The following is a 54,406-nucleotide window of genomic DNA, read 5'->3' on the forward strand; positions in this document are numbered from 1 at the left end:
CCTGCGGGATGAGCATTCTGGTGCTGATGGTGGCGCGCCTGCTGGTACGCTTAAAGCGCCCGGCACCGCCGATTATCCCGAAACCTAAGCCGATGATGACCGGGATGGCTCACCTGGGACATCTGTGTATCTACCTGCTGTTTATCGCCTTACCGCTGATTGGCCTGGTGATGATGTATAACCGGGGTAATCCGTGGATGGCATTTGGCCTGGTGATGCCGCACGCCGCAGAAGGGAATTTCGACCTTGTTGATACGCTCAAGCAATACCACATTTTGCTGGCTAATATCGGCTATTGGTTGATTGGCCTGCACGCGCTGGCCGCGCTGGCGCACCACTATTGGTGGAAGGACAATACGCTGCTGCGGATGATGCCGCGCAAGCGCTAACAAGGCTTTTAACTCCCTGGTCTCTGCGTTACCATACGTCATCTATTTTTGTTATGTATGTGTGAAGGAGAACAGGGTGTTCGCAGATTTTGGCGTGCTGAATTATTGGACCTATTTACTCGGTGCCATTTTTATCATTCTGGTGCCTGGGCCAAATACCTTCTTCGTCCTGAAAACCGGCGTTTCGCACGGTATTCGCAAAGGCTACACGGCGGCGCTCGCGGTATTTATCGGTGATGCGGTCCTGATGTCTCTCTCTTTTGCCGGCGTGGCGACGCTCATTAAAACCACGCCGCTGCTGTTTAACATCGTGCGCTATCTAGGGGCTATCTATCTGCTCTATCTCGGCGGCAAGATGCTCTACAGCACGTTAAAACGTAAAGCCGCGGGCCAGGAAGAGGAACCTGAACCTGGGCATGCCATTTTTAAACGTGCGCTGACGCTGAGCCTGACCAATCCGAAAGCGATTCTGTTTTATGTCTCATTCTTCGTGCAGTTTATTGACGTGCACGCGACAACGCCGGGGCTGGCGTTCTTTATTCTGGCGCTGACGCTGGAACTGGTGAGCTTTATCTATCTGAGCTTCCTGATTGTTTCCGGCTCACTGGTGACGCGCTACGTGAAAACGCGTAAAAAACTGGCCAAGATTGGCAACAGCCTGATTGGGCTGGTGTTTGTTGGTTTTGCTGCTCGCCTGGCAACCCTGCAGTCGTAATGTCTAAGGCCGGTTAAGCGCTGTACTTAACCGGCTTATTTCCCTTTCTCTGCTGAACCCGCTACGTCCACGCTATCCTCACTCCAATTCATAATCTATAAATTTCGCTAACCATATAAATATTAAGAATATTTATAAACTCCTAAAAAACTCGTCAGGCCACGCGATGCCATGCCTGAGAGGGCGCTGTGGTGCTATGGTCCGTGTTTTCTCATACAGGGATTAGGCAATGAAAAAAATCGCAGTGGTTGTAATAGGAGCACTGGTACTTTCCGGCTGTGCGCAACGAGTGGCAGATCTCACGGTCGCCAGTACCAAAAACTACAACCTGAATGGCGATAAATTCGTCAAAGGAGCGAGAGTCAAAGGGGAAGACAGTAAACCGGTGATTCTTGTCCCGCTGGGGATGCCGAATGTGAAAGAGGCGGCAGACTTAGCGATTGAACAAAATAAGTGCGCTGTCGCTTTAGCCGATGTGGTCGTTACCCAGTATAACCACTCATTTTTCGTCGGTAAGGTGGGGGTGATTGTTGAAGGCGACCTTATCCTCGACCAAACCCTGCCAGGCTGCGCAAGCGCCAAGTAATGCGTTATCTGAGCTAAAACCTCGCCGGCGCGGGGTTTTTTTATACCCAAAATGACCGTAACCCCCCCCGACGCAGCGAAGTGACTCTATCGCTGATTGTGCGGTATTGATAACAGTCATTTTACAATGAATAGAAATCTATATAGTATACCCCCCTATATTATCTGGAGGGCGTATGCCACATTCACCTGAAGACAAAAAACGCGCATTAACCCGCGTTCGTCGCATCAAAGGGCAGGTAGAAGCGCTGGAACGCGCGCTCGAGTCAGGTGAATCCTGCCTGACTATCCTGCAACAAATCGCCTCTATTCGCGGAGCATCCAACGGCCTGATGGGCGAAATGGTTGAGATGCATCTCAAAGACGAGTTGGTGAGCGGAGAAACAACGCCGGATCAGCGCGCTTTGCGCATGACGGAAGTCGGTCATCTGCTACGATCCTATTTAAAATAATTATCACAACGGAAGAGACAGCTATGAAATCACGTGCTGCAGTTGCGTTTGGCCCAGGTCAGCCGCTGAAAATTGTTGAAATTGACGTCGCGCCGCCGAAGAAAGGCGAAGTGCTGGTCAAAATCACCCATACCGGCGTTTGCCATACCGACGCGTTCACGCTGTCTGGTGATGATCCGGAAGGTGTGTTCCCGGCGGTGCTCGGCCATGAAGGCGGCGGCGTGGTAGTGGAAGTCGGCGAGGGCGTGACCAGCCTGAAACCCGGTGACCACGTTATTCCACTGTATACCGCCGAATGCGGCGAGTGTAAGTTCTGTAAATCTGGCAAAACCAACCTTTGCCAGGCGGTACGCGCTACCCAGGGTAAAGGATTGATGCCGGATGGCACCACCCGTTTTTCTTACAACGGTGAGCCGATTTACCACTACATGGGCACCAGTACCTTCAGTGAATATACCGTGGTTGCTGAAATTTCACTGGCGAAAGTGAACCCGCAGGCACCGCTGGATAAAGTCTGCCTGCTGGGCTGTGGCGTGACCACCGGTATCGGTGCGGTTCATAACACGGCAAAAGTGAAAGAAGGCGATACTGTTGCGGTATTCGGTCTTGGCGGCATCGGTCTGGCGGTAATCCAGGGTGCGGTGCAAGCTAAAGCCGGGCGTATTCTGGCCGTCGATACCAATCCAGAGAAGTTCAAGCTGGCCGGTGAGATGGGCGCGACCGACTTTATTAATCCGAAAGATTACGATAAGCCGGTTCAGGATGTGATTGTCGAACTGACCGACGGCGGCGTTGATTTCAGCTTTGAATGCATCGGTAACGTTAACGTGATGCGTTCGGCGCTGGAGTGCTGCCATAAAGGCTGGGGCGAAAGCATCATCATCGGCGTTGCGGGGGCGGGTCAGGAAATCAAAACCCGTCCATTCCAGCTGGTGACCGGTCGCGTATGGCGTGGCTCCGCCTTTGGTGGCGTTAAAGGCCGTACTCAGTTGCCAGGCATGGTGGAAGAGGCGATGTCGGGCAAAATTCAGCTCGATCCGTTTATTACCCACCGCCTGCCGCTGGACAAGATTAACGAAGCGTTCGATCTGATGCACGAAGGCAAATCTATCCGTACCGTCATTCATTTCGGCGATAAGTAATGCCAACAACCCGCGGGAAATTTCCCGCTGGTTTTCTTATTTGTGACCCGCCCTGCGTTTTACACCTTTCCCGATAAGAAATTAGCGGCTATGGCCGATGACTCTATTACTTACCTCAAGTACAAGAGAGTCAACTCATGGATAAAAAGTCTGCGCAGAGTCGTGCGCAAAAGATCGGTTTCCTCCATCACATTCGTCTGGTTCCGTTCTTTGGTTCTGTACTGGGCGGTATCCTGCTGCTGTTTGCCTTAAGTTCGGGGCTGGCAGGCTACTTTATGTGGCAGGCCGATGCCGATCAGCGGGACGTGACTCAGGAACTTCAGGTTCGCGTTGGCCTTTCAGACAGCGCAAACTTTTTGCGCGAAGCGCGCCTGATGATGATTCATGCCGGGGCCGATAGCCGTATCGCCGAAATGGACAGCATGAAGAAAAATCTGGCGGCGGCACAGGCGGGAATTACGCGTTCGCAGGAAGGCTTCAAGCTTTACACCGACAGGCGCGTCAAAACCGAGGCGGATGTTGCACTCGAAGCGGAGATGAACCAGCGCTATAACGCTTATCTGGAAGGCATGAAGCCGATGCTCAAGTACGCGCAAAACGGCATGTTTGAGGCGATCATCAACTATGAAAGCGAGCAGGCCCGTGCGCTGGATGACGGCTATAACGCTGTTCGCCTGAAGGTTATTGATATCCGCACCGCACGCGCTAACCAGCTCAATGAACTGGCTCACAGTCGTACCACGCTGGGCGTGATGTTTATGATAGGCGCCTTTGTGCTGGCAGTGCTGATGACCATTATCACCTTCACGACGCTGCATCGCGTGGTTATCGTACCGCTGCAAAGGGCCGGTACACGCATTGCGCAGATCGCCAGCGGCGATCTGACCCTGGCCGACGAGCCGGTGGGGCGTAGCGAGATTGGTCAACTCAATGGAAACCTGCAAAAAATGCAGCATTCGCTGGTAAAAACCGTGGGTTCCGTACGTCAGGGGGCGGAGGAAATCTATCGGGGTACCAGCGAAATCTCCATGGGTAACACCGATCTCTCTTCCCGAACCGAACAGCAGGCGGCAGCCATTGAACAGACCGCCGCGAGTATGGAAGAACTTGCCGCCACGGTGAAACAGAATGCGGAGAATGCGCACCACGCCAGCAAACTGGCGGAAGATGCGTCTGGTAAAGCCTCACGCGGTGGACAACTGGTCTCCGGCGTGGTGTCGACGATGGGCAGTATCTCCACCAGTTCGAAGAAAATCTCTGAAATCACTTCAGTTATCAATAGCATTGCTTTCCAGACGAATATTCTGGCGTTGAACGCCGCAGTCGAAGCGGCGCGCGCCGGTGAGCAGGGGCGTGGGTTTGCGGTGGTGGCCAGCGAAGTGCGTACATTGGCAAGCCGTAGTGCCCAGGCGGCAAAAGAGATTGAGGGGCTGATTAGCGAATCGGTGACGCTGATTGAACGCGGCTCCGATGAAGTCGTTCGCGCCGGTTCGACGATGACCGATATCGTGGATGCGGTGAAACGGGTGACCGATATTATGCTGGAAATTGCCGCAGCGTCCGACGAGCAAAATCGCGGCATTCAACAGGTCAGCCAGGCGGTGACCGAAATGGATAATGTCACCCAGCAAAACGCCTCGTTGGTGGAAGAAGCTTCTGCGGCGGCAGCCTCGCTGGAAGAGCAGGCGGCGCGGTTGACTCAGGCCGTCGGGGCGTTTCGCATTCAGGGAGGTGAGCGGGCTGTGGCCGAACAGGTGACTGCGAAGCCGGCCTTTACGCCAAATCGCCCGGCGGTTGCGGGTGCGGATAACTGGGAAACGTTCTAAGGCAGGAAATACCCCGTAACCACGACGGTTACGGGGTAAAGGATTACTGAGAATCCGGTAATGCGTAGGCAATGATATAGTCACCGCGATCCGGCGACTGACGAGCACCACCGGCGTTAATCACGATGTACTGTTTACCGGTTTTCGGTGAAACATATGTCATTGGACCGGACTGGCTGCCCACCGGCAGACGGTCTTTCCAGATCTCTTTCCCGGTTGCGGTATCAAACGCGCGCAGATAGAAATCCTGAGTCCCCGCGAAGAACAGCAGCCCTGATTGCGTCGACAGCGACGCGCCCAGCGTTGGCATTCCGATTGGAATCGGCATATGCATGCGGATCCCCAGCGGCCCGGTGTCTTCAACGGTACCGACCGGCACCTGCCAGACAATTTTCCCGGACTTCAGGTCTACCGCCGACATCGTACCAAACGGCGGTTTCTGGCACGGAATGCCCAGCGGCGACAGGAAACGCTCGCGCATGGCGCCAAACGGCGTCCCATCCATCGGCACAATACCCATCTCAATACCGCTGGCGTTTTTAGCCACGTTGGCGCGCGGCACCATGTAGTTAGCCAGTCCCAGACGCATATCGTTGACGAACATCAGGCTGTTGTTCGGATCAACGGACACGCTGCCCCAGTTCATACCACCCAGCGAGCCAGGATACTGGAGAGAGCGGTCAACGCCCGGCGGGGTGAAGATCCCCTGATGACGCATCTCTTTAAACTGAATACGGCACAGCAGCAGATCTACCGGCGTAGCACCCCACATGTCCGACTCTTTGAGGGTTTCGTTGCCAATCATTGGCATCCCTACCGAATACGGCTGGGTGGGTGAGTAGCGTTCACCTTCAACGTTACCCGCTGGAACCGGACGCTCTTCCACTTTGGCGACCGGCTCACCGGTTTCACGGTTGAGCATAAAGATCATGCCCTGCTTACTGGTTTGTACCAGTACCGGCGTGGTGCCGCCTTTACCATTCGGCAAATCGTACAGCAACGGTTGGGAAGGAAGGTCGAAATCCCACAGGTCGTGGTGAGTGGTCTGATAATGCCAACGGACTTTACCGGTGGTGGCGTCAACCGCCACGATTGAGGAGCTGTATTTATCATCCAGCGCCGTACGTTCACCGGCCCAGAAGTCAGGGGTGGCGTTACCGGTTGGCAGATAAACGAGGTTCAGCTTGGCATCATAAGACATAGCGGACCACACGTTCGGCGTACCGCGCGTGTAGGTCTGGCCTTCCGGCGGCAGACCGGTCAGATTCGGGTTGCCAGGATCCCATGCCCAAGCCAGTTTGCCACTGCGGACATCATAGGCGCGAACGACGCCCGGAGGCTCGCCGGTAGAGAAGTTATCCGCTACGCGGCCACCGACTACGACAACATTGCCGGCAACCAGAGGGGTAGACGTTTGCTGGTAGTATCCCGGTTTGATTTCCCCCATGCCCACGCTCAAGTCAACTACACCGTGGTTGCCAAAGTCTTCGCATAGCTGGCCGTTGTCGGCGTTGATTGCGATCAGTCGGGCATCGGTGGTTGGCAGGAACAGACGGCGTGGACAGGCGGCCGGTTGAGTGGATGCCGTCGGCGCGCTCAGCGCCTGGGTATCTTCAAAATAGCCGAGACCGCGGCAGCGCTGCCAGTTTGGTGCGGTCGCTTTCGAGTCGTAGCGCCATTTCTCTTTACCGCTGTCGACATCCAGCGCCAGCACTTTACTGTACGGCGTACAGACGAAGAGGGTGTCACCCACCTGCAGCGGGGTATTCTGATCTTCCGCCCCGGAACCGTTGCTAACGGGAATATCACCGGTGTGCGCGACCCAGGCTACCTTCAGCTTATCAATGTTTTGCTTGTTGATTTGATCCAGCGCGGCGAAACGGTCACCGTGGGTGGTATTTCCCCAGTGTTCCCAGTTTTTTTGCTCTTCGCCCGCGGCGACGGGCTTCACCGGTACGGCTTCGGTGGCAGAGACCAGCGTCTGTGGCTTGAACATCCAGCCAAGGCTTGCCAGCAGTACCACGGCAAAAATGGCCGCCAGACCAAATGCCGGGCCTTTACGCACGGTAGTGCTGCTGGACATAAATGGCCATACCAACGCGCTCAACATCGCCAGGACGCCAAAGGCAAACAGGCGAGAGAACAGCGGCCAGTACCCCCAACCGGCATCCTGAATTGACCAGATAATCGCGACGATAAACGCCAGACTATACAGCACGATCCCGCCGCGCCGCTGGCGAGCGATAAGGATGGCGCTAACCACCATAACCAGCCCCATCAGGGCAAAGAACCAGCTACCGCCCACGGCGGCAAGTTTTGCCCCGAGAATCCCAATAGCCAGGCCGATGATCATCATCAGCGCGATAAGAAGCCACTGCAGGATTCGTGGGAATCCTCGCGGCACGTTGCCAGTTGCCATACTGTTCTCCTTGCAAAGGCCAGATCAGAGAGACGTGACATGAACCATGCGGAACTGTCTTGTCCTATTTTTATTACGAACGAAACTGTTTTTAGTCGCAAAACGAAGGTTTTTAGTTCATTTGCGAAACTATATGTGAACCATTTGGTTAACTTATGGCTATGATAGATCTGTTAAAATGCATTGCGCAATTGTTAAGAAATAATTTCGCATTAATTGTTTATTGGTTGCCGCGAGGTGATGGGAACGTTTTGCTCGCTTTTGGGAAACGCCAGGCAATTTTATGGGTACGACCGATGTGTCAATCCGCTATTTTGTCCAGTATTGAATTCGATTATTCGCATTAATTGTGTAGAAAAAGTATCTGTCAGATATTATTAATCCGCAGCGAAAATACGGCTTAATAAATATTCATGGAAATTATATATGGCAGGGATTGATATTATTTCGCGATGGGTATATAAAACGACCTATCGATTGACACATTCCGAAAAATATAGACACAATAAAAATCTTTGGCCCTATTTTAAAGTTGAAAGAAAACCCTCTGGCACTATTCAAAATGTTTTTTTTAAGAAAGAAAAACTGAATAATGTGGATGTCCAGCGTACAGAAAGAGCGAAGCCGCTGTTAATTTTGGCGTCTGGCCCTTCCGTGAATCACATAGCGCGTGATTTTTTTGACCACCGCTTTGACTATATGGGCGTCAATGGTGCGAGCGCGATGCCGGGTATCCCCTTCGCATGGTATACCATCATAGACAGAAGTTTTATCCTCAATCGTATTGATTTAGTTAAGAAAATCGTGTTCCGTAAAGAGCTTGTGCTTTTTTGTCCCTGCAAATGCCTTGAGGTTATCTGTTCACTGATTCCATGGCAGGACATTCGTTGTCAGTTTAAAATCATTGAGACGGTAACCAACTCTACCGTACATCAATTTTTGGGGGCAACGTATCCGGTAACGCCGGACGATCCGCATTTTTATTGGCGTAATGGTATGGGATTTTCTGATGATATAAATCGGTTTATCTTTGATTATGGCACGGTAGTCTATCCAGCCTTACAAATTGCCTGTGCATTAGGCTATAAGAATATTTATATTGCCGGCTTAGATATGAACCATTTTACCGCGCCAAGATTCTATGAATGCCAGGATGATACGTTATCCACGCGGCTGGAAAGAGACTTCAACCCGATTATTAACGCTTTTATGGCGGCTCAATCGTTTTGTATGGATAACGATACGCGGGTCATTAATCTTTCACCGGCAAGCGCGGTCTGCGCGTTTCCAAAATGCGCCTGGGAAATAGTCGAAAAGTAAGCTTTGGCACAGCCCGCGTTTCCGCGGGCGTCGTGGCTAGGCAGGCATAGACTTACGTACCGCGCTGAGCAGGATTTGGGCCCCGGCTGAGAGCGGCGTGTCGACACGGGTCAGAATACCAATGGGTTCACCCTGGCCCTGAGTGCCAATCGGCAGTGCAGTGAGAAGGCCGCGTCGTAAATCATCCTTTACCGCCCCGGACGGGACGAACCAGATGTAGTTATAGTCAACGGTCAGTTGGCGAGAGAGCGACGCTGACAGGGTTTCGATACAACCGGCCGGCATTTTACAGCCCTGACTTTGCAGCAAGGTTTCGGCGTTTTGCCGGGGAACCGTTCCTTTTGGCGACACCACCACCGGCCATTCCAGCACTCGGCTGAGGGTGATATTTTCCTGCAGTAGGGGATGATCGGGACGAACCACCAGCTTCAGAGATTCAAGGAACAACAGCTCATAATTTAGCCCGGTCATCAGTTCAGGATCGGACATGCGGCCAATACCCAGATCGATATCTCCGGACTTTAGCGCCGCCAGCAGCATGGTGTTATTCATGGTCGCGACCTGTAAGGTCACCTCTTTTTGCTGCTGATGGAACGGTCCGATTACTGCGGGTAAAACCCCGAGGGCGGCTGTCGGTAATGCACCGATGCGCACTACATCATTATTAACACCTTCTTTACGAACGAGCGCCTGCCCGGCGTTATTAAGGGCATCAAGTACCTTGACCGCGTGGGTTAAAAACTGCTCGCCAGTGAGGGTTAACTGTGCGCCCATCCGGCCGCGCTCGAACAGGCGAGAGCCGGTCAGTTGTTCCAGTTCATTGAGCGTCTTGGAGAGCGCCGGCTGGCTTAAATTAAGGGTTTCAGCCGCTCGCCCTAAAGTTCCTTGCTGAGCGACGGCTACGAATGTGTGCAGATGGCGCAGACGAATGCGCTGACTAAAGAGAGCATTTTTTTCCATAAGCGATGTTAAAAACAGAGTGGTATCAGTGACAAGTGAAGTTGTTTAAATTTGATAACTTGCTAGCAAATTATTATTAACATTTGTGCGGTTTAACAGACAAGCGTTTTGTTGCTTCCAGGAAGGGACCCGTATCGCGATGTCCATTGGCGCGTTGCGATACGGGGTAAACCATTAGACGTCAAAAAAGACGGTCTCTTTGTCACCTTGCAGGTAGATATCAAAGCAGTAGACCGTTTCGCTGCCGCGGATCTCTTTGCGGCCGATCAGCGTCTGGCGACGGACTTCCCATTCGATGATATTCAACACCGGATCTTTGGCGTTGGCGTCCTGTTCATCGGAGAAATACATACGCGTGTTTAGCCCGATATTTATCCCGCGCGCCACAATCCACAGATTCACGTGCGGGGCCATCATGCGGCCATCGCGGCCAGCTACCGGGCCAGGTTTGATGGTATCAAAACGCCAGACACCGCTATCAAAGTTGGAACAAGCGCGCCCCCAGCCGCGGAAATCTTCATCCAGCGCCTTTTCCTGCTGTTGATCGGCGATGTGGTTGTAGCGACCGTGGGCGTTAGCCTGCCAGATTTCAATCAGCACATCGCGTACCGGCGTGCCGGAACCATCAAAGACGCGGCCTTCGATGGCAATGCGTTCGCCCGGCGTGTGGCTATTGGTCAGCGTGGGGCCAAAATTTTTCTCGAAAATGTGGAAACCTGCCGCATCCGGAGCCAGGCCAATGTGTACGTATGGGCCGGCGGTTTGTGACGCCGTTTCTGGCAAATAATCTTTCATCGTGCGGCCCCCTGAGTGCGGTTTTCAAATAACGTGGCGCGGTGGCCGCGCAGGACTAAATCGAAGCGGTATGCCAGGCAGTCCAGCGGTATTGCTGCGTGGGTGTCCAGTTCAGCAATCAGCGTCCGAATCGCATCATCATTATTAATGGCTTTTACGATAGGGCACTGCTTAATCAGCGGATCGCCTTCAAAATACATCTGCGTAATCAGACGTTGCGCAAAGGCCTCGCCAAAAATGGAAAAGTGGATATGTGACGGACGCCAGTCGCTGGCCTGGTTACGCCACGGGTATGGGCCAGGCTTAATGGTGCGGAAAAAGTAATAACCATTTTCATCGGTCATCACGCGGCCACAGCCGCCAAAGTTTGGATCGATGGGCGCCAGATATTGGTCTTTTTTATGGCGATAACGGCCGCCGGCGTTTGCCTGCCAGACTTCAACCAGCGTGTTTTTCACCGGACGACCGAAGCCATCGCGCACGTAGCCGTGGACGATAATACGCTCGCCAATGGGCAGTCCTTCTTTGGCGTAGTTTAGGATCAGATCGTTATCCAGCGGGCCAAGATCCTGCTGGGAAAAGACCGGACCGGTGATTTCAGACAGTGAGTTTTGCAATGAGATAAGCGCGTTACGCGGGGAACGCAGAACGCTTGTTTTATAGCCCGGCGCGTAAGCGGGTGGGTGATTATTATAATCCCGGTGTATCACTTCTTGCGGTGACCATTTCGTGCTCATAGGTGGCTCCGTGTAGGGTATTTTATTATTGCCACAGACAGTGTGTGTAAATGCATTGTTAATTTAAAGTGAATTTAAGGTGTATTTTAAATAACCCAGGGTTATGTATGCGCGGAAATTCACCTACTAAATCAACTCAGTAGCCGGGATCACACTTTGTAAATTCTTACCGCATAGCGCCATGGGTTTTCCTACACTGCAATTATGGTCACAGGAGACATGACATCATGGCGCACACCCTTTCGGCAGATGATATTCGGGAAGAGTTTTCACAAGCAATGTCGGCAATGTACCAGCAAGAAGTCCCACAATATGGCACTTTGCTGGCATTAGTGGCTGACGTAAATCTGGCCGTGCTGGAAAATAACACGCGCTTACATGAGCAGTTAGCTAACGCGGATGAACTGGCGCGCCTGAATGTTGAACGACATGGCGCGATTCGCGTAGGCACCGCGGAAGAGCTGGCGACGCTATGCCGCATTTTCGCCATTATGGGAATGCAGCCCGTGGGCTATTACGACCTGTCGGTGGCCGGGGTTCCGGTGCATTCCACCGCTTTTCGCCCCGTTGAAGATGCCGCGCTGCAGCGTAATCCATTTCGCATTTTCACCTCTTTGCTGCGTCTGGAACTGATTGATGATCCGGCACTGCGGCGCAAGGCCGCGCAAATCCTGGCAAAGCGCGATATCTTTACGCCGCGCTGCCGTGCGCTGATGGATATTCACGATGAACAGGGGGGATTGACGGCTCCTCAGGCGCATGAATTTGTCCGGGAAGCGCTGGAAACCTTCCGCTGGCATCGCCATGCAACCGTGGATAAAGAGACCTACCAGGCGCTGAACCAGCAGCATCGATTGATTGCCGATGTGGTGTGTTTTCCCGGCTGTCATATTAATCATCTTACCCCGCGAACCCTCGATATTGACCGGGTGCAGTCGCTGATGGCGGAATACGGTATTGAGCCGAAAGCCGTGATCGAAGGCCCTCCGCGCCGCGCCGTACCGCTGTTACTGCGTCAGACCAGCTTTAAAGCGCTGGAAGAGCCGGTAGAGTTCGCCGGTGAACTTAGCGGCACCCATACCGCACGATTTGGGGAAATCGAGCAGCGCGGCGTAGCGCTTACGCCAAAGGGACGGGCGTTGTACGACAAGCTGCTGGCCGAGGCGGGGGTGGGCAAAGACAATCTGAGCCACCAGGAGCATCTTCAGGCGGTGTTTAAAGCGTTCCCGGATAGCGAATTCTTATTGCGGCAGCAGGGCCTGGCATGGTTCCGCTACCGTCTCACGCCAACCGGCGATGCGCACCGGCAGGCTATCCGTCCCGGTGATGATCCACAACCGTTCATTGAGCGCGGCTGGGTTGTGGCCCAGCCTATTACCTACGAAGACTTTTTGCCGGTCAGCGCGGCAGGGATTTTTCAGTCCAATCTCGGAGGTGATGTTCAAACCCGCAGCCACGGTAACGCCAGCCGCAACGCCTTTGAGCAGGCGCTGGGACGTGAGGTGTTGAATGAGTTTAGCCTCTATGAGGAGGCCGAACTGCGCAGCAAACGCCGTTGCGGTCTGCTTTAAAACGGGTACTCTGCATGGATTGAAAGTCAAAAGGAACAAGACATGCAGAGTAATGCATCAATTCGCGTGGAAACGCGGCAGGGAACGTTGTCTGGAGTGGTTGAAGGGGATGTGCATCTGTGGCGAGGTATACCATATGCTGCCGCCCCTATAGGCTCATTGCGCTGGCGAGCCCCGCAGCCGGTCGCGGCGTGGACAGGGGTGCGCCAGGCCGACTGTTTCTCCGCTTCAAGCTGGCAAAGTAGTGAATATTGTGTGGCGTTGGGGGGCGGCGATCCGGGCCGTTTCTCGGAGGATTGCCTTTATCACAACGTCTGGTCACCCGCCGAACGTTCAGCCCCTCTGCCGGTAATGGTTTGGCTGCACGGCGGCGGTTATGCGATCGGTGCGGGGGGCCTGCCGCCCTACGACGGTAAAGCGCTGGCTCAACGCGGTGCGGTAGTGGTGACAATCAACTATCGACTGGGGCATTTGGGTTTTTTTGCGCATCCCGCGCTGGAAGGAGAAGACGGCGATCGTCTGTACAATTTCGGCTTACTGGACCAGATTGCCGCGCTCAACTGGGTGCAAGAAAACATTGCGGCCTTTGGTGGTGACCGTGACAACGTCACTTTATTCGGTGAATCTGCCGGTGCCCGCAGCGTTATGTCGCTCATGGCCTCCCCAAAAGCGCGTGGGCTGTTTCACAAAGCGATTATCCAAAGCAGCTATACCTTACCCGATCTGCCGCGGGAAACGGCGCTAGCCCGAGGCCAGCGACTGGCCGAACATCTGCATCTTCCCAATGCCACTGCCGAGCGTCTGCGCGAACTGCCCGCTGACGTCTTCTGGTCACTTGAGCCTCCTTATAATATCGGTCCGGTTCCTATCGTTGGCGATGCGGTATTACCGCAACCGATGCTTGACGTTTTCTTTGCCGGGAAACAGCACGCCATGCCGGTGCTTGTCGGCTCGAACAGCGATGAAGCCAGCGTGATGCCGGTATTTGGCATCGACCTTGCCGGGCAGATCAAAAAGCTGCGTCGGGAGAGGCGGTTGGGGCTCGGGCTCATTAAATTGCTCTATCCCGGCGTGAAGGGGGATGAAGAATTGGGCAGGCAGGTTTGCCGGGATATGGCGTTTACCACGCTTGGCTATGTGGTGATGCAAGCGCAGCAGCGCATTAACCAACCGTGCTGGCGCTATTGGTTTGATTATGTTGCCGAAGCCGAACACCAGACCTATCTCCACGGCGCCTGGCACGGTAACGAAGTCCCCTATGTTTTCGATACCCTCGGGCAGATAACGCCGTCATCGGCGTATGCCACCGAGAACGATCTGGCCTTTGCTGCCAGCGTGGCGGATTACTGGGTGAACTTTGCCCGTGACGCTAGCGCCAGTCATACGGTATTAGCCGGGCCGGTGCGATGGCCCGCTGCGGTTCGCGGCCGGGATCGCTTATTGCGTATGGGGCTCAATAAACAGGCGGGATTTCGGGTTGAGAACCGTTTCATGCGCGCGCGAATGGCGCTGTTTAAGCGGGTGATGAAACACCATGTGAATCTGGACTAGCAGATTTTGTTCGCTGAGCAATTGGATTATCAGTCAATTTTGTCTAGAGTGGGCGGTTCTGACGCCGTTTTTATTTTGCAGCATTCCGACTTTAAAAGGACGCTTTGCCAGGCATGAATCGCAGACACTTTCTCAAATCTTCAATGGCTGTTGCCGCCGTGTGCGGTACTTCCGGTTTTGCATCGCTTTTCTCCCAGGCCGCACTGGCTCAGGAGTCCGATATCGCCGACGGCCAGACGCGTCGTTTTGATTTCAACGTCCTGCAATCCATGGCGCACGATCTGTCGCGTCAGCCGTGGAGCGGCGCGCCGCGTGCGCTGCCGGATACGCTGGCAAACCTAACGCCGCAGGCCTATAACAGCATTCAGTACGATGCCTCCCAGTCGCTGTGGAACAATGTCAAAGAGCGCCAGCTCGACGTGCAGTTCTTCCACGTGGGCATGGGCTTCCGCCGCCGCGTACGCATGTTCTCACTCGACCCGGCCAACCAGCAGGCGCGTGAAATTCACTTCCGCCCTGAGCTGTTCCAGTACAACGATGCCGGTGTCGACACCAAACAGCTGGAAGGTCAGACCGATCTGGGATTTGCCGGTTTCCGCGTCTTTAAAGCGCCGGAGTTGGCGCGACGCGATATCGTCTCCTTCCTCGGCGCCAGCTATTTCCGCGCGGTGGACAGCACCTATCAGTACGGCCTGTCCGCACGTGGTTTAGCCATTGATACCTATACCGACAGCCTGGAAGAGTTCCCGGACTTTACCTCGTTCTGGTTTGAAACGGCGAAGCCGGGGGCAACCACCTTTACGGTGTATGCACTGCTCGACAGCGCAAGCGTCACTGGTGCCTACAAGTTCGTGGTGCACTGCGAACAAGCGCAGGTGATCATGGATGTGGAGAACCACATTTATGCACGTAAAGATATCAAGCAGTTAGGTATCGCGCCGATGACCAGTATGTTCAGCTGCGGTAACAACGAACGCCGCGTCTGCGACACTATTCACCCGCAAATCCATGACTCCGATCGTCTGGCGATGTGGCTGGGTAACGGTGAGTGGATCTGTCGTCCGCTGAATAACCCGCAAAAATTGCAGTTCAACGCCTACCAGGATAAAAACCCGAAAGGCTTTGGTCTGCTTCAGCTGGACCGCGATTTCACCCACTATCAGGACGTGATGGGCTGGTATAACAAACGTCCAAGCCTGTGGGTTGAGCCGCGCAATCATTGGGGGAAAGGGGCCGTCAGCCTGATGGAAATCCCAACCACCGGTGAGACGCTGGATAACATCGTTTGCTTCTGGCAGCCGGAAAAACCGATGAAAGCCGGCGATACTATGGACTTCAGCTATCGCCTGTACTGGAGCGCCATGCCGCCGATCCGTTCCCCGCTGGCTCGCGTGCTGGCGACCCGTACCGGAATGGGCAGTTTCCCGGAAGGCTGGGCTCCGGGTGAACACTATCCGGAGAAATGGTCCCGCCGCTTTGCCATCGACTTCGTTGGCGGCGACCTGAAAGCGGCCGCACCGAAGGGCATCGAGCCGGTTATCACGCTCTCCAGCGGTGAAGCGAAGCAGATTGAGATCCTCTACGTCGAGCCGTTCGACGGTTACCGTATCCTGTTTGACTGGTATCCGACTTCCGACTCAACCGAGCCGGTGGATATGCGTCTGTTCCTGCGCTGTCAGGGTGATGCCATCAGCGAAACGTGGTTGTATCAATACTTCCCGCCGGCCCCGGAAAAACGCCAATACGTTGACGACCGCATCATGAAGTAATGTTGTTATCGCCCGGCTCCGCAGCGCGACACCGGGCTTTTTCTTCATAACGGAACCTCCTGAACATGACTCCCGTAGAAACCATTACCGTTAGCGACACGCTTTCGCTCCAGGCTGTCAATGAAAGTCATATCCGCGAGTTGCATCAACTGGTGCTGGATAATCGAGACTGGCTGCAGCAGACGCTGAACTGGCCGCAGTATGTAAAAAGCGAGCAGGATACCCGCCAGAACGTGCAGGGCAATATGATGTTGCACCAGCGCGGCATCGCCAAAATGTTTCTGATTTTTCGCGATGAAAAAATGGTCGGTGTGATGTCGTTTAATCAGATAGAACCGTCCAATAAGACAGGCTATATCGGCTACTGGCTGGATGAACAGGCGCAGGGTCAGGGGATCCTTTCGGCGTCGCTACAGGCCTTTATCGACTATTACGTTGAACGCGGCGAGATTCGTCGCTTTGTGATCAAATGCCGGGTCGATAACCTGCGCAGCAATCAGGTTGCGCTGCGTAACGGTTTTAGCCTTGAAGGGTGTTTACGCCAGGCGGAATTTCTCAACGACCGGTTCCACGACCAAAATATCTACGCGCGGATCATCGATAATTCCCCGTCATAGTGCGCCAAACAACGGCGTGCGGATAATGCGCTGCGCGCCGCTGAACGATTTTCGTCCGCGTAGATGAATGGCTTCTCCGGGCAGCGCCTCGACCACCACGCTGTCGTCTAAATCAATGTGATACTCGATCAGCACATCGCCAATCACCTGAGCATCGCCCTGTACCAGCACATGGTCATCGAGCAGGATAGGGCCACCGCGTAGACGCGCATTGCCGCCAACCAACACATGATGTTTCAGGATGCAGTTGCCTTCAATAACGGCGTTCTCTGCCACCTGTGCGCTGTAGCGCAGCGTTGGGATCTCGTCTTCGCCGTATCCGGCAATAATATGTGCACTGCCATACACTTTCGCGCAGTCGCACACCCAAATATTATTCTCTTCGTTACCTTCCAGACGCGCGTGGTCATAAACTTCCGCGCGGTGTTCTACAAACGCATAATTAAGCCAGGCGTGGCCGTAAATTTGCGCCTGATGAACCACCCGACAGTGGCTCAGTCGCGCGCTATCGTAGATTTGCAGTTCGCGATCCTGTTCGGCGGTTAACCCTTTGGCACCGACAATCTGGCAGCGTTCGCTAATCCGCGCATGACCGTACAGATGACAGGCTCCGTGAACCTGGGAATGTTGTACCGCGACGTGGCCGCTTAGAAGCGCATGGTGGCCGATCTGACTGCAATCCACCCAGGCGTTGCCGCTAATCAAAGCATGGTGGCTGATTTCACTTACACCGGTGATCCTGGCGTTGTCCTCCACTCGCGCACCGGCGTAGACAAGGCTATTTTCGTCATAAATCCAGCATTCGCCGTCTTGGCTAAGCGCCTGTTCGTCATCGAGCCAGCCACCGCGTGTACCCGCGGTGACATCAGCAAAATCACGCAGGGCAATAATCTGGCGGACCACGAGGCTCTCTTTTGCGCCGGGTCCTCCAATTTGTACGCTGCGCGTATCGTCACTGAGACGGAATTTATTCATGATGAGCCCCGCAAAGATGAACCTTTTAACTGTAGCAAAACCTGAACCTGGGACGCGTTTCTGCTGTATAACATGTGATTCTGACATCAATAAAATGCAGGAGTAAACAGGGTGATTTCGAGTCTCATTGCGATAGCGGCGGTGCTCATCATGGGCGTCATGAGCCCGGGCCCAAGCTTTATTTACGTGGCACGGACCGCCGTGGTGCAGTCGCGGGTGCACGGTTTGATGACGGCGCTGGGCACTGGAGCGGGCGCCGCGATTTTTTCCATTATGGCGATGCTGGGACTGCAAAAGGTGCTCAATGCGGTGCCGGAGTTGTTCATCGGGCTGAAGGTGGCGGGCGGCGCCTATCTTATCTGGATGGGCATCAAAATTTTTCGCGGCGCTCGTCAGCCTATGGCGATTGCTCTTGGCCGCGAGAAGGCCGACATGTCGCTGTGGAACGCTTTTCGCAACGGGCTTCTCACCCAGTTGAGCAACCCTAAAACGGCCATTGTTTTCGCCTCAATTTTCACCGCGCTGCTGCCAAGCCATATTCCGACGGCGTTCTACTATATTGTACCGGTACTGAGCTTTGTGATTGATGCCGGCTGGTATTCGCTGGTGGCGTTTTTGCTGTCGGCGGAAAGGCCGCGTCGGGTCTATCTGCGAATTAAAGGGGCGGTGGACAGGATCTCGGCGACTATCCTCGGGATCCTTGGGTGTAAGCTTATCCTTACCTCTTTTTCGCGCTAGCGTCGGCATAAAGAATCATTTAAAATGCAACTTAAACAATATTTGAATTAATAAACTAAATGCGTAATAAAAACGATGAGGCCCAGGTTCTGAATCTACCGGCGGGCTATTTTGGCATGGTTCTGGGTACCATCGGTATGGGCTTTGCCTGGCGTTACGCCAGCACGATTTTGCCGGTGAGTCATGGGATTGGCGATGGCCTGGTGATACTGGCCATTGTGATGTGGTCGCTGCTCACCCTCGCTTTTTTAACCCGTGCGGTGCGTTTTCCTTATAGCGTCTGGCAGGAGATGAATCATCCGATTGCCAGCAGCTTTGTCAGTTTGTTCCCAGCAACCACCATGCTGGTTTCGATTGGCGTTGTGCCGTGGTCAAGAACCCTGGCGCTGGCGTTATTTTGCGTGGGCGTGGCGCTACAGCTTTGCTACGCCGCATGGCAAACTGCCGGGTTATGGCGTGGGGAACATCCTGCCGAAGCCACTACGCCGGGGTTGTATCTGCCGACGGTGGCAAACAACTTTATTAGTGCGATGACCTGCGGCGCGCTGGGTTTTAACGATGCTGGGTTGGTTTTTCTGGGCGCCGGTGTGATCTCCTGGTTAACGCTTGAGCCTGCTATTGTGCAACGTTTGCGCAGCGGCGGCACGCTGTCAGTGCCGCTACGGACTTCGCTGGGCATTCAGCTTGCCCCCGCGCTGGTTGCTTGTAATGCCTGGCTTAGCGTGAACGGTGGTCATGCAGATGTTTTTGCCAAAATGCTCTTTGGCTATGGGCTGTTACAACTGCTGTTTATGCTGCGGTTAATGCCCTGGTATCTCCGTCAGGCGTTTAATGCTTCGTTCTGGAGTTTCTCGTTCGGCATCTCCGCGCTGGCGTCTACGGGGCTGCACCTCGGCCACGCTAGCGGCTCCGGCTTTTTCCATCATCTTGCGCTGCCGCTGTTTATTTTTACCAATTTCGTGATTGGCCTGCTGCTTCTCAGAACGCTGATGATGCTGCTGCAAGGCAAACTTTTGACCCGCGTTGCCCCCTCAACGCTGATGAAACCGAAGGATGAATAATGACCACTCGTGACGAAAACTACTTCACCGATAAATACGGTATGACCCGCACCCATTCCGACGTTGTGCACGCGGCAACTATTGTAAAACCGGGGAAAACGCTCGATCTGGGCTGCGGCAATGGCCGTAACAGTCTGTACCTCGCGGCCAACGGCTACGATGTAACGGCATGGGATAAGAACCCGATGAGCATTCAGAATCTGCTGTCGATTCGCGATGCTGAAGGGCTGGAAAATCTGCAGGCGTCAATTCAGGATCTCAACACGTTGCGTTTTGAAGGGGAGTACGACTTTATTCTTTCGACCGTGGTGATGATGTTCCTCGAGGCTAAAACCATTCCGGGCCTGATTGCCAATATGCAGCGCTGCACCAAGCCCGGTGGTTACAACCTGATCGTCGCGGCCATGGATACCGATGATTTCCCTTGCACCGTCGGCTTCCCCTTTGCGTTCAAAGCCGGCGAGCTGAAAAAATATTATGAAGGGTGGGATTTGCTGAAATACAACGAAGACGTTGGCGAATTACATCGCACCGATGAAAACGGTAATCGCATTAAATTACGGTTTGCCACGATGCTGGCGCGCAAGAATTCATAATCTGTATTTATATAACGGGCGAAAGCCCGTTATATACTGAATGATAATTTAATAATATTGCGAGCAATCTCCATTTTTGCCACAACTCACACCTGATTTATTTGCTATAACTTACAGGCATTTTTGCATTTATCAGGGATTCTTCTCATGCGTACTCAAGCGTTTTTCAAAGTGGCCGCCCTCGTCGGTATGTTAGCCTTGGCTGGCTGCGCCTCAAAAACGACGGCACCTGAACAATACTCAGGGTTTTTAAAAGATTATTCCGGTCTTAAAGAAGCAACAACGGCATCAGGAAAAACGGAACTGCGCTGGATCTCTCCGGATTTCAAATCGTCTAACTACGACAGCGTCGTCTACAATCCGGTAACCTATTACCCGGTCCCGAAACCCACAACCCAGGTGGGACAAAAAGCGTTAGCGGACATTCTGGCCTACACCAATACCGAATTAAAAAAAGCGCTTAGTGAACGTAAACCTTTGGTCACCAAAGCGGGTCCACACAGCCTGATCTTCCGTGGTGCGATAACCGCGGTAGACTCCAGCAAAGAAGGCTTGCAGTTCTATGAGGTGATTCCAATTGCGATGGTTGTTGCGGGTACCGAAGCGGCCACCGGCCACCGCACCATGGACACCAACCTTTATTTTGAAGGTGAGGTGATTGATGCAACGACCAACAAACCGGTTATTAAGGTTGTGCGTAAAGGTGAAGGCAAGAATCTCTCCAACTCAAATACGCAGTTGACGCTGGATACGTTGAAACAGGTTATTGATGATATGGCCGTCGATGCCGTTAAATTCGACCCGACACAAAAATAACACAACGATATTCCATAAAAAAAGGCGGCATATTTTGCCGCCTTTTTAATTTACCCACTACTCTGCGCCGGTCTTTTTTGACGACGGGGCAAAAAACAATAACGGTAAACCATTATGCTCGGCTGGCAAACGGCATTCGCCAGATCTGCGGTTTAGCAAACATCACCAGATTACCCAGCAAAATTAATACCAGGCCAATGATGGCATTTGCGTGCCACTGATATCCCTCGTACATCGTCGACAGCGTCAGGGCGACCAACGGGAACAGCAGGGTGCTGTAGGCGGCGTTGCTGGCGCCGATTCGCCCAACCAGGGTGAAGTAAACCCCAAACGCAATAACTGAACCAAAAATAGCGAGATACAAAAGCGCACCCACGTAGCTCACCGTCCACTGAATCGCGAAGCTATCGCCACGCAGCATGGCGATGACGCCGATAATCGCGGTGCCGTACAGCATCGCCCAGGTGTTGGTGGTCAAGGTCTCCAGCCCACGGCGCTGATGGCGCATGCTCAGCATATTGCCGAGCGAAAAACCGTAGGTACCCAATGCACTCAGTAAAATGCCTGCCAGTAGGGTGCTACTCATGCCAACGGCGCGTAAATCCTGCCAGAACAGAATAATGATTCCCGCAAGTCCCAAAAAAGCGGCGAGATAAAAACGCTTGGGCGGCGTCTGGCGATAAAACAGGAAACTGTTAATCGCGTTAAACAGCACTGCCATCGAGAAGATCACCGATTCCAGCCCAGTGTTAATCCATTTGGCGGCGGTGTAAAAACAAAGGAAGTTAAAGCCGAACACACAGCAGCCCTGCAGCACGCAGAACAGATGGTCGCGCAAGGTCATTGGGCGCAGGCGTCGCAGGCATAGCAAAATCGTCAACATGGTGACGCTGGCAATCGCAAAGCGCCAGAAAATCGATACCGCCTCTGGTACCGGGCCCTGTTGTAAAAAGATAGCAATCCAGGTTGTTCCCCAGATAACCACCACCAGCGCATAAAGCAGTGCGTTCATAAGTCCTCACATCCCATAACGATTAGTCATCCAGTCTGACGCGAGCAGATGGCTGGCGCTTGCAGATGGTTGCGAGCGACTTGCATATTCTTGCGGTTTTTTATCAGACGTGACGCGCAGAGTGCTGGAATCCCGGCCGCACAGGCTCTAGACTGGAGCCATTGATATTTGTGGCTGATATGTTAATGACCCACACCTACGCGACGTTTGAAAGATTACAAAGTCAGAATGCCGTTCTGAGGGAAACTGTCGCGCTCAATTCCGGGATCCAACTTGCGGCCTGGTACAATAAATGCGACAACCTGACGGTGCAGAGCGACCATCACACCCTCAGCCTGTACGTCGCCGATGGGTATGAAAGCTATCAGAAAACGCCCCACGGCTGGAAAAACGGCGGCGGGCCGGATCGTTTTTGTCTGATGCCGCAGGATAGCGAATCAACGTGGGATATCCGCGGTGATTTGTCGTTTGTGCATCTTTACTGCACCGAAGAACACCTGCGTAAGGTGGGTGAACAGGTATGGGATCGCAGTCCGGCCTCGCTTAATCTCGACGAACAAATTTTTGGCGATGATGCCAAAATCACCTTACTGTATCGCCAGTTTTTGCTGAGCTATGACTGGCAGCAGGCGGCAAACCAACTGACGCTCAGCAGCGCCAGTACGCTGCTGCTGACGCATTTGCTGCAGAATTATGCCAACGTCAAATGGCGATTGCCGACGGTCACCGGAGGCCTGTCGCCGGGCGTGCTGCGTAATACGCTGGAGTATATTGATGCCCATCTCTCCACGCCGCTGACGCTGGCGGATCTAGCGGCACAGGCGAATCTGAGTGAATACCACTTTGCGCGGATGTTCCGCCAATCGGCAGGGCTGGCGCCGCATCAATACGTCATGCAGCGGCGAATGGATAAAGCGCAACAGCAGGTTCGTTACACCACGCTGCCGCTCACCGAAATCGCGCTGAACTGTGGTTTTAGCTCGGCCAGCCACTTTAGCAATCGCTTCAAGGCGGCAACCGGCAGCACACCTTCCCAGCTACGCACCGCGCTTGCGGGATAACAGCGCAAAGCTTATCCCGCCAATCACTAAGCCCCAGAATGCGGAACCAATGCCAGCCAGCGTGATACCGCTGGCGGTGACCAGAAACGTCACCAGCGCCGCATCGCGCTCGTGCTCGTTTTTCAACGACTGGAACAGGCTGCCACCGAGCGTGCCCAGCAGCGCTAATCCAGCCAGCATCTGGATCCATACGCCAGGCAGTGCCGCCATGAGTGCAGTGATAGAACCGCCGAAAATCCCCGCAATCAGATAGAACACACCCGCAGCGGCCGCTGCCTGCCAGCGCTTTTGCGGATCCTGATGCGCGTCCGGGCTTTGGCAAATCGCGGCGGTGATGGCGGCGATACAGACAGAGTAGACGCCGAAGGGGGCTAAAAGCAGGCCAAATGCGCCGCTGATAACAATCAGTGGCGATATCGGCACGCGGTAACCTGAAGCCTGAAGCGTGGCGAGACCGGGGGCGTTTTGCGACGCCATGGTTACCAGAAAGAACGGAATACCGATACTCAACAGTTGGGTGATGGCAAAATGAGGCGCAATAAACTGCGGCACGACAACGGCCATGCTCAACGCATTTGTGACAACGTCACCTTTTGCCGTCGCCACAAGAATACCCATCGCCAGTGCCGCAACGACCGCATAGCGAGGAGCCAATGCTTTAAACAACAGCCAGGCCACCAGCATGCTGCCACACAGCAGCAGATGCCCCTGTAGCGTAGCGAATGCCTGAAGGCCAAAACGCAGTAAAATACCGGCCAGCATGGCGGCGGCCAGCGAATGGGGGATCAGCTTCATCAGCCTGGCGAACCAGCCGGTTAAACCACACAGTACAATCAGCGCATTGGCAAAGATAAAAATCCCCACCGCATCATTGAGCGTCGCCCCCTGTAAACTCCCGACCAGTAGGGCCGCGCCGGGCGTGGACCAGGCGGTGAGAATTGGGACTTTGCGCCACAGCGTCAGTGCCAGCGTACTGACACCCATCGCCAGGCCCAGCGCCGTCATCCAGCCGGAAATTTGCCCCGCCGTGGCGCCAGCCGCAGCGGCGGCCTGCCAGATAATAGCGGCGGAACTGGCATAGCCCACGAGGACGGCAACGAAACCGGCGAGCAGAGTCGGAAAAGGAACGGGGGCAAATCGCATGGCGGTGTCTCTTGTGCGTTATAACATCCACTCACTGTAGCATTGTGCGCTATAGCGCACAAGTGAGGTGGTTGATTTGCTAAAATGTGCTGCGGTGAGTGGGGTATACTGGCTACGGGCCATGAAACGGAGGTGGAATGAATATTGCGCAACATCTTGCTGCAACGCTGAAAACATTGCGTCAACAGCGCGGCTGGAGCTTGTCAAAACTGGCGGACGAGACCGGCGTATCGAAGGCGATGCTAGGGCAAATTGAACGTCACGAATCCAGCCCTACCGTCGCGACGCTGTGGAAAATCGCCACCGGGCTGAATGTGCCATTTTCGGTGTTTATTACCCCGGCGGAACCCAGCGGAGAGCAGGCTTTCGACCCTCAGCAGCAGGCCATGGTGGTGACGCCAGTATTTCCCTGGGATCCTGAGCTCTGCTTTGATCACTTCTCGATTACCCTGGCACCTGGCGCGGTCAGCGAATCGACGCCGCACGAAAAAGGGGTGATTGAGCACGTGGTGGTGATCAGCGGAACGCTGGATATGTTCGTCGAAGGAGAGTGGCGGCTGCTTTGTGCCGGTGCCGGGTTACGATTTGCAGGCGATCTGGCTCACGCTTACCGCAATAGCGGCGAGCAGACTACGCACTTTCACTCTATTATCCATTACCCCAAAGAAAAAGCCGCAGGCAAGCCCGCGGCAAATCACGACAATGAACCATAACGTGGCCGTTACGAGGAAGTCCGGAATACGCGATTGACTGTATCGTAGCGTGGCGGCGGGTGGAAATGCCGATTCTGGCAATAGGTTGTTGAAAATCATCTATTCGTGGTGTGCTTTGGGGTAAATGATTTCGTCTGTTGTGGCTTCTGGCTACAATAGGCACATATTTTGTGAACCTACTGGATAATCCCGACTGTATGTACCCGCAGAACGCTCATCTTGAACTTCTTAGCCCCGCCCGCGATACGGCGATTGCCCGTGAAGCCATTCTCCATGGCGCTGACGCCGTTTATATCGGTGGTCCGGGATTTGGCGCGCGGCATAATGCCAGCAATAGCCTGCAGGATATTGCCGACCTGGTGCCGTTTGCCCATCGCTATGGCGCAAAAATCTTCATTACCCTGAATACGATTTTGCATGATGATGAGCTGGAACCGGCGCAGCAGATGATTACGCGCCTGTATGAAACCGGCGTTGATGCACTGATTGTGCAGGACATGGGGATTTTGCAGCTTGATATCCCGCCTATCGAACTGCACGCCAGCACCCAATGCGATATTCGTAGCGTAGAAAAAGCCAAATTCCTCTCCGACGTCGGTTTTAGCCAGATTGTACTGGCGCGCGAGCTGAACCTGTCGCAGATAAAAGCCATCCATGATGCCACGGATGCCACCATCGAATTTTTCATCCACGGCGCGCTGTGCGTGGCTTATTCCGGGCAGTGCAATATCTCTCATGCCCAGACCGGGCGCAGCGCTAACCGGGGGGATTGCTCACAGGCCTGCCGTTTGCCGTATACGCTCAAAGACGATCAGGGCCGCGTAGTGGCGTTTGAAAAACACCTGTTGTCGATGAAAGATAACGATCAGACCGCCAACCTCGGTGCGCTGATCGACGCCGGCGTTCGCTCTTTCAAGATTGAAGGGCGCTACAAAGACATGAGCTACGTGAAGAACATTACGGCGCACTATCGCCAAATGCTGGATTCGCTGATTGAGGCGCGCGGTGGATTTACCCGTTCTTCAGCGGGTCGAACGGAACACTTCTTCGTGCCATCGACCGATAAAACCTTCCATCGTGGCAGCACCGATTATTTCGTTAATGAACGGCAAATGAACATCGGCGCGTTCGATTCGCCGAAATTTGTCGGCCTGCCGGTCGGCGAAGTGCTGAAGGTCAATAAAGATACGTTGGAAGTTGAAGTCACTGAGCCGCTGGCAAACGGTGATGGCCTGAATGTGTTGATTAAGCGTGAAGTTGTCGGCTTCCGGGCCAATACTGTGGAAAAAATCGGTGAAAACCGCTATCGGGTAAAACCGAATGAAATGCCTGCCGATCTCTACAAAGTTCGCCCGAATCAGGTCCTCAACCGTAACCTCGATCATAACTGGCAGCAGGCGCTGTTGAAGACTTCCAGCGAACGGCGTGTCGCCGTCGATATCACGCTTTCCGGCTGGCGTGAACAATTGATTCTGACGCTGACCAGTGAAGAGGGGATTTGCGTCACTCATACCCTCGACGGTGAATTTACGGCCGCCAACAACAGCGAAAAAGCGTTGCAGCAGCTGCAGGATGGCGTGAGCAAGCTTGGGCAAACCATATACTACGCGCGTGACGTGGACGTGATGTTGCCCGAGGCGCTGTTTGTGCCCAACAGTTTGCTCAACCAGCTGCGCCGTGAAGCGGTGGAAATGCTCGACCAGGCGCGGCTGGCGGCCTATACCCGCGGGCAACGTAAAGCCGTTTCAAATCCGCCACCGGTGTATCCGGATAGCCATTTGAGCTTCCTGGCCAACGTCTACAATCATAAAGCGCGGGAATTTTATCATCGCTATGGCGTGCAGTTGATTGATGCGGCCTATGAGGCGCATGAAGAGAAAGGCGATGTGCCGGTGATGATCACCAAACATTGCCTGCGCTTTGCGTTCAATCTTTGTCCTAAGCAGGCCAAAGGCTCAATCAAGAGCTGGAAAGCGACGCCGATGCAGTTAATCAATGGCGATGAAGTGCTGACGTTGAAATTTGACTGCCGCCCCTGCGAAATGCATGTGATTGGTAAGATGAAAAACCACATTCTGAAGATGCCGCTGCCGGGCAGCGTGGTGGCATCGGTCAGCCCGGATGATTTACTGCGGACGCTGCCAAAGCGCCGGGGATAAACGGCAAGAGATAAAAAGGCCGGAAAGTGGTGACACTCCCCGGCCTTTTTCACTTAGTTATGCTGGCCGTTTGGCGGCGGCAGTTTGTTATCACCGTCATGTTTTGGCGGCTGACCTTTGCCATCGTGCTGCTGGCCTTTGTTGTCATGCGGTGGCTGGCCTTTACCATCGTGATGCTGACCTTTTTCGTCACGCGGTGGCTGGCCTTTACCGTCGTGATGCTGACCTTTTTCGTCACGCGGCGGTTGGCTTTTGCCATCGTGGTGCTGCCCCTTATTATCGTGCGGCGGTTGGCCGTTATGCTGCTGTTCAACCGGTGGCTTTTTCGCTGGCTCCTGATGGTCGGCGGCAAAGGCAGTTGAACACAGACCCATTGCCAGAATGGCGGATAGGGCAATGACTTTTTTCATGACGTACTCCATACTGTGCTTTCGCGGATGAGCTTAGTTGGCGCTCAAATCATGGAGTAATTGTGAAGGCCCGGTGGATTCGGAATACTCCGGGCGGTTTGTATAAAATACCCTCGACGTGTTAATTCAGGATTTAAATCCGGCGGCGGTCATCAGTATGCGAAACAATCCTCCCACCACCGTCAGCGCCAGCACGCTTCCTCCCCAAAGAACGAGCAACCAAAAAATCCGCGAAACCCACTGATTTTTCATCAATGATACCCCTCATCTTGCGGTACTTTGCCGCGAAACACGTAGTAGCTCCAGAAGGTGTAAACCAGGATCACCGGAATAATAAACAGCGCGCCGATTAGCATGAATTCCTGGCTTTGTTCAGGAGCGGCGGCCTGCCACAGCGTGATGGACGGTGGAATGATGGCCGGCCAGATGCTGATCCCCAGCCCGCTAAAGCCTAAAAAGACCAGCACTAGCGTCAGGATAAAGGGCTGCGCGTGGCTCGCCTCACGCCCGAGATGGCGCCAGATCAGGGCGCTGGCGGCAATCACCAGCAGAGGTACCGGCAGTAAATAATAGAGATTCGGCAGGCTAAACCAGCGTTCGGCAATCTGCGGATGAATCTGTGGCGTCCATAAGCTGATGACGGCGATAATTGCCAAAAGTGCAATCAATAGGCCACGCGCATGTTTACGCATGGTACTTTGCAGCGTGGATTCGCTTTTCATGACCAGCCAGGTGGCCCCCAGCAACGCATAGGCCACCACCAGGCCCACGCCGCAAAACAGTGTAAAGGGCGTCAGCCAACTAAACGGCCCGCCGCTGTAGCTGCGTCCGCTTACCTCGAAACCGTTAATCACCGCACCGACGACAATCCCCTGGCAGAAGGTTGCCAGAATAGAGCCGCACATAAAGGCCTTATCCCAGAATGGACGATGTGATGGGGTGGCGTTGAAACGAAATTCAAAGGCCACGCCGCGGAATATCAGCCCCACCAGCATCAGCGTCAATGGGATGGTGAGTGCGTCGATAATCACCGCGTACGCCAGAGGGAACGCGCCAAATAATCCTGCGCCACCGAGAACCAGCCAGGTTTCGTTGCCATCCCAAACGGGGGCCACGCTATTGACCATCAGATCGCGATCCTGGGGACTGCGGGTAAAGGGAAACAGGATGCCAATCCCCAGATCAAAGCCATCCATGACGATATACATCAGCGTGGCGAAGACAATAATCACAAACCAGATGATGGAGAGGTCGATGCTCATGGGCGGTCCTCCAGTTGAGAAGTCGGGGTCATCGCGGCGGATAACGGACGCGCTGGCGTACCGTGAGGTGCGATGTTGAAGGGCTGTGGCCCTTTACGAATCAGGCGAACCATATAGCTGTAACCGACGCCAAAGACCGAGGTATAGACCACGAAGAAGGCCAGCAGGCTGATACTCATATGCAGATCGCCATGGGCCGATACCGCGTCTGCCGTGCGCTGGAGGCCGTAGACCACCCAGGGTTGGCGTCCCACTTCCGTCGTCACCCAGCCGGCGAGGATGGCAATGAGTCCTGACGGCCCCATCAGCAGGGCAAACCATAGGAACGGACGCGAGGTATAAAGCGTTTGCCGTTTGCGTAACCACAGCGCAACCACTCCCAGCAGCAGCATCAGCATGCCCAGCCCGGCCATAATACGGAATGACCAGAACACAATGGTCGAGTTTGGCCGATCCTGTGGGGCGAACTCTTTCAGCGCTGGCACCTGTTTATCGAGGCTGTGGGTGAGGATCAAACTCCCCAGCGCCGGGATTTCCAGACCGTAACGGGTGCGCTCCTGCGCCATATCGGGCCAGCCGAACAGCAGCAGCGGCGTGGCTTCGCCCGGTCTGTTTTCCCAATGCCCCTCAATCGCCGCAATTTTGGCCGGTTGATGTTTTAGGGTATTGAGCCCGTGCATGTCACCGACCATGGCCTGGATCGGCGCGACGATAAGCGTCATCCACAGCGACATGGAAAACATGATCCGGATAGCCGGCGTTTGATTACCGCGCAGGAGATGCCATGCCGCCGATGCACCAACAAATAGCGCGCTGCTAAGAAAGGCGGCTATCGACATGTGGAATAAGCGATAGGGGAATGAGGGATTGAATACCACTGCAAACCAGTCGACCGGAACCACCTGACCGTTGACGATTTCATAACCCTGCGGCGTCTGCATCCAGCTGTTGGAGGCCAGGATCCAGAAGGTGGAGATAATCGTGCCCAGCGCGACCATGCAGGTGGCAAAAAAGTGCAACCCTGGGCCGACGCGGTTCCAGCCGAATAGCATCACGCCCAGAAAACCGGCTTCCAGGAAAAAGGCGGTGAGGACTTCATAGGTTAATAAGGGGCCGGTAATGCTGCCAGCAAACTGTGAGAACCCGCTCCAGTTGGTGCCGAACTGGTAGGCCATCACCAGCCCTGAAACCACGCCCATGCCAAAGTTAACGGCAAAGATCTTTGACCAGAACTGATACAGCGAACGCCATACGGGGTTGCGGGATTTCAGCCACAAGCCCTCCAGCACCGCCAGGTAGCTGGCAAGACCGATGGTGATAGCGGGAAAGATAATGTGAAATGAAACGGTAAACGCAAACTGTATTCGTGCGAGGTGAAACGCATCAAGACCGAACATGCAAACTCCGTGGAGATAAATGACTCGGTCTTGATTCTAAGCCGCACCAGTTAAGGGTTGCAGAGACAGTCGGGCGGTATTAATTCATAACAGTTACCCCTGAACCGGGCGGCACAGTTCAATCGTGAGAGGTGTTTCAACCCGACAGGCGAACTTTCCCTACAAAGACGATAGGGCCGGATGGGCCAATAAGCTTCGAGCCACCAACGGGTTCAAGGCTGACGGCCAGGGTGGTTTGGTTGTCCAGCGTGTCTCCGGCTAAGCGGAACTCATTGTGTCCCGGTTGGGTAATAAGCCCGATCGCCTGCGGCGGTTCACGGCCTTTGATAAGCCATAACTGCAGGTTTTTTTCCTGCGGAAGGGCCACGTTAAGGGCTGATACCTGCAGAGTTCGTGCCGATTTATCAACGCTGACCACAAACTGCGCATCAGATTGCGTCCCGTTGAGGATCGCGATCGGTTGCAGGGCCGGCGAGGGGGCGGGTTGTGTGACCATATTGAAAATCAGCACTGCCGCGAGGGCCGCCGCCAGCGACCAACCGAGCCATGCGGCAGGGCGTAACGGCGTTGGAGTATGGGTTTCATGATTCACTTTGCGGGCAATTCGTTGCCAAACTTCTGCTGAGGGGGCGCTCTCTGGCGTGAGGGCATCCATCCCGCTAAAGGCTTTTTGCCAGTGCAATACCTGCTTTGCAAAGGCCTCGTCGTCATTAAGACGTTTGTCGAGCTGCCGGCGAGTCGGAGTATCCAGCAGCCCAAGGACATATTCGGCGGCCAGAATGGCATCTTGTTCCTGAGTGTTCATAGGCCAATACACTCCCGAAGATGGCTTAACGCCCGTCGAATCCAGCTTTTCACCGTGCCTTCGGGCTGATTCAGTGAGCGCGCAATTTCGACTTGTGATAAACCGCGATAATAGGCCAGCGCAATACTTTGCCGCTGCTCCGCAGGGAGATGCGCCATACAGTGCTGCAGTAGTCTGGCTTCCTGATGAAAATCTTCAGCTGGCAGCGGTGCGCGCGATAATTGATCGGCTTCGTTAATATCGTCGACCGAACAGCAGCGATGTTCATGTTTGCGTAAATAATCAATCGCCCGGTGACGGGCAATGTGATTGAGCCATATTTGCGGTTCGCTGCGCTGCGCGTCGTAGTAAAGCGCCGACTGCCAGATTTGAATAAACGTATCGTGGAGGATCTCTTCGGCCAAATCCCGTCGTCGGACAATACGTAAAATAATACCGAATAGCCGAGGCGACAGCGTTTTGTAGAGCAGTTCCAGTGCCTGTTTATCACCACTGGCTATCTGGTTCATTAATCCTGCATGGATCTGCGCGGTATTTGTGGTCATTAGTGTCCCTGTTAAAGGTGCAGCCACGGGGCAGTGGCTGCACACAGTATAGGCAACAATTGGTTTATGGCATCAGCACGGTATCGATAACATCAATCACCCCATTGCTTTGATGAACGTCGTAAGTGCTGATGTTGGCAATATTACCGCGCACATCTTTCAACTGGATATTATGCGGACCGTTGGCCATCACCCACAGCGACTCCCCGTTGACGGTTTTTAATTCCGCTTTCCCGCCACCGGCGATGATTTTTTTCTCAAGGGCTTTAATATCGTACTTTCCGGCCACCACGTGATAGGTCAGTACAGCGGTGAGCTTCTGTTTATTTTCCGGTTTTAGCAGTGAATCCACCGTGCCCGCCGGCAATTTTTCAAATGCCGTGTTCGTGGGGGCGAAAACGGTAAACGGTCCAGTCCCTTCAAGAGTCGGTACCAGGCCTGCGGCTTTTACCGCGGCAACCAGAGTGGTGTGATCTTTTGAATTCACCGCATTTTGCACAATGTTTTTTGACGGATACATTGCTGCACCGCCCACCATTACGGTGCTGTTGTCCATCATAGCCGCCTGAGATACGCCGCTCATGACCAGTGCTGAAAAAAGAAGAGATGGCAGAAATTGTTTCATTTTCATTTCCTCATTCATGTTTTCACAGAAGGACTCCGTAGCCCTCATGAAGTAATACGATTGAGAAAGGAAAACGGATGCACGCGATCGACCATTATTTTTCAGCACGCAACGTGAACAGGTGAATTATATCAGTTACATAAAAATGCATATTTTTTAACGCTGATATAATATAGACGCTCAGTTTAACGTCATCGGGAACCATGATGAAAAAGTACCAGCGTCTCGCTGAACAGATGACAGAACAGATAGCCCTGGGGGTGTGGCAGCCGGGCGATAAGCTGCCGTCGCTGCGCGAGCAGGTGGTGAACAGCGGAATGAGTTTTATGACCGTCAGCCACGCCTACCAACTGCTGGAAAGCCAGGGGCGCATCGTGGCGCGTCCACAATCCGGCTATTATGTCGCACCGCGTCCGGTGGCGACGCGGCCCGTAGCTGCCCCTGCTCAGGTGATGCCGGATAACGCCGTTGACATCAACACCTACATTTTTGAAGTGCTACAGGCCAGCCGCAATGCCTCGGTGCTGCCCTTTGCTTCGGCGTTTCCCGATCCCAAACTGTTTCCTCTGCCGCAGTTAAACCGTTCGCTGGCGCAGGTCAGTAAAACCGCGACCGCCATGAGCGTGATTGAAAACCTGCCGCCGGGGAATGATGAGCTTCGTCATGCGATTGCCCGCCGTTACGCTCTGCAGGGGATGACTGTCTCGCCGGATGAAATTGTGATCACCGCAGGTGCGCTGGAAGCCTTGAATTTAAGCCTGCAGGCGGTTACTGAACCGGGTGATTGGGTCATTATCGAAAACCCCTGCTTTTATGGTGCTCTGCAGGCCCTGGAGCGTTTGCGCTTGAAAGCGCTGTCGGTGGCAACCGATGTGAAAGAGGGAATCGATCTGGATGCGTTGGTGCAAGCGTTGGAAACGTACCCGGTTAAAGCCTGCTGGCTGATGACCAACAGCCAGAATCCATTGGGCTTTACCTTATCGCCGGAGAAAAAAGCCCGGCTGATTGCCATTCTGAGCGCACACAACGTGACGCTGATTGAAGATGATGTATACAGCGAACTGTACTTTGGCCGGGAAAAGCCGCTGCCGGCGAAGGCGTGGGATAAAAGCGATATGACGCTGCACTGTAGCTCATTTTCGAAATGTCTGGTGCCGGGGTTTCGCATCGGCTGGGTGGCGGCCGGTAAACATGCGCGCCGCATTCAGCATTTGCAGTTGATGAGTACGCTGTCGACCAGTTCTCCTATGCAGCTAGCGCTGGTGGATTATCTGGCCACCAAACGCTACGACGCCCATCTGCGGCGCCTGCGCCGACAATTGGCGGAGCGCAAACAGCTTGCCTGGCAGTCGCTGCTGCGATCTCTGCCGCCGGAGGTGAATATTCATCATAACGACAGCGGCTATTTTTTGTGGCTGGAGCTCCCGGCGGGAATGGATGCGGGCCAGCTTAGCGCTAAAGCGCTGGAGCACCATATCAGCATTGCGCCGGGTAAGATGTTTTCAACGACAGATAACTGGGCGTCGTTTTTCCGCTTCAATACGGCCTGGGGCTGGGGGGAGAGGGAAGATAAAGCGGTAGAAACGCTGGGCACGCTTATTCGGCAATTAATGACGTAAATTCACTCGCCCTATTTATCCCCGTTTAATGATATTAAATGGGGATTTTTTTATTCCGGTCATAGGAAATTCGCATAGCGACCGATGGCCGGTAACTCCTTGTCTATAATCCAGATTATCTATTACCCATACCGCTTATTTGCGGAATGCGCCCTTGGTCACAACCTGTACAAATTTCTTAAGGTCGCACAGGTGGCCGGCATAGCGGCGTCTATTTTTAAACAGGGAGATATTTTTAACGGCACGGCTGCCGCTCAATTTCATTGTGACAGGAGTAAAACTTTATGAGCAAGAAATTTGCCCGCAGCAGCCTGTGCGCGCTCGTCATGACCGTGGCTACCGCCCATGCCGCAGAACCCCCAGCCTCACTGGCGAAAGGTGAAGGCCGGCTGGATATTATTGCCTGGCCGGGATACATCGAACGCGGTCAAACCGACAAGCAATATGATTGGGTCACGCAGTTCGAAAAAGAGTCTGGCTGCCAGATGAATGTGAAAACGGCCGCCACCTCGGATGAAATGGTCAGTCTGATGGCAAAAGGTGGATACGATTTGGTGACCGCCTCCGGCGATGCGTCGCTGCGCCTGATTATGGGCAAACGCGTGGTGCCAATTAACACTGCGCTGATTGAAAACTGGAAAACGCTCGATCCGCGGCTGGCGAAAGGCGCGTGGTTTAACGTCGATGGCAAAGTCTACGGCACGCCCTACCAGTGGGGGCCAAATCTGCTGATGTATAACACCAAAACCTTCCCAACGCCGCCGGACTCCTGGAGCGTGGTTTTCGTTAAGCAAAATCTCCCGGATGGTAAAACCAACCAGGGCCGCGTTCAGGCCTATGACGGCCCAATTTACATTGCCGATGCTGCGCTGTTCGTTAAAGCGACCCAACCGCAGTTGGGGATTAGCGACCCGTATCAGCTCACTGAAGAGCAGTATCAGGCGGTGCTGAAAGTGCTGCGTGACCAGCACGGATTGATTCACCGCTACTGGCATGACACCACCGTGCAGATGAGTGACTTCAAAAACGAAGGCGTCGTGGCCTCCAGCGCCTGGCCATATCAGGCCAACGGTTTGAAGGGTGAAGGGCAGCCGATTGCGACCGTTTTCCCGAAAGAGGGTGTGACCGGTTGGGCGGATACCACCATGCTGCACGCCGAAGCAAAGCATCCGGTATGCGCCTATAAGTGGATGAACTGGTCGCTGACGCCGAAGGTTCAGGGTGACGTCGCTGCCTGGTTTGGTTCGCTGCCGGTGGTTGCTCAAGGTTGTAAAGCCAGCGCACTGCTGGGTGATAAAGGCTGCGAAACCAACGGCTACAGCTTCTTTGACAAAATTGCCTTCTGGAAAACGCCGATTGCCGAAGGTGGAAAATATGTTCCGTATAGCCGCTGGACGCAGGACTACATCGCCATTATGGGCGGCCGTTAATCATCCAGGAGTCCATCATGACGTATGCAGTAGAGTTTCATGACGTCTCGCGACTTTATGGTGACGTGCGGGCGGTGGATGGCGTCAGTATCGCCATCCACGATGGTGAGTTTTTCTCTATGCTGGGGCCGTCAGGCTCCGGCAAAACCACCTGTTTACGGCTGATCGCCGGATTCGAACAGCTTTCCGGCGGTGCAATTTCTATCTTTGGTCAACACGCCAGTGAACTGCCGCCGTGGGAACGCGACGTGAATACCGTCTTCCAGGACTACGCGCTGTTTCCGCACATGTCGGTGCTGGATAACGTCGCTTATGGGCTGATGGTCAAAGGCGTGGCGAAGAAAGAGCGCCAGAACAAAGCCGCGCAGGCGCTGGAAAAAGTGGCGCTGGGGTTTGTCGGGGGGCGCAAGCCGTCGCAGCTTTCTGGCGGTCAGCGCCAGCGGGTAGCGATAGCGCGAGCGTTGGTTAATGAACCGCGCGTGCTACTGCTTGATGAACCGCTGGGCGCGCTGGATCTCAAGCTGCGCGAGCAGATGCAGCTTGAGCTGAAAAAGCTGCAACAGGAGCTGGGGATCACCTTTATCTTCGTCACCCACGACCAGAGCGAGGCGCTGTCGATGTCCGATCGGGTGGCGGTGTTCAACAACGGGCGTATCGAGCAGGTGGATACGCCGCGAGCGCTCTATTTGCGACCGCGAACGCCGTTTGTCGCCAGCTTCGTCGGGACTTCTAACGTTTTTGACCCGCAAATGGCGAAAGCCCTGTGCGGAATGGATGGCAACTGGGCGCTGCGCCCGGAACATATTCGACTCAATGAGCAGGGCGAAGTTCAGGCCCGCGGGCAGGTACAGGCGGTACAGTATCAGGGGGCGGCGACCCGCTATGAGCTGCTGCTGGAGGGCGGCGGCAAGCTGCTGGTCAGTCAGGCCAACTTCTCCGCTGGGCTCAACGCTGATGGCCCTTCGGTCGGCCATGCGGTGCTGGTGTCGTGGGCGCGGGATGCGATGGTCGCGCTGGACGGAGGGAGGTGAATGGACATGAGCATGACGCCGGTTCCTCCTTCCCGTGGACTAAAACGCCTGTCGAGCCTGTTCTGGCGGCGGCCAACGCTGGGGCTATTCCTTTTGCTACTGGCTCCGCTAATGTGGTTCGGCATCGTGTATTTCGGTTCACTGCTGACGCTGCTATGGCAGGGTTTTTACACCTTCGATGACTTCACCATGTCGGTGACGCCAACGCTCACGCTGGCAAACCTGTACGCGCTGTTCAATCCGGCTAACTACGACATTATTGTGCGCACGCTGGTGATGGCGCTCGCCGTCACTCTCGCCAGCGCGCTGCTGGCCTTTCCTATGGCGTGGTATATGGCGCGCTACACCCGCGGTAAGCAAAAGGCCTTTTTCTACGTGGCGGTAATGCTGCCGATGTGGGCCAGCTATATCGTTAAAGCCTATGCCTGGACGCTGCTGCTGGCGAAAGACGGTGTGGCGCAGTGGTTTCTTAACCATCTGGGTCTGGGGCCAGTGCTGAGCGCGATTCTTGCGGTGCCGGGCGTCGGTGGCAATACGCTGTCCACATCTGGTCTGGGGCGGTTTCTGGTGTTCGTCTACATCTGGTTGCCGTTCATGATCCTGCCGGTGCAGGCCGCGCTGGAGCGCATTCCCGCTTCGCTGTTACAGGCTTCGGCAGATCTGGGCGCACTACCGCGTCAGACTTTCCGCCATGTGGTGATCCCGATGGCGATTCCCGGCATTGCCGCGGGTTCTATCTTCACCTTCTCGCTGACGCTGGGCGATTTTATTGTTCCGCAGTTGGTGGGGCCACCGGGTTACTTTATTGGCAACATGGTGTATTCCCAACAGGGGGCGATTGGCAACATGCCGATGGCGGCGGCGTTTACGCTGGTACCGATTGTTCTTATTGCCCTTTATCTGGCGTTTGTGAAGCGCCTGGGAGCGTTCGATGCACTCTGAACGGGCACCGCTATTTCTGCGTATTGCCGCCTGGGGCGGCGTCATTTTTCTGCATTTTCCGCTCGCGATTATTGCTATCTACGCGTTTAACACCGAAGACGCGGCGTTTAGTTTTCCCCCTCAGGGGCTGACGCTGCGCTGGTTTAGCGAGGCAGCAGGGCGTGGGGATATTTTTGATGCGGTGACACTGTCACTTAAAATCGCTGCCTTCTCCACCGCGATTGCCTTAATACTTGGCACGCTTGCTGCAGCAGCGCTTTGGCGACGGGATTTCTTCGGCAAAAGCGCGGTGTCGCTGCTGCTGCTGTTACCTATCGCACTGCCGGGTATTGTCACCGGTCTGGCGCTGTTGACGGCATTTAAAACCGTCAATCTGGAGCCAGGGTTACTCACCATCGTGATTGGTCACGCGACGTTTTGCGTCGTGGTGGTGTTTAACAACGTGATAGCCCGCTTTAGGCGTACCTCGTGGAGTCTTGTTGAGGCTTCGATGGATTTGGGTGCCAATGGCTGGCAAACCTTCCGTCACGTGGTGCTGCCGAATCTGAGTTCAGCGCTGTTAGCCGGGGGAATGCTGGCGTTTGCGCTATCGTTTGATGAAATTATCGTCACCACCTTCACCGCGGGGCACGAGCGCACGCTGCCGCTGTGGTTGCTCAATCAGTTAGGACGGCCGCGTGACGTACCGGTCACCAACGTTGTGGCGCTGTTGGTGATGATACTGACGATGATACCGATTTTAGGGGCGTGGTGGCTGACTCGCGAAGACGAAGGCGCCACCGGCGGAAGTACGACGTTTAAATAGAACAGGATCATGCTATGCAACATAATTTACTGATTAATGGTGAACTGGTGGCGGGTGAAGGTGAAACCCAACCGGTCTATAACCCGGCGACCGGGGAGATCCTGCTGCATATCGCTGAAGCCTCGGCCGCCCAGGTGGATGCAGCGGTAATGGCGGCTGACCGTGCATTTGAACAGTGGGGGCAAACCACGCCAAAACAGCGTGCGGAATGCCTGCTGAAACTGGCCGATACGATCGAAGAACACGCCGAAACTTTTGCAAAACTGGAGTCGCTTAACTGCGGCAAACCGCTGCATTGCGTCATGAATGATGAAATCCCGGCGGTTGTCGATGTGTTTCGTTTTTTTGCCGGCGCAGCGCGCTGCCTGAACGGACTGGCGGCGGGGGAATATCTGGAAGGACATACCTCAATGATTCGCCGCGATCCGGTTGGCGTGGTGGCCTCTATCGCGCCGTGGAATTATCCGCTGATGATGGCAGCGTGGAAGCTGGCGCCCGCGCTGGCGGCGGGTAACTGTGTGGTGATTAAACCGTCGGAAATCACCCCGCTGACGGCATTGAAGCTCGCCGAGCTGGCAAAAGATATCTTCCCGGCTGGCGTTCTCAACGTGCTGTTTGGCCGGGGTAAAACCGTTGGCGATCCGCTAACCGGACACGCCTGCGTGCGGATGGTGTCATTAACCGGTTCTATTGCTACCGGCGAACACATTATTGCCCACACCGCGCCGTCGATTAAACGCACCCATATGGAGCTAGGCGGTAAAGCGCCGGTGATTGTGTTTGATGATGCGGATATTGATGCGGTAGTTGAAGGGGTCAGAACCTTCGGTTTTTATAACGCGGGCCAGGATTGTACTGCTGCCTGCCGGATCTATGCGCAAAAGGGCGTGTATGAAACGCTGGTGGAGAAGCTGGGCGCGGCGGTTGCCAGCATCCAGTTGGGTTCACCAGACGATCCCGCCACTGAACTGGGACCGCTGAGTTCGCAAGCGCACCTGATGCGGGTCAGTGAAGCGGTGACGCGTGCCAAAATGCTGCCGCATATCAACGTGGTGACCGGTGGCGAAAAGGCTGCCGGCAAGGGCTATTACTTCCAACCGACCCTGCTGGCAGGTGCACGGCAGGAGGATGATATCGTCCAGCGTGAAGTCTTTGGTCCAGTCGTCAGCGTTACCGAGTTTGCAGACGAAGCCGAAGTGCTGGCGTGGGCGAATGACTCGCAGTATGGCCTGGCCTCATCGGTATGGACACAGGATGTGGGACGTGCACACCGCCTGAGCGCCCGGTTGCAATACGGCTGCACGTGGGTTAATACCCATTTTATGCTGGTGAGCGAAATGCCGCACGGCGGTCAGAAGCTGTCAGGCTACGGCAAAGATATGTCGCTGTATGGTCTTGAGGATTACACCGTGGTTCGGCATGTGATGATAAAGCACTAATTACTCCTTTCGCGGTAGGCGTTCAGCCTGCCGCGCGTCTGGACATTTTTGACATGCCAGGGACAACGTGCGAGGATCCGCGCCGTTGAAAAACTGAGCATAGTTAGCGTGATGAATAAAAGTCTGGTTGGTATCGCCGTGGCCATCGCCGCAGCAATGAGTTTTGGTATTTGGTTTTCTGCAGGGCGCATTGCGGCTTGTGATGGTAATAACCGCGCGACGGCGGCCTGTTTAGGCGAGGCCTGGGACGCGGAAAAGGTGAATTTAATTCCGCAGTACGATCCGAATCGCTACGTCAGCGATCCGACCGCTGACAGTATTTTCTCTCCTTCCCAGTTAAAACGCTAAGTAAAGCCTGAATCACAGAATTAACATCCGTACAGGCATAGGATAATCCTGTATTGATTTCGGTATGCAGCTCATTCATCTGGAAATGCGTGGCTGCGTGCTGGATACGTTCAGGCGAAAAGTGGCGAAAAACTTGATGTGCGTCAAAAAACGTAGCATATTGCGCCGCTTTAACAATCAATGATAAGGATTCAATTGGTGACGCTGTACCAACATATGCTCATCTTTTATGCGGTGATGAGCGTAATCTGCGCCTTTATTACCTGGTTTCTGACGAAAGAAAGCGCCACCATTCGGCTTATTGCCGCGCTGTTGATCGGCGCAACCTGGCCGTTTAGCTTCCCGGTTGCGCTCCTGCTGTCGCTGTTCTGAAAGCTATTTGCTCAGATCGCTAAGCAAAACGGCAATGCTTTTCCCGCCTTCCGTCTGCTCGAGGGCTATTTTGACGATGATCGTCAGCGGCACCGACAGCAGCATCCCGACTGGCCCGAGCAGCCACCCCCAGAAAATCAACGACAGAAACACCACTAAAGTCGACAGCCCCAGGCCGCGCCCCATGATGCGAGGTTCGAGAATGTTGCCGAATACCAGGTTAATGACCAGGTACCCCGCAAGTACGATAAGCGCATCGTAAAAGCCGCTAAATACCAAAACCTGAAGGATAGGGGGAATTGCCGCCAGCACCGAACCAATGTTCGGAATATAGTTAAGGGCAAAGGCTAACAGGCCCCAGATAAAGGCAAAACGCACGTCCAGCAGCTCCAGCATTCCCCACGCCACCAGACCGGTGACAAGACTGATTGCCGTCTTTAACACCAGATAATGTGACACGCTGTCCAGTGCGCGCTGAATCGCCGCCATCCCTTCAATCGGGCGGCTCATCACCTGCTCAAACTTCGCCGGCAGCTGCGGGACCTCCAGCAGCATAAACACCACGGTGAGTAGCAGAAGAAAGATGGATGACATCGCGTTAGAGAGCTGCGTCAATAGCCGGGAGACCAGCGTCATGGCGGCATTAGGATCGATATATTTAATCAACTCATCGGGGCTAACGCCAATACCAAAGCGCTGCATCCAGGGCTGGAGATTATAAAGCGGAACCGCCAGCGAGGACCGATACTGCGGCAAAGTTCGCGTAAGCTCGTTGAGTGAGGTTCCCAGCGAGGCGAGCAGCAGCACGGCGGCCATAATGATAACCGCAATCAGGCACGAAATCGCCAGCACCCGCGGTATGCGCCAGCGCACCATCAGTTGGACGACGGGGTTAAGTACTACGGCAATAAACAGCGCCAGTATAAAGGGGACAATGATGTCCGCGGCGAAGCGAATGCCGGTCAGAATGATCACCAGCATGCCCAGCATGATGACAATCTTTAATCCATTAAGCGTAATGATCGGCCTGGACATGGCGGGTTAACTCCAGCTAAAAACTATAAAGAAGATGATAATTGCGAATTGCCTGATAATAAATGCATTTACATCAAACAACATCAGTAAAGATTTGAAAACATTTTGAGATACTTCGACAACTGTGATAGAAATTAGCTGTGTTTAACTACTGAGGACAATTTTACTCCGCAATGATGAGAAGCAATACCGCGGATAATTGTAATTTTATGGACAATATGTTCAGGACGTACATTTCTACCAAACCTTCTGTTTTACCTTCCTATTCTGCCTTCTGTGGTGAGCAGCACTGGCGCAACGCGCTGTAGTCTTCTTCTTCATTTGAGCTAAATTTTAATCATTTTTTTTCAGTTTGCGTTTCTCGCAAGCTGCGACGGATTATATTCTCATGCAGGAGAAGCACCATGTTTTATTGGATTTTATTAGCCCTCGCTATCGTTGCTGAAATTACGGGTACGCTGTCTATGAAATGGGCAAGCGTCAGTGATGGAAACACCGGCTTTATTTTAATGCTCGTGATGATCGCGCTTTCATATATTTTTCTTTCGTTTGCAGTCAAAAAAATTGCCCTCGGCGTGGCCTATGCGCTGTGGGAAGGAATCGGTATTTTACTGATCACCTTATTTAGCGTGATGCTGTTTGACGAAAGCCTGACGGTAATGAAAGCGGCGGGCCTGGCGACACTGGTTGCCGGTATCGTGTTGATCAAATCGGGTACGCGTAAATCTCCGCGTAAAACGCTGGATAAAGAGGTGAACCATGCAGCAGTTTGAGTGGGTTCACGGCGCGTGGCTGGCAGGTTCCATTGTTCTGGAAATTGTCGCTAATATTTTCCTGAAGTTCTCTGATGGCTTCCGCAACAAACTGTACGGCATTCTGTCGCTGGTCGCCGTACTGGCGGCGTTTAGCGCGCTGTCACAGGCGGTAAAAGGAATCGATCTCTCGGTGGCTTACGCCATCTGGGGTGGATTTGGGGTTGCCGCAACGCTTGCGGCAGGGTGGATCCTCTTCGGTCAGCGCTTGAATAATAAGGGCTGGGTCGGTTTGGGCCTCCTTCTGGTCGGAATGGTACTGATCAAACTTGCCTGATGTGATCGCTGCCCGAGAAATCGGGCAGCGAAATCGCCCGTCTGTATTACGCTTGTAACAAAGGGGTGTTTGCACGTATGCGAGGGTGATACATGTTAAATCCGTCACGCTGGCGTAATATTGCCACGGCCAGAACGCTATTTGTGATGATCTTTTTGGCCGGCATTGGCCTGATATTTTCTATTATCTCGTTACTTTATCTCTCGCAGCAGCTGATTAGCACAAAAACTAACGATATTGACGCTCGCCGGTCCGCGCTTTCCGTTGACGGCGCGATTCAGACATCAATCAATCGTGTTATGTCGCTGGTTATCGATAATGCCATCTGGGACGACGCGGTCCGTAAAGTTTATCCCCCGACGCTGGATACGACCTGGCTTTATAATACCTGGGGTGCGGGTTACAAAATCAACAATCTCTATGACGGTACTTTTGTACTCGACGAAAACTATCGTGTGCTGTGGGGCTCGTTTCATTCCAAACCCTTTGATGAAAAAAATCTCAGCTTTTTCGGCGAAGGGTTACAGTCGCTTATTAGCAAAAACAGGCAGCCGCTGAGCGAAGGGAAAAACATGTTCGCCGGTATTACGCGCACCCGGGAAGGGATCGCTTTTATCGGAATCGGGTTGATTCGGCCGATGACCGGTCGGCTGGAGGTCTATGACGCAACCCGCCGCTATCTGGTGATTACCCGCCACGTCAATCCGACGCTGCTACGCAACCTCGGCAATACCTTTCAAATTGAAAATCTGACCCTCGCCGATGCGCCGCAAAACCAGTACAACATTCCGATTCGCACCGCCGGGGAACAGGTTGTGGGTTGGCTCAACTGGCAACTGCGACAGCCGGGGGCTGAAGCGGCCAATGCCGCCTCACCGCAAATCCGCGAAATTGTGTTGCTGGCCGCTGGGTTGATTCTGCTCTTTATTGTCCTTAGCAGCCTTGGGCTTTGGAAACTGGCCCGGGGTGAGCGGCAGGCGCGCGAAATTGCGCTGACCGACTGGCTCAGCCATTTGCCCAACCGACGGGCGCTGATCGAGCAGCTTGAACGCATCAGCTTACGCGGTGATAAAGACCCGAAAACGGTGGTGTTTATCGATCTGGATGGGTTTAAAGATGTGAACGATATCTACGGCCATGACGTCGGCGATATTTTGATTATCCGTATTGCCGATATGCTGCAAACGCTGGTGCCGCCTGGCGGAATGCTGGCGCGCATGGGCGGTGATGAATTCGCGATGACGGTGGCCAACGTTCGGAAGCCCTGGCGACTGATTTTGCCATACGGGTGCTGGATTACCTTAATACTCCAATCCGTATTGGCGAACGGACGCTGCATATCAGCGCCAGTATTGGCATCGCCAGCGGTACGTTACAGGGCAGTTCCAGCTCCGAACTGTTCCGCCAGGCCGATATCGCGATGTACCATTCTAAAATCACCGGTAAAGGGCGTATTACCCACTATGACGCGGAGCTCAATAGCGTTCGCGAATACCAGCTGTCGATTGAAAATGATATTCGCCATGGTCTCGAACATGACGAATTTGAGGTGTGGTACCAACCGATTGTCTGTGCGCGATCTCAGGCGATGGTTGGCGTGGAGGCGCTGGTACGCTGGCCACGCCGGGCGAAGGGCGAACTGATGCCGGATGCCTTCATCTCGATTGCCGAGACCAGTGGGCTCATCTATTCGCTGGGGCAGTTCGTGCTGGCCCGCGCCTGCCGCGACCTGCTGGCGCACAATGATTTGAAGCTGTCGGTCAATATCTCCCCGGCCCAGTTTCGCGACCCGGAATTTGAAGAAAAAGTCTCTAGCGTGTTGAAGTCGTCGGGTTTCCCGCCGGCGCGCCTGCAGCTGGAGGTGACCGAAACGTATGTGCTGGAAAAACCGGAACGCGCGCGTGCGGCGATCTCAGCGCTGAAAGCGCTGGGCACAGCCGTGGCGCTGGATGATTTTGGCACCGGGTATTCCAGCATTGGCTATTTGCGTCGCTTTAACTTTGACACCATAAAAATAGACAAATCGTTGGCAGGACTGGTCGATAATGACGACCAGGCGGCAGCGCTGGTGGGGGGGACGATTCGTATTGCCAGCGCGCTGGGGATGACGGTGATTGCCGAAGGCGTGGAAACCGAGAAACAGATGAAGCTGTTGCGTCTTGCGGGCTGCGATCAGCTGCAGGGCTTTTACTTTAGCGAGCCGATGCCGCTGTCATCGCTGCTGGCATTGCGACACCAGCAGCGCTTAAGTTAGTTGCCTGCGGCCAACGCCTCGAGCTTATCGCGAAAACCGGTGACTGAAATCGCGCGATTATCCGCGCGCCAGCGGTCTTTTGCGGCCGGCGCCGAACTTTGTACCGCAATCACCTGCCAGCCCGCATCGGTTTTTAACAGCAGCGGAGAACCGCTATCGCCCGGTAGAGTATCGCACTGGTGCGATAGCACCGACGTTTGTGCCCAACCGGTCACCGTACAATCCTGGTGGCTATAGAGAGATTCAAGGTGGTCGACCGGATAGCCCGATTGCGTCACCTTCCGATCCACCGCCTTGAGCGCGGCGGTTAGTTCAGCCTTGTCGCCGGTAAACAGTGGGATGGGCGTGATACCGGACGGCGGATAACGCAGCACGATCAGGCCAAAATCCCAGGGAGCCGCGGAGGCGGGGACAATCCAGCCATCACCATCAGCCTTCAGCCGTTTACCCAAAGAGGGATCAACGCGTCCCTCAATACCGTGAATTTCATAGCGCCAGCTGCCTTTTTGCGAAATGAATCGCAGCGCGACGGCTTTGTCCAGCTTACCGCGCGGGGGTTCCAGCAGGCAGTGCCCGGCGGTGAGCGCCAGGTTGGGGGAAATTAAGGTGGCGGTACACAGGTTGCCGCTCGCGGTTTCCAACTGCCCGATAGCATCCCACGGTGGCTGCGCGGGATTGGTCACCAGAACGCGGTCGTCCTGGCCAAAAAACAGGGTTTTAATATCTTTTGCGCTGATGTCACTATCGCCGTCATCGGCATGTGAAATTAAAGGCAGTACTGCTAACGATCCCAGTAAACAACACACCAAGGCTGTACGCATATCACTCTCTGATGGGGCAATTATGATTATTAAAGAAATACCCAATGAGACTACTATAGACGGGAGAAATGAAAAGTGGGAGAAAAATCAGCGAACTACACTCAGTAAAAGAAAAACTGGGTCGCAATAAGAGCGCAGACGATGAGTAAAGCCAGGATGAGCTCGAAACGATAGCGCCGCAACATGATTGCTCTCCGGGAAAAAATCGGCGCTATAAAAGCGCCGATGTATTATCAAGAATTAACTTCCGCTTGAATTACGCAGCTGGTTGAGCAGCTGGTTTTGCAGCTTCGTGTTTCACTGCTTTTTTGTGTTTCTTAGCAGCCTGAGCTTTCTGAGCTACAGCTGGTTTAGCAGCCGCTTTTTTGTGTTTTTTAGCAGCCTGAGCTTTCTGCTCTACAGCTGGTTTAGTCGCTGCTTTTTTGTGTTTTTTAGCAGCCTGAGCTTTCTGCTCTACAGCCGGTTTAGCGGCGGCTTTTTTGTGTTTTTTAGCAGCCTGAGCTTTCTGAGCTGGAGCGGCTTTCTTGTGTTTTTTGTGATGAGTGGTTTTCGCTGGTGCCGCGTGGGTAGCGGTCGCAGCGGCAGCCGGAGCCGGAGTGGCAACAGCGTCAGCAGCGAATGCAGCGGAAGACAGACCCATAGCAGCGGCAACAACCAGAGCTAATACTTTTTTCATTCTCATACCCTCGAATTGGTTTTTTCATTCAACCCCACTGCGGGGCCGTTGAAAGAACTATACCTACGAGCGTCGCAGCCTTCCGTGAGTGATTGGTTTCGGCGTGTAACGTAATGTACGAGATTTGTCGACTCTGTGTACGGGGCAATTTTCATTACCCCGTATACAGTTAGCTGCGGCAGGTGGTCGGGTTGGCTCGCTGAGACAGGAAGACGCGCAGGAGAAGGGCGAAGGCCATCGCTACCACGACGGCGGCAATCAGATAAATGCTTTCCAGCCCATAGTAGCCAGCAATCCAGCCTGCCACCGGGCCGGTGATCCCCAGCGCTAAATCCAGGAACGCGGAGTAAGTCCCCAGCGCGGTTCCCTGGTTTTGCTCTTCCACCTGTTTAACCGCCTCAACGCCCAGCGCGGGGAAGACCAGCGAGAAGCCGGAACCGGTGAGAAATGCGCCAATGCCTGCTATCCATGCGTTGGGAGCCTGCCAGATTATCAATAAGCCTAAACACTCCACCACGAAACAGATGAGCGAAACGCGAATACCGCCAAAGCGGATGATGGTATTGCCTAGCACCAAACGAATGCAGATAAAACCGATGCTAAAGAGCGACAGCGTGAATGCCGCGCCTTGCCAGCCATGAGTGGTAAAGTACAGGGTAATGAAGGTGGCGATGACGCCAAAGCCGACGGTGCCCAGGCCTAATCCAAGGCCGTATGGCCAGATCTTGCGGGCGACAACGTGGAAAGGCGCGCGGACGCCGGCGCTTACGCTGACATCGTCACGGGTGCGGGCAAACAGTAGGCCTATCAGCGCAATGATGACGATAAGCGAGGCGAACCCGGCGATACCAAACCAACCGTTTAGCAGCACGCCTAGCGGCGCACCGGCGGCCATAGCCACGTAGGTCGCCACGCCGTTCCACGAGATGACCCGCGAAGTGTGGATAGCGCCCACGGTTTTAATGCCCCACAGCGTCGAGCCGGTGGAGGTAAAGCTTTCACCGACGCCAAGAAACACGCGACCTATCAGCAGTAATCCCACCGCGGCGAGTGGGCTGGCAAATGCGGCGGCAGCAGCGAGGGTGAACAAGCCGCTCATCATGCAGCAGATGATCCCAAGGCATACCACCTTTTTGGGCCCCCAGATATCGGTATAGCGTCCTGCATGGGGACGGCTGACGAGGGTGGAAATATATTGCAGGCTGATAACCGCACCGGCGACCAGCGTACTGTAACCGAGATCGTAATGAATGAACCCCGGCAGTACCGCCAGAGGAAGCCCGATGGAGAGATAGCAAATACAGGTGAAAACGACGATCGAAATAATACGTAGATTGAGCTGCGTGTTGCTGGTGTTGGGAGTCATAACGCGACTTTGATCAGACCAAATGGGGCTTCATTATAGAAAGTGTCAGCTAGTATGGCGAGGCGATAAGGCATTTTATGGCAATAACATAAGTACAAAATATAAGGGGCGGAGACTTATTCACCGCCCCTAATGATTAGCGTAAGCGTCTGTGCAGCAGAAATCCGGTCAACAGAGCACCAATGAGTAGAAGGGCGATGAACCCGCCGACGCCGTTCCAGCCGTACTGATGCCAGAATACGCCGCCCAGCGTCCCGGCAATGCTGGAACCCAGATAATAGCTAAACAGGTAGAGCGATGACGCCTGGCCTCTGGCGCGACGCGCGCGCGGGCCAATCCAGCTACTGGCGACGGAGTGTGCGGCAAAGAAACCGGCGGAGAACAGCAGCATGCCGGGGAAAATCACCCATAGCGGCGAAAACAGCGTCAACAGCAGGCCCACCAGCATGACACCGGTGAAGAAGATCATCACGGGGCCGCGACCGTAACGCGTCGTCATCACCCCGGCTTTCGGAGAGCTCCATGTTCCGGTCAGATAGGCAACGGACAGCAGGCCAACTACCGCCTGATTCAGCGACCACGGTGACAGCATCAAACGGTAGCCAATGTAGTTAAACAGCGTGACAAAGGCGCCCATTAACAGAAAACCTTCTACAAAGAGCAGTGGAAGACCGCGATCGCGCCAGTGCAGGCGGAAGTTAATCAGTAGCGATTTAGGTTTCAGCGAACTTGGACGGAAGTGGCGGGATTCCGGCAAAATCCGCCAGAACATGATTGCCGCCCCGAGCGCAAAAGCGCTGATGACCGCCAGCGCCACGCGCCAGCCGAAGAAATCGGTAAATACCCCGGTGAGCAGACGTCCGCTCATCCCGCCAATGGAGTTCCCGCTGATGTACAGCCCCATGGAAAATGCCACAAAGCTGGGATGAATTTCCTCGCTGAGATAGGTCATGCCAACGGCGGCTACGCCGCTGAGCGAGAGACCAATCAACGCGCGCATGATTAAAATCCCGTGCCAACTGGTCATCATTGTTGACAACAGCGAGCAGCACGACGCCAGCACTAAGGCGGTGACCATCACCTGTTTACGGCCAATCGCATCGGACAGTGGGCCCGTAAACAGCAAACCTACCGCGAGCATGGCGGTGGAAACCGACAGCGAAATACTGCTTTGCGCGGGGGATACGCCAAATTCATGCGATAGCACCGGCAGAATCGGCTGTACGCAGTACAGCAGGGCGAAGGTCGCAAGCCCGGCGGAAAAGAGCGCCAGCGTGACGCGGATAAACGGCGGCGTACCGCGACGAATAAAGGTATTGGAGACTGAAGGGCTATCATCGCGGACATCAATAACGGGAGTATGGTCTGCGGTCGTTGTGCGGCTCACGGGAAAATCCTTGCTTAAAAACGAGATGTAATAACGACATAGGTCACATAATTAGAGTAGGAAAATGTAAATATTCTGTCTAATATATTAATAATCTCAATTAAGACGTTTAAAATATGAATATTGAGCTTCGCCATCTTCGCTATTTCGTGGCCGTCGCCGAGGAGCTGCATTTTGGACGCGCCGCCGCGCGCCTGAATATCTCGCAGCCCCCGCTGAGTCAGCAGATTCAAATCCTCGAACAGCAGGTGGGCGCTCGTCTGTTTGCCCGTACTAATCGCAGCGTGAGCCTAACGGAAGCAGGGCGGCAGTTTCTGGCCGACAGTCGGCAAATTCTGCTCCAGGTCAATGAGGCCGCGGCGCGGGCAAGCCGGCTGCATCATGGTGAGACCGGCGAACTGCATATCGGCTTTACCTCTTCGGCGCCGTTTATTAAGGCCGTTTCCGACACGCTGTCGACGTTTCGTCAACGTTATCCCGATGTGCATATCCAAACGCGAGAAACCAACACCCGCGAGCAAATTTCACCGCTCACCGAGGGAGGACTCGAACTGGGGCTGATGCGCAATACGCAGTTGCCCGACACCCTCGATTGGCAGGTGATTTTGCGCGAACCGCTACTGGCAATGATTCATCGCGATCATCCGTTGGCCAGCCAGGCGTCGGTGAGCCTGGTCGAACTGGGCAAAGAGCCGTTTGTCTTTTTTGATCCCCACGTTGGAACCGGGCTATATGACGATATTTTGGGGTTGATGAGACGTTACGGTGTCACGCCTACGATTACCCAGGAGGTGGGTGAAGCGATGACCATCATTGGCCTTGTGGCATCGGGGTTAGGCGTGTCGATTTTGCCGGCTTCATTTCGCCGCGTGCAGCTGCAGGAAATGCGCTGGGTTCCGATTGCGCAAGAGGATGCGGTCTCGGAAATGTGGCTGGTTTGGTCAAAGCATCATGAGCTCAGCCAGGCGGCGGAGCGTTTTAAACAGCATCTGTTAACTGCGGCAAAGGTGAGCGTTTCTACGCCAAAAGTGTGAAAAAATGTGCAGTAAATCACAAGGCTAAGTAAAAATTTGACGCAGGCCATTGAAGTACTTCACCATAGCCCAAAGTTTATTTCGAAGCGCGAAAATAAGGGAGTTTTACGGTGGTAGCGGACAGTCAGCCAGGCCATATCGATCAAATCAAGCAGACCAACGCAGGGGCAGTTTATCGCCTCATTGATCAGCTCGGCCCGGTGTCCCGTATTGACCTCTCCCGACTCGCGCAACTGGCTCCGGCCAGTATCACCAAAATCGTTCGCGAACTGCTGGAAGCTCATCTCGTTCAGGAGACGGAAATTCAGGAAGTCGGCAGCCGAGGGCGACCCGCTGTCGGTCTGAAGGTTGAAACCGAAGCCTGGCATTATCTTTCCGTCCGTATTGGTCGCGGTGATATTCACCTTTCCCTCCGTGATTTAAGCAGTAAGCTGGTGGTGGAGGAGCTGCTTGAGCTCGCGCTTGAGCACGAAGAGCCTTTCTTAAGCCGCGTACTGGCGCATATCGACCAGTTCTTTATTCGTCACCAGGCGCTGCTTGAGCGCTTAACGGCAATCGCCATTACGCTGCCAGGTATTATTGATACCGAAAATGGCATCATTCACCGCATGCCGTTCTATGACGTCACCGATGTGCCGCTGGGCGCAACCCTCGAGGCGCATACCGGCGTGCCGGTCTATATCCAGCATGACATCAGCGCCTGGACGATGGCCGAGGCGCTGTTTGGCGCGTCGCGCGGGGCGAGGGATGTCATTCAGGTGGTGATTGACCATAACGTTGGGGCCGGCGTGATTACCGATGGCCGCCTGCTGCATGCCGGCAGCAGTAGTCTGGTCGAAATTGGCCATACTCAGGTCGATCCCTACGGTAAGCGCTGCTATTGCGGTAACCATGGGTGTCTGGAGACCATCGCCAGCGTGCAGAGCGTGCTTGAGCTCACACAAGTGCGGATGCAGCAATCGATGAGCTCAATGCTGCATCAAAAGCCGCTGACTATTGATTGGCTTTGCCAGGCGGCGCTACAGGGTGACCTACTGGCAAAGGACATTATCGGCAGTATTGGCACTAACGTTGGGCGCATTCTGGCCATCATGGTCAACCTGTTTAATCCGCAAAAAATCCTTATCGGTTCGCCATTCAATCTGGCCTCTGAAATTCTCTTCCCGGCGATTGCTGACTGCATTAACCAGCAATCACTGCCAGCCTACAGCAAGCACATTTCCGTGGAGCAAACGCAGTTTTCTAATCGGGGCACCATGGCGGGTGCTGCGCTGGTGAAGGACGCGTTATATAACGGAACATTACTGATCAGACTGTTACAGGGTTAACAATTTTTTGCGGTTTTGCAAAAAATTGCGCTAACTCAATCTGCCCTAGCCGTGCATCACGTAAACTTTCACTCGGTTGAATTATTCATTGCCTTGATTTTTTCAGGCGTCGCAGTGGGGTTAGTTAGTCATGCTTAATCGTTTCTTTATAACTGGAACTGATACTTCTGTCGGTAAGACGGTGGTTTCTCGTGCGCTATTACAGGCGCTCGCCGCCAGCGGGAAACGGGTAGCGGGATATAAACCGGTTGCAAAAGGCAGCAAAGAGACCGCCGATGGTCTGCGCAATAAAGATGCGCTGGTACTGCAAAGTGTTTCATCGCTGGCGTTGCCTTATGAAGCAATCAATCCAATCGCGTTGAGCGAGGAAGAGAGCAGCGTCGCGCACAGTTGTCCAATCAATTACACCTTGCTCTCCGATGGCTTAGCGAATCTGAGCCAGCAGGTGGATAACGTAGTGGTCGAAGGAACAGGCGGCTGGCGTAGCCTGATGAACGATCTGCGTCCGCTCTCTGAATGGGTGGTACAAGAGCAGCTACCGGTCCTGATGGTGGTGGGGATCCAGGAAGGGTGCATCAACCACGCGCTGTTGACCGCGCAGGCGATTGCCAACGATGGGCTGCCGCTGATTGGCTGGGTGGCGAACCGTATCAACCCTGGGCTCTCGCACTACGCGGAAATTATCGACGTGCTGAGCAAAAAATTACCGGCACCGCTGATTGGCGAACTGCCGTATTTACCGCGTCCAGAACAGCGTGAGCTGAGTCAATATGTTGATTTAGCGATGCTCAGCAACGTGCTGACGGTAGATCGAATCCTGGCGTAAGGTGCGAGACAGCACCGAGGCAATGACGCAGGCTATCAATAAACCGGGCAGTAGCGCATATTGCCCGGTCATTTCACAAATCATCAGCGTCGACATCATCGGTGCATGCGTGGTCGCCGCCAGCAGCGTCGCCATACCGGCGATCCCCAATAAGATGGCCATGCCGCGATCGGCGTGGAAGACAAAACCCCACGTATCGGCAAATAAAATTCCTACCGCGAGCCCGATAAACAATGTTGGTGTAAAGACCCCGCCAGGCGCACCCGAGCCACTGCTGGCAAGAATTGCCAACAGTTTGCACAAGAATATACCGGCGATGGCCGCGAAGACCGGCGGTGCAATCAAAAAGCCCTGCACCACACTATAGCCGTTGCCCCAAACGGCGGGCGTCAGTAGCGACAGTAGACCCACAACCAGTCCGCCGAGCGCAAGCTGAAAAGGGGGGGAAAGTTTGAGACGAAGAAAAGCACGGTGGCTGATGTCCATCAACCCCATCAGCAGCGGCCCACCAAAACCACAGACAAGCCCGGTCGCGAGCATCAATGCATAGTGAGTCGCGGTTAGCGTGGGTAATTCGCCGACGCGGTACAGCAATTGCGCACCGCCGTTCATCACCTGAGTGGTCAACAGGGCGACCACCGCAGAAATGACCACCGGCCCCAGCGACGCCAGCATCAGCGTACCGAAAAGGATTTCGGCGATAAACAGGCTGCCAGCCAGCGGTGCATGATAGGCGCTAGCCATCCCCGCTGCGGCCCCGCAGGCAATCCACAGTTTCCATTCGTCCTTCGGCGTAAAGCGCTGCGCAAAAAATGAGGCCGCTAGCGCTGCCAGCAGGATCATCGCACCTTCACGACCAATGGCGCTGCCGCTGGCCACCACCAGCAGCGACGCCGCTGATTTCACGAGACTAGCGCCGGTGTCGAATTTTCCTTCATCACTGTCCAGCGCTTCCATGTAGTCGGTCGGCGCATGCGGACGCTGGCGAGTGTAGCGCTGCCAGCCCCACAGCAGCGCTCCGGCAGCTAACCCGCCCAGCGCTGGCGTCAGCAAACGCCGCCACCAGGCTAAGCCTTCCGCTGCGTTGACCAGGCTCCCGCTGTCATTGCTTAACAATAACCATTCGAGCAAGTACATGGCATGGCGGAACAAAGTCACCGCCAGCGCCGCCAGAACGCCGATCACGGTAGCGATCAGCAGGCGACGCAGCATGGCTTTGATGTCAGGGTAGTGGTGAAGACGCTGCATGGTGCTTAGCGGTACAGCTTTTTATCTGCCACCGGGATCAGCAGATGGGACTGCCAATGACCTAGCGTCTGCTGAGTCAACCGACCCAGTGCGGTAAAGAACGGATGATCGGCCTTAGCGATAAATTCGGCGATAAAACGCGGGGCCCACGGCAGCAGATGCCAGGCAAGAAGCTGGTCACAGGCGGGCTGGCGATCGTTTTCAACCAGCCAGGCGGCCAGCATCAGCAGGGTGCCGAAGTGATCTTCCGGTTCATTTTGTTGCACATCGAAGGCTATTTGGTTATCGCGCATCCATTGACGCAGCGCCAGCGTGGAGTCGCCAAATAAGACGTTTTCGCGATCCAGCCAAACGGAACCCCACGGCGGTGACGGCAATGCCGACGGGCCGATAAATAGACGTTGCCAGGCCTGAGGGAGTGATTCATCGCTGGCAGCGGCAAAACCGGCCGATAGCATATCGGCATCCTCAACGGGATAGGGCCATTGGGTTGCCCATTCGCCATTGTGAAAGGCGGCAACCAGCGGCTCAGCCAGTGCGCTATCCGGCGCAAAGTAAAACAGCGCGCCGAGAACGCGGGCGGAAAAGGCTAAAGCGTCGTTATGCTGAACATCATTCATTACTGCATTTCCTTAAATGCGTGCGGGACGTATCCCGCACCAAGAGATTACCCGGCAATCGCCATACCGACGGTCATATGCAGGCCGTAGAACAACCCGCGACCGATTAATTCACCCGCCAGCACCAGCAGCAGACCGATGGCTAAGCCGAAAGCGCGCGGTGGAACCCGGCGCAGCAACGGACAAATCCAGCAGCCTAAACCCGCCGTCAGCAGCACAAAACGCCAAACCTGCAGGCTGCCCCAGTCAGGGAGCAACGCATTGGCCTGTTGTACCGAACTGTGGATGAAGCCCAGTTCAGTGGTCTGCATCACGACAACGGCAAGGCTTGCCAGCAGCGCCAGTACGCTTAATGACGCAAAAAACTTGCCGTTGAACGGCACTTTCGCCAGTTTTAGCAGCAGGGCGGCAAACAGCGGGCCGGTGAGTACCACGGTTAAGAAGAACGATGCGGTCGTGTAACCATTATACCAGGTTGGCACCGTATCTATCTGATAAACACGCGTCATGGCCCAAACAAATAGCAGACCCAATACCATGCTGATGGCCAGCCAAAGGCGTCCGAGCGCT

The 54,406-nt window shown here is 54.4% G+C and carries 54 protein-coding genes and 2 pseudogenes (1 of these 56 running past the window's edge); 33 read left to right on the forward strand and 23 right to left on the reverse strand.

Going from position 1 to position 54,406, the window contains the following annotated elements:
- The 6 genes from cybB to KCR01S_RS15300 all read left to right on the forward strand — a co-directional run.
- Positions 1–389, forward strand: partial view of a cytochrome b561 gene (gene cybB / locus KCR01S_RS15275; RefSeq protein WP_061283573.1) — the 3' portion only. Its footprint begins 139 nt before the window's first position; the window shows 389 of its 528 coding nt (coding positions 140–528); its start codon lies off the left edge, out of view; its stop codon occupies positions 387–389.
- 76 nt (positions 390–465) lie between these two features.
- Entirely contained in the window at positions 466–1,104 is a 639-nt protein-coding gene (gene leuE / locus KCR01S_RS15280) for a leucine efflux protein LeuE (RefSeq protein ID WP_061283575.1), read from the forward strand.
- A gap of 229 nt (positions 1,105–1,333) precedes the next feature.
- The gene (locus tag KCR01S_RS15285; protein ID WP_061283576.1) at positions 1,334–1,690 is read left to right on the forward strand and encodes a hypothetical protein; all 357 of its coding nucleotides are present in this window, start codon (positions 1,334–1,336) and stop codon (positions 1,688–1,690) included.
- Between the two features lie 175 nt (positions 1,691–1,865).
- Positions 1,866–2,141 (forward strand): metal/formaldehyde-sensitive transcriptional repressor, encoded by a 276-nt coding sequence (locus KCR01S_RS15290; protein ID WP_061283578.1) that lies wholly within the window; start codon positions 1,866–1,868, stop codon positions 2,139–2,141.
- A 23-nt stretch (positions 2,142–2,164) separates the two neighbouring features.
- Positions 2,165–3,283 (forward strand): S-(hydroxymethyl)glutathione dehydrogenase/class III alcohol dehydrogenase, encoded by a 1,119-nt coding sequence (locus KCR01S_RS15295; RefSeq protein WP_061283580.1) that lies wholly within the window; start codon positions 2,165–2,167, stop codon positions 3,281–3,283.
- Between the two features lie 137 nt (positions 3,284–3,420).
- Entirely contained in the window at positions 3,421–5,109 is a 1,689-nt protein-coding gene (locus tag KCR01S_RS15300; protein WP_061283582.1) for a methyl-accepting chemotaxis protein, read from the forward strand.
- 43 nt (positions 5,110–5,152) lie between these two features.
- Here the strand turns inward: KCR01S_RS15300 and KCR01S_RS15305 are convergent, their stop codons facing one another.
- Positions 5,153–7,528, reverse strand: a complete 2,376-nt coding sequence (locus KCR01S_RS15305) for a glucose/quinate/shikimate family membrane-bound PQQ-dependent dehydrogenase (protein WP_061283584.1) — start codon at positions 7,526–7,528, stop codon at positions 5,153–5,155.
- A 426-nt stretch (positions 7,529–7,954) separates the two neighbouring features.
- On the opposite strand from KCR01S_RS15305, the gene KCR01S_RS15310 reads away from it, so the two are divergent.
- A complete protein-coding gene (locus tag KCR01S_RS15310; protein WP_061283589.1) occupies positions 7,955–8,848 on the forward strand; it encodes a hypothetical protein in 894 nt (297 codons plus the stop codon).
- A gap of 36 nt (positions 8,849–8,884) precedes the next feature.
- Here KCR01S_RS15310 and KCR01S_RS15315 read toward each other — a convergent pair whose 3' ends face one another.
- From KCR01S_RS15315 to pcaH, 3 genes are all read right to left on the reverse strand, one after another.
- Complete coding sequence (locus tag KCR01S_RS15315; RefSeq protein ID WP_061283592.1) at positions 8,885–9,808, reverse strand: LysR substrate-binding domain-containing protein; 924 nt, start codon at positions 9,806–9,808, stop codon at positions 8,885–8,887.
- 174 nt (positions 9,809–9,982) lie between these two features.
- Complete coding sequence (gene pcaG / locus KCR01S_RS15320) at positions 9,983–10,603, reverse strand: protocatechuate 3,4-dioxygenase subunit alpha (protein ID WP_061283594.1); 621 nt, start codon at positions 10,601–10,603, stop codon at positions 9,983–9,985.
- The gene (gene pcaH / locus KCR01S_RS15325) at positions 10,600–11,340 is read right to left on the reverse strand and encodes a protocatechuate 3,4-dioxygenase subunit beta (RefSeq protein ID WP_052282494.1); all 741 of its coding nucleotides are present in this window, start codon (positions 11,338–11,340) and stop codon (positions 10,600–10,602) included. Before pcaH ends, pcaG begins: the two co-directional genes overlap by 4 nt.
- A gap of 227 nt (positions 11,341–11,567) precedes the next feature.
- Between pcaH and hglS the strand changes: the two genes are divergently transcribed.
- The 4 genes from hglS to rimL all read left to right on the forward strand — a co-directional run bounded on the left by hglS (position 11,568) and on the right by rimL (position 16,848).
- Entirely contained in the window at positions 11,568–12,911 is a 1,344-nt protein-coding gene (hglS, locus tag KCR01S_RS15330) for a 2-oxoadipate dioxygenase/decarboxylase HglS (RefSeq protein WP_061283596.1), read from the forward strand.
- Positions 12,912–12,953: 42 nt separating this feature from the next.
- Positions 12,954–14,462 (forward strand): carboxylesterase/lipase family protein, encoded by a 1,509-nt coding sequence (locus KCR01S_RS15335; RefSeq protein ID WP_061283598.1) that lies wholly within the window; start codon positions 12,954–12,956, stop codon positions 14,460–14,462.
- Between the two features lie 113 nt (positions 14,463–14,575).
- A complete protein-coding gene (locus KCR01S_RS15340) occupies positions 14,576–16,231 on the forward strand; it encodes a glucan biosynthesis protein D (protein ID WP_061283600.1) in 1,656 nt (551 codons plus the stop codon).
- 65 nt (positions 16,232–16,296) lie between these two features.
- Positions 16,297–16,848 (forward strand): 50S ribosomal protein L7/L12-serine acetyltransferase, encoded by a 552-nt coding sequence (rimL, locus tag KCR01S_RS15345; protein WP_061283602.1) that lies wholly within the window; start codon positions 16,297–16,299, stop codon positions 16,846–16,848.
- On the opposite strand, the gene ydcK is transcribed toward rimL, so the two are convergent.
- Positions 16,843–17,823, reverse strand: coding sequence for a YdcK family protein (gene ydcK, locus KCR01S_RS15350; RefSeq protein ID WP_061283604.1), 981 nt, complete (start codon positions 17,821–17,823; stop codon positions 16,843–16,845). The two genes, rimL and ydcK, sit on opposite strands and share 6 nt — an antisense overlap.
- A gap of 150 nt (positions 17,824–17,973) precedes the next feature.
- Here ydcK and KCR01S_RS15355 point away from each other — a divergent pair, with 150 nt between their 5' ends.
- The 4 genes from KCR01S_RS15355 to KCR01S_RS15370 all read left to right on the forward strand — a co-directional run bounded on the left by KCR01S_RS15355 (position 17,974) and on the right by KCR01S_RS15370 (position 21,034).
- Entirely contained in the window at positions 17,974–18,561 is a 588-nt protein-coding gene (locus KCR01S_RS15355; protein ID WP_061283678.1) for a LysE family translocator, read from the forward strand.
- 59 nt (positions 18,562–18,620) lie between these two features.
- Positions 18,621–19,622: a dicarboxylate transporter/tellurite-resistance protein TehA gene (gene tehA, locus KCR01S_RS15360; RefSeq protein WP_061283606.1), complete on the forward strand. Its 1,002-nt coding sequence runs from the start codon at positions 18,621–18,623 to the stop codon at positions 19,620–19,622.
- Positions 19,622–20,218 carry a tellurite resistance methyltransferase TehB gene (gene tehB / locus KCR01S_RS15365; RefSeq protein ID WP_061283608.1) on the forward strand — a complete coding sequence of 199 codons (597 nt, stop codon included), beginning with the start codon at positions 19,622–19,624 and terminating at the stop codon, positions 20,216–20,218. The genes tehA and tehB overlap by 1 nt, the downstream gene beginning before the upstream one ends.
- 147 nt (positions 20,219–20,365) lie before the next feature.
- The gene (locus KCR01S_RS15370) at positions 20,366–21,034 is read left to right on the forward strand and encodes a DUF3313 domain-containing protein (RefSeq protein WP_061283610.1); all 669 of its coding nucleotides are present in this window, start codon (positions 20,366–20,368) and stop codon (positions 21,032–21,034) included.
- A gap of 112 nt (positions 21,035–21,146) precedes the next feature.
- Here the strand turns inward: KCR01S_RS15370 and KCR01S_RS15375 are convergent, their stop codons facing one another.
- A complete protein-coding gene (locus KCR01S_RS15375; RefSeq protein WP_061283612.1) occupies positions 21,147–22,046 on the reverse strand; it encodes a DMT family transporter in 900 nt (299 codons plus the stop codon).
- A gap of 185 nt (positions 22,047–22,231) precedes the next feature.
- Between KCR01S_RS15375 and KCR01S_RS15380 the strand changes: the two genes are divergently transcribed.
- Entirely contained in the window at positions 22,232–23,107 is an 876-nt protein-coding gene (locus tag KCR01S_RS15380) for a helix-turn-helix domain-containing protein (protein ID WP_061283614.1), read from the forward strand.
- On the opposite strand, the pseudogene KCR01S_RS15385 reads toward KCR01S_RS15380, so the two are convergent.
- Positions 23,084–24,253: pseudogene (locus tag KCR01S_RS15385) on the reverse strand (benzoate/H(+) symporter BenE family transporter); the annotation flags it as partial. The gene KCR01S_RS15380 and the pseudogene KCR01S_RS15385 sit on opposite strands and share 24 nt — an antisense overlap.
- A gap of 134 nt (positions 24,254–24,387) precedes the next feature.
- Between KCR01S_RS15385 and KCR01S_RS15390 the strand changes: the two are divergent.
- Together KCR01S_RS15390 and KCR01S_RS15395 are read left to right on the forward strand one after the other, a co-directional pair.
- Positions 24,388–24,963, forward strand: coding sequence for a helix-turn-helix domain-containing protein (locus KCR01S_RS15390; RefSeq protein WP_061283619.1), 576 nt, complete (start codon positions 24,388–24,390; stop codon positions 24,961–24,963).
- 197 nt (positions 24,964–25,160) lie between these two features.
- Positions 25,161–27,122, forward strand: a complete 1,962-nt coding sequence (locus KCR01S_RS15395; protein ID WP_061283620.1) for a peptidase U32 family protein — start codon at positions 25,161–25,163, stop codon at positions 27,120–27,122.
- 53 nt (positions 27,123–27,175) lie between these two features.
- On the opposite strand, the gene KCR01S_RS15400 is transcribed toward KCR01S_RS15395, so the two are convergent.
- The 7 genes from KCR01S_RS15400 to KCR01S_RS15425 all read right to left on the reverse strand — a co-directional run bounded on the left by KCR01S_RS15400 (position 27,176) and on the right by KCR01S_RS15425 (position 32,166).
- On the reverse strand, positions 27,176–27,532 hold the full coding sequence (locus tag KCR01S_RS15400) for an acid shock protein (RefSeq protein WP_061283622.1): 357 nt from the start codon (positions 27,530–27,532) through the stop codon (positions 27,176–27,178).
- 126 nt (positions 27,533–27,658) lie between these two features.
- Positions 27,659–27,784, reverse strand: coding sequence for a DUF2474 domain-containing protein (locus KCR01S_RS24290; protein WP_072277160.1), 126 nt, complete (start codon positions 27,782–27,784; stop codon positions 27,659–27,661).
- Complete coding sequence (gene cydB / locus KCR01S_RS15405; protein WP_061283624.1) at positions 27,784–28,794, reverse strand: cytochrome d ubiquinol oxidase subunit II; 1,011 nt, start codon at positions 28,792–28,794, stop codon at positions 27,784–27,786. Before cydB ends, KCR01S_RS24290 begins: the two co-directional genes overlap by 1 nt.
- Entirely contained in the window at positions 28,791–30,191 is a 1,401-nt protein-coding gene (locus KCR01S_RS15410) for a cytochrome ubiquinol oxidase subunit I (RefSeq protein WP_061283626.1), read from the reverse strand. Before KCR01S_RS15410 ends, cydB begins: the two co-directional genes overlap by 4 nt.
- Positions 30,192–30,327: 136 nt before the next feature.
- A complete protein-coding gene (locus tag KCR01S_RS15415; protein ID WP_061283629.1) occupies positions 30,328–30,996 on the reverse strand; it encodes an anti-sigma factor in 669 nt (222 codons plus the stop codon).
- The gene (locus KCR01S_RS15420) at positions 30,993–31,541 is read right to left on the reverse strand and encodes a sigma-70 family RNA polymerase sigma factor (RefSeq protein WP_061283631.1); all 549 of its coding nucleotides are present in this window, start codon (positions 31,539–31,541) and stop codon (positions 30,993–30,995) included. Before KCR01S_RS15420 ends, KCR01S_RS15415 begins: the two co-directional genes overlap by 4 nt.
- A 64-nt stretch (positions 31,542–31,605) precedes the next feature.
- The gene (locus tag KCR01S_RS15425) at positions 31,606–32,166 is read right to left on the reverse strand and encodes a fasciclin domain-containing protein (protein WP_061283680.1); all 561 of its coding nucleotides are present in this window, start codon (positions 32,164–32,166) and stop codon (positions 31,606–31,608) included.
- 206 nt (positions 32,167–32,372) lie between these two features.
- Here KCR01S_RS15425 and KCR01S_RS15430 point away from each other — a divergent pair, with 206 nt between their 5' ends.
- From KCR01S_RS15430 to KCR01S_RS24295, 8 genes are all read left to right on the forward strand, one after another.
- Complete coding sequence (locus tag KCR01S_RS15430) at positions 32,373–33,785, forward strand: aminotransferase-like domain-containing protein (protein WP_061283633.1); 1,413 nt, start codon at positions 32,373–32,375, stop codon at positions 33,783–33,785.
- Positions 33,786–34,069: 284 nt separating this feature from the next.
- Positions 34,070–35,215: a putative ABC transporter substrate-binding protein YdcS gene (ydcS, locus tag KCR01S_RS15440; RefSeq protein WP_061283637.1), complete on the forward strand. Its 1,146-nt coding sequence runs from the start codon at positions 34,070–34,072 to the stop codon at positions 35,213–35,215.
- A 17-nt stretch (positions 35,216–35,232) separates the two neighbouring features.
- On the forward strand, positions 35,233–36,246 hold the full coding sequence (locus KCR01S_RS15445; protein ID WP_061283639.1) for an ABC transporter ATP-binding protein: 1,014 nt from the start codon (positions 35,233–35,235) through the stop codon (positions 36,244–36,246).
- A complete protein-coding gene (locus KCR01S_RS15450; RefSeq protein ID WP_061283641.1) occupies positions 36,247–37,188 on the forward strand; it encodes an ABC transporter permease in 942 nt (313 codons plus the stop codon).
- A complete protein-coding gene (locus tag KCR01S_RS15455; protein ID WP_061283642.1) occupies positions 37,178–37,993 on the forward strand; it encodes an ABC transporter permease in 816 nt (271 codons plus the stop codon). Before KCR01S_RS15450 ends, KCR01S_RS15455 begins: the two co-directional genes overlap by 11 nt.
- A 14-nt stretch (positions 37,994–38,007) precedes the next feature.
- On the forward strand, positions 38,008–39,432 hold the full coding sequence (gene patD / locus KCR01S_RS15460; RefSeq protein WP_061283644.1) for an aminobutyraldehyde dehydrogenase: 1,425 nt from the start codon (positions 38,008–38,010) through the stop codon (positions 39,430–39,432).
- Between the two features lie 108 nt (positions 39,433–39,540).
- Entirely contained in the window at positions 39,541–39,780 is a 240-nt protein-coding gene (locus KCR01S_RS15465; protein ID WP_156478770.1) for a hypothetical protein, read from the forward strand.
- Positions 39,781–39,978: 198 nt separating this feature from the next.
- Positions 39,979–40,152, forward strand: a complete 174-nt coding sequence (locus KCR01S_RS24295; protein WP_072129045.1) for a GhoT/OrtT family toxin — start codon at positions 39,979–39,981, stop codon at positions 40,150–40,152.
- 3 nt (positions 40,153–40,155) lie between these two features.
- Here the strand turns inward: KCR01S_RS24295 and KCR01S_RS15470 are convergent, their stop codons facing one another.
- On the reverse strand, positions 40,156–41,187 hold the full coding sequence (locus KCR01S_RS15470) for an AI-2E family transporter (RefSeq protein WP_061283647.1): 1,032 nt from the start codon (positions 41,185–41,187) through the stop codon (positions 40,156–40,158).
- A 218-nt stretch (positions 41,188–41,405) separates the two neighbouring features.
- Between KCR01S_RS15470 and KCR01S_RS25880 the strand changes: the two genes are divergently transcribed.
- The 4 genes and pseudogenes from KCR01S_RS25880 (at position 41,406) to KCR01S_RS25780 (ending at position 44,530) form a co-directional block, all read left to right on the forward strand.
- A complete protein-coding gene (locus tag KCR01S_RS25880) occupies positions 41,406–41,495 on the forward strand; it encodes a protein YdgV (RefSeq protein ID WP_419772951.1) in 90 nt (29 codons plus the stop codon).
- Between the two features lie 96 nt (positions 41,496–41,591).
- Positions 41,592–41,960: a multidrug/spermidine efflux SMR transporter subunit MdtJ gene (gene mdtJ / locus KCR01S_RS15475; RefSeq protein ID WP_061283650.1), complete on the forward strand. Its 369-nt coding sequence runs from the start codon at positions 41,592–41,594 to the stop codon at positions 41,958–41,960.
- Positions 41,947–42,276 (forward strand): multidrug/spermidine efflux SMR transporter subunit MdtI, encoded by a 330-nt coding sequence (mdtI, locus tag KCR01S_RS15480; protein WP_061283652.1) that lies wholly within the window; start codon positions 41,947–41,949, stop codon positions 42,274–42,276. The genes mdtJ and mdtI overlap by 14 nt, the downstream gene beginning before the upstream one ends.
- 92 nt (positions 42,277–42,368) lie before the next feature.
- Positions 42,369–44,530, forward strand: a pseudogene (locus KCR01S_RS25780) (bifunctional diguanylate cyclase/phosphodiesterase).
- Here KCR01S_RS25780 and KCR01S_RS15490 read toward each other — a convergent pair.
- The 5 genes from KCR01S_RS15490 to KCR01S_RS15505 form a co-directional block, all read right to left on the reverse strand.
- Positions 44,527–45,351, reverse strand: a complete 825-nt coding sequence (locus KCR01S_RS15490) for a trypsin-like serine peptidase (protein WP_061283654.1) — start codon at positions 45,349–45,351, stop codon at positions 44,527–44,529. The pseudogene KCR01S_RS25780 and the gene KCR01S_RS15490 overlap by 4 nt on opposite strands.
- 101 nt (positions 45,352–45,452) lie before the next feature.
- Entirely contained in the window at positions 45,453–45,536 is an 84-nt protein-coding gene (gene ydgU, locus KCR01S_RS25940) for a small membrane protein YdgU (protein WP_455648420.1), read from the reverse strand.
- Positions 45,537–45,607: 71 nt separating this feature from the next.
- Positions 45,608–46,027, reverse strand: coding sequence for an acid resistance repetitive basic protein Asr (gene asr / locus KCR01S_RS24300; RefSeq protein WP_072277161.1), 420 nt, complete (start codon positions 46,025–46,027; stop codon positions 45,608–45,610).
- A gap of 169 nt (positions 46,028–46,196) precedes the next feature.
- The gene (locus KCR01S_RS15500) at positions 46,197–47,393 is read right to left on the reverse strand and encodes an MFS transporter (protein ID WP_061283657.1); all 1,197 of its coding nucleotides are present in this window, start codon (positions 47,391–47,393) and stop codon (positions 46,197–46,199) included.
- Positions 47,394–47,529: 136 nt separating this feature from the next.
- A complete protein-coding gene (locus tag KCR01S_RS15505; protein ID WP_061283659.1) occupies positions 47,530–48,780 on the reverse strand; it encodes an MFS transporter in 1,251 nt (416 codons plus the stop codon).
- Positions 48,781–48,896: 116 nt separating this feature from the next.
- Between KCR01S_RS15505 and KCR01S_RS15510 the strand changes: the two genes are divergently transcribed.
- The 3 genes from KCR01S_RS15510 to bioD all read left to right on the forward strand — a co-directional run bounded on the left by KCR01S_RS15510 (position 48,897) and on the right by bioD (position 51,968).
- On the forward strand, positions 48,897–49,814 hold the full coding sequence (locus tag KCR01S_RS15510; protein ID WP_061283661.1) for a LysR family transcriptional regulator: 918 nt from the start codon (positions 48,897–48,899) through the stop codon (positions 49,812–49,814).
- A gap of 110 nt (positions 49,815–49,924) precedes the next feature.
- Positions 49,925–51,142 (forward strand): sugar metabolism global transcriptional regulator Mlc, encoded by a 1,218-nt coding sequence (gene mlc / locus KCR01S_RS15515; protein WP_061283663.1) that lies wholly within the window; start codon positions 49,925–49,927, stop codon positions 51,140–51,142.
- Between the two features lie 130 nt (positions 51,143–51,272).
- Positions 51,273–51,968, forward strand: coding sequence for a dethiobiotin synthase (gene bioD, locus KCR01S_RS15520; RefSeq protein ID WP_061283665.1), 696 nt, complete (start codon positions 51,273–51,275; stop codon positions 51,966–51,968).
- Here the strand turns inward: bioD and clcB are convergent.
- The 3 genes from clcB to KCR01S_RS15535 form a co-directional block, all read right to left on the reverse strand.
- Positions 51,921–53,216 carry a voltage-gated ClC-type chloride channel ClcB gene (gene clcB, locus KCR01S_RS15525; protein WP_061283667.1) on the reverse strand — a complete coding sequence of 432 codons (1,296 nt, stop codon included), beginning with the start codon at positions 53,214–53,216 and terminating at the stop codon, positions 51,921–51,923. The two genes, bioD and clcB, sit on opposite strands and share 48 nt — an antisense overlap.
- Positions 53,217–53,221: 5 nt before the next feature.
- A complete protein-coding gene (gene dmsD, locus KCR01S_RS15530; protein WP_061283669.1) occupies positions 53,222–53,836 on the reverse strand; it encodes a Tat proofreading chaperone DmsD in 615 nt (204 codons plus the stop codon).
- A 47-nt stretch (positions 53,837–53,883) separates the two neighbouring features.
- Positions 53,884–54,406 (reverse strand): DmsC/YnfH family molybdoenzyme membrane anchor subunit (locus tag KCR01S_RS15535; protein ID WP_167348831.1); only part of this gene is annotated, 523 nt, incomplete at its 5' end.

The organism is Kluyvera cryocrescens NBRC 102467 (assembly GCF_001571285.1).
Taxonomy (GTDB): domain Bacteria; phylum Pseudomonadota; class Gammaproteobacteria; order Enterobacterales; family Enterobacteriaceae; genus Kluyvera; species Kluyvera cryocrescens.

Coding starts and splice junctions, on each gene's coding strand:
- KCR01S_RS15285 (WP_061283576.1), top strand. CDS start 1,334: ATGAAAAAAATCGCAGTGGTTGTAATAGGAGCACTGGTACTTTCCGGC.
- KCR01S_RS15290 (WP_061283578.1), top strand. CDS start 1,866: ATGCCACATTCACCTGAAGACAAAAAACGCGCATTAACCCGCGTTCGT.
- KCR01S_RS15295 (WP_061283580.1), top strand. CDS start 2,165: ATGAAATCACGTGCTGCAGTTGCGTTTGGCCCAGGTCAGCCGCTGAAA.
- KCR01S_RS15300 (WP_061283582.1), top strand. CDS start 3,421: ATGGATAAAAAGTCTGCGCAGAGTCGTGCGCAAAAGATCGGTTTCCTC.
- KCR01S_RS15305 (WP_061283584.1), bottom strand. CDS start 7,528: ATGGCAACTGGCAACGTGCCGCGAGGATTCCCACGAATCCTGCAGTGG.
- KCR01S_RS15310 (WP_061283589.1), top strand. CDS start 7,955: ATGGCAGGGATTGATATTATTTCGCGATGGGTATATAAAACGACCTAT.
- KCR01S_RS15315 (WP_061283592.1), bottom strand. CDS start 9,808: ATGGAAAAAAATGCTCTCTTTAGTCAGCGCATTCGTCTGCGCCATCTG.
- pcaG (WP_061283594.1), bottom strand. CDS start 10,603: ATGAAAGATTATTTGCCAGAAACGGCGTCACAAACCGCCGGCCCATAC.
- pcaH (WP_052282494.1), bottom strand. CDS start 11,340: ATGAGCACGAAATGGTCACCGCAAGAAGTGATACACCGGGATTATAAT.
- hglS (WP_061283596.1), top strand. CDS start 11,568: ATGGCGCACACCCTTTCGGCAGATGATATTCGGGAAGAGTTTTCACAA.
- KCR01S_RS15335 (WP_061283598.1), top strand. CDS start 12,954: ATGCAGAGTAATGCATCAATTCGCGTGGAAACGCGGCAGGGAACGTTG.
- KCR01S_RS15340 (WP_061283600.1), top strand. CDS start 14,576: ATGAATCGCAGACACTTTCTCAAATCTTCAATGGCTGTTGCCGCCGTG.
- rimL (WP_061283602.1), top strand. CDS start 16,297: ATGACTCCCGTAGAAACCATTACCGTTAGCGACACGCTTTCGCTCCAG.
- ydcK (WP_061283604.1), bottom strand. CDS start 17,823: ATGAATAAATTCCGTCTCAGTGACGATACGCGCAGCGTACAAATTGGA.
- KCR01S_RS15355 (WP_061283678.1), top strand. CDS start 17,974: ATGGGCGTCATGAGCCCGGGCCCAAGCTTTATTTACGTGGCACGGACC.
- tehA (WP_061283606.1), top strand. CDS start 18,621: ATGCGTAATAAAAACGATGAGGCCCAGGTTCTGAATCTACCGGCGGGC.
- tehB (WP_061283608.1), top strand. CDS start 19,622: ATGACCACTCGTGACGAAAACTACTTCACCGATAAATACGGTATGACC.
- KCR01S_RS15370 (WP_061283610.1), top strand. CDS start 20,366: ATGCGTACTCAAGCGTTTTTCAAAGTGGCCGCCCTCGTCGGTATGTTA.
- KCR01S_RS15375 (WP_061283612.1), bottom strand. CDS start 22,046: ATGAACGCACTGCTTTATGCGCTGGTGGTGGTTATCTGGGGAACAACC.
- KCR01S_RS15380 (WP_061283614.1), top strand. CDS start 22,232: ATGACCCACACCTACGCGACGTTTGAAAGATTACAAAGTCAGAATGCC.
- KCR01S_RS15390 (WP_061283619.1), top strand. CDS start 24,388: ATGAATATTGCGCAACATCTTGCTGCAACGCTGAAAACATTGCGTCAA.
- KCR01S_RS15395 (WP_061283620.1), top strand. CDS start 25,161: ATGTACCCGCAGAACGCTCATCTTGAACTTCTTAGCCCCGCCCGCGAT.
- KCR01S_RS15400 (WP_061283622.1), bottom strand. CDS start 27,532: ATGAAAAAAGTCATTGCCCTATCCGCCATTCTGGCAATGGGTCTGTGT.
- KCR01S_RS24290 (WP_072277160.1), bottom strand. CDS start 27,784: ATGAAAAATCAGTGGGTTTCGCGGATTTTTTGGTTGCTCGTTCTTTGG.
- cydB (WP_061283624.1), bottom strand. CDS start 28,794: ATGAGCATCGACCTCTCCATCATCTGGTTTGTGATTATTGTCTTCGCC.
- KCR01S_RS15410 (WP_061283626.1), bottom strand. CDS start 30,191: ATGTTCGGTCTTGATGCGTTTCACCTCGCACGAATACAGTTTGCGTTT.
- KCR01S_RS15415 (WP_061283629.1), bottom strand. CDS start 30,996: ATGAACACTCAGGAACAAGATGCCATTCTGGCCGCCGAATATGTCCTT.
- KCR01S_RS15420 (WP_061283631.1), bottom strand. CDS start 31,541: ATGACCACAAATACCGCGCAGATCCATGCAGGATTAATGAACCAGATA.
- KCR01S_RS15425 (WP_061283680.1), bottom strand. CDS start 32,166: ATGAAACAATTTCTGCCATCTCTTCTTTTTTCAGCACTGGTCATGAGC.
- KCR01S_RS15430 (WP_061283633.1), top strand. CDS start 32,373: ATGAAAAAGTACCAGCGTCTCGCTGAACAGATGACAGAACAGATAGCC.
- ydcS (WP_061283637.1), top strand. CDS start 34,070: ATGAGCAAGAAATTTGCCCGCAGCAGCCTGTGCGCGCTCGTCATGACC.
- KCR01S_RS15445 (WP_061283639.1), top strand. CDS start 35,233: ATGACGTATGCAGTAGAGTTTCATGACGTCTCGCGACTTTATGGTGAC.
- KCR01S_RS15450 (WP_061283641.1), top strand. CDS start 36,247: ATGGACATGAGCATGACGCCGGTTCCTCCTTCCCGTGGACTAAAACGC.
- KCR01S_RS15455 (WP_061283642.1), top strand. CDS start 37,178: ATGCACTCTGAACGGGCACCGCTATTTCTGCGTATTGCCGCCTGGGGC.
- patD (WP_061283644.1), top strand. CDS start 38,008: ATGCAACATAATTTACTGATTAATGGTGAACTGGTGGCGGGTGAAGGT.
- KCR01S_RS15470 (WP_061283647.1), bottom strand. CDS start 41,187: ATGTCCAGGCCGATCATTACGCTTAATGGATTAAAGATTGTCATCATG.
- KCR01S_RS25880 (WP_419772951.1), top strand. CDS start 41,406: ATGTTCAGGACGTACATTTCTACCAAACCTTCTGTTTTACCTTCCTAT.
- mdtJ (WP_061283650.1), top strand. CDS start 41,592: ATGTTTTATTGGATTTTATTAGCCCTCGCTATCGTTGCTGAAATTACG.
- mdtI (WP_061283652.1), top strand. CDS start 41,947: ATGCAGCAGTTTGAGTGGGTTCACGGCGCGTGGCTGGCAGGTTCCATT.
- KCR01S_RS15490 (WP_061283654.1), bottom strand. CDS start 45,351: ATGCGTACAGCCTTGGTGTGTTGTTTACTGGGATCGTTAGCAGTACTG.
- ydgU (WP_455648420.1), bottom strand. CDS start 45,536: ATGTTGCGGCGCTATCGTTTCGAGCTCATCCTGGCTTTACTCATCGTC.
- asr (WP_072277161.1), bottom strand. CDS start 46,027: ATGAAAAAAGTATTAGCTCTGGTTGTTGCCGCTGCTATGGGTCTGTCT.
- KCR01S_RS15500 (WP_061283657.1), bottom strand. CDS start 47,393: ATGACTCCCAACACCAGCAACACGCAGCTCAATCTACGTATTATTTCG.
- KCR01S_RS15510 (WP_061283661.1), top strand. CDS start 48,897: ATGAATATTGAGCTTCGCCATCTTCGCTATTTCGTGGCCGTCGCCGAG.
- bioD (WP_061283665.1), top strand. CDS start 51,273: ATGCTTAATCGTTTCTTTATAACTGGAACTGATACTTCTGTCGGTAAG.
- clcB (WP_061283667.1), bottom strand. CDS start 53,216: ATGCAGCGTCTTCACCACTACCCTGACATCAAAGCCATGCTGCGTCGC.
- dmsD (WP_061283669.1), bottom strand. CDS start 53,836: ATGAATGATGTTCAGCATAACGACGCTTTAGCCTTTTCCGCCCGCGTT.